This window comes from Clostridium sp., from assembly GCF_047718555.1.
In the GTDB taxonomy this organism is placed as follows: Bacteria; Bacillota; Clostridia; order Clostridiales; family Clostridiaceae; genus Clostridium_I.
The window spans coordinates 1-57,671 of the sequence record NZ_JBDNRK010000013.1; the positions used below are offsets into that span (position 1 = coordinate 1).

Below are 57,671 nucleotides of genomic sequence, written 5' to 3' on the forward strand. Positions count from 1 at the left end.
TTTTAGAACTGCAAATGCATGGCTTACTTGGCGTTGAACTCCCACTTGAAGAAGGGGGAGTTCAACGCCAAGTTAGTCAGGTTAAGTAAAGAGCTATTAGTGGAAAATACCAGTTCATTATCTGTGAACTGGTATTTTTCTGATTAAAGATATTATATGGAATATGCAGATTAACAAAATAGCATACACATATTAAATATTTGTTGTAGAAACAATGTAGAAACTATTAATAATTTATGAATTGTATTGACAATAGAAGTAAAATGCAATAATATATAAACACATTAATTACATAGGATTACTATGAGTTTCTGAATAAATTGTCAATAGTTGACCAGAAAACTGGAGGCTAAATAATTATTTAAAATAGTTATTTAGCTTTTTGTTATATTTAAAATTAATTGGGGGTATTTTAGTGGCAAAGAAAAAATGGATAATTGTAAACTTAATAACCTTAATATTAGTAACTCTAATATTAACTAGTTGCGGTTCAAATAAAACTACTGAAGATAATAATGCTTCGATGAGTAACATGAGTAATATGAGTAATATGAGTAATATGAGTAATATGAGTAATATGAGTAATATAAGCAATGCAAGTAAATAATAATCATTAAAAAGTAGTAAATTCTATACAATTTATTGTCCGCTGTAATGTCTTATATAATTAAAACAATAGGCTGTAAATAAGTATTTATTATTCAGCTTATTGCATTTTGTAGATTAATTTTTCCTAATGTATAGTAGCTAACTTTTATTTAATAACTTTTGTGAGATAATCATTATATATAAAATTTTAATATTTGAATGGAGCCTTAATATGAATGAAGATAGAAAAAAGATATTAATTGTGGATGATGAAATGAAAATTGTAGAAGTTATAAAATCATATATTGAAAATAGTAATTTTTATGCTTTTACAGCTGCTAACGGAAATGAAGCTATAAATTTATTTTATAATGTGAATCCTGATCTTATTATTTTAGATCTAATGCTGCCTGATATAAATGGTGAAGAAATATGTAAATTTTTAAGAATTAAAAAATCAAAAGTTCCTATAATTATGCTTACCGCAAAAATTGGTGAGGATGATATTTTAAATGGTCTTGATATAGGAGCAGATGACTATATAACGAAACCTTTTAGTCCAAGGCAACTTGTTGCTAGAGTAAAGGCATTATTAAGAAGAGTTGAAGTTGATGAAGTTCAGACGTCTGATATATATTCTTTTAATCAAAATGATCTTATTATAGATAATGTATCCTATGAAGTCAGAAAAGCTGGAAGCTTGGTTAATCTTACCCGTAATGAGTACAATATACTTATTGCAATGGCTAAGCATCCTTCAAAAGTATTTACGAGAGAAGAACTGATTTCTATTGCATTAGGTGGAGATTTTGGAGGGTATGATAGGGCTGTCGATTCCCATATAAAGAATTTGAGACATAAAATTGAAAGTGATCCTAAGGTGCCTAAATATATTCAGACTATACGTGGTATAGGCTATAAATTTGGAGATGCTTAGTTAGGAGGGTAATCAATGAAGAGTAGTCTAAAGACAAAATTGTCATTGACCTATGCTTTAGTGGCTGTAATAAGTATATTAATGATAAGTTTAACCATAAATATATTTTTAGAAAAACAATTTAAGACTTATACTATGGAAAATCAAGAAAATAAAAATAAGGCATTGACTGATTTAATTGGTAAACAATATGGTGATAATGAAAACTGGAATTATAAGACTATTGAAAGTATAGGGATGAACGCTATTGAACAAGGATTAATTATTAAATTAAATGATAATTCTGGAAAGGTAGTATGGGATGCTTCTACTCATAACAATGGCTTATGCAAACAGATGATAGATCATATGGAGAATAATATGAACAAATATTATGGTGGGGATAGTGGTAAATATGAAGAAAAATTATATACAGTTTACAACGGTAATAGAAAGATAGGAAGTTTACAGATTGGATATTACGGCCCATTTTATTATAATGATAACGATATAGCATTTATAAAAACATTAAATAAGATTTTATTAGGAGTGGGTATAGCATCATTATTTTTTGCTGTACTACTGGGATTGCTTATGGCTAAAATGTTGAGTAGTCCTATATCTAGAGTTGTAAAAGCAGCTCAAAATATTGCTAATGGTTTTTTTGATAATAGAATTACTGAAAAATCTGAAACTACAGAAATTGATTTGTTGATTTCAACCATTAATGATTTAACAGAAACTCTTGAAAATCAAAAGAATTTGAGAAAAAGAATGTCTGCTGATATTGCCCATGAGCTTAGAACACCTTTGGCAACACTGCAAAGTCATCTTGAAGCTATGATAGATGGAATATGGAAACCAAGTATAGAAAGATTGGAAAGTTGCCATGAAGAAAGTATAAGAATAAATAGATTAGTAGGAGATTTAGAAAATTTAGCTGAATATGAAAGTGAAAATTATAAATTATCTAAAGTTAAATATGATATTTATGATCAAGTAAAGAAAATAATGTATAATTTTCAGGCTGATTTTAAAAATAAGGGTGTGAATATTAATCTTAATGGAAAAAGAGAATTTGTATTTGCAGATAAAGATAAGATTAGTCAAGTTATAATAAATCTCATATCCAATTCATTAAAATATACTCCTAAAGATGGAAATGTAGAGATAATTATTGATAAAAGTGATAAGGAAATAATTATAAAAGTTAAAGATACAGGAAGAGGAATATCCTCAGAAGATATACCCTATATATTTGAACGATTCTATCGGGTAGATAAATCTAGAAATAGATTAACAGGGGGAGCCGGAATAGGACTTACTATTGCAAAGGCCATTGTAAATTTTCATAAAGGAAATATAGCTGTGAAGAGTAATTTAGGTAAAGGAACGGAATTTACTGTATTATTACCAAAAGGAATATAAGAAAATATTTATAAATAGTAAAAAACTATAGAATTTATTTATACAGTATGGTATTATAATAAACAAATAGGAATAGTAGGTTAGGATATAAAATTTTAGGGGGAAAATAAATATGTCAAAAATAGCAAAAAAATTAGTTGATTTAATTGGAAATACACCATTGTTAGAACTTTCAAATTATAATGCTCACAAGGGATTGGAAGCTGAAGTTATTGCTAAATTAGAGTATTTTAATCCAGCAGGAAGTGTAAAAGATAGAATTGGATATGCTATGATAAAAGACGCGGAAGAAAAGGGCCTAATAAATAAAGACACGGTTATAATTGAACCTACAAGTGGTAATACAGGAATAGGACTTGCTTTTGTGGCAGCTTCAAAAGGATACAGACTTATACTGGCTATGCCTGAGACAATGACTTTGGAGAGAAGAAATCTTCTCAAAGCGCTTGGTGCAGAGTTAGTTTTAACACCAGGGCCAGAAGGAATGAAAGGTGCCATTAAAAAGGCTGAAGAATTGGCAAAGGAAAATCCAAATTCTTTTATACCACAACAATTTAAAAATCCAAATAATCCTGAAATACATAAAAAAACTACTGCTGAAGAAATTTGGAGAGATACAGATGGGCAAGTAGATATTTTTATAGCTGGCGTTGGTACCGGTGGTACTGTTAGTGGAGTAGGAGAGGCATTAAAAGACAAAAATCCAAATATAAAAATTATTGCTGTTGAACCTTTTGATTCTCCAGTTTTATCTGGTGGAAAACCAGGACCACATAAAATTCAGGGAATTGGAGCAGGGTTTATTCCAGATACTTTTAATGCTGAAGTTGTAGATGAAATATTCCAGGTAAAAAATGAAGAAGCTATTGAAACAGCAAGAGAATTGGCAAAAAATGAAGGATTATTGGTAGGTATATCCTCAGGAGCTTCTACTTTTGCAGCAACACAAATTGCAAAGAGACCGGAGAATAAAGGTAAAAAGATAGTTGTGCTATTACCAGATACTGGTGAAAGATATCTATCAACTCCTTTATTTCAGTAATTTTATGTTTTAGAGATAAAGGAAATATCATTTATTATTTTTGTACTTTTCACAGAGATTTCTCTTCTTTAGTTTTTTATTTTTCCAAAAACATTTTACCACAAATGAGAGTAAATCTCTAAAATTTTTTGAATGCAAAGTGTATATAATTCAATTTCTACAGGTATAATTTGTGAAATTCAAGTTTAATAAATCTTCAATCTAAAAAGATTAAAATAATAAAAAATGTGAATAAAGTATTGACACTTAGTTAAAAATATAGTATTTTATAGTAAACACATCGGAATAATATAATAAAATTTAGGTGACCAGAACTACTGGAGGCTAAGTTTTTTCATTAATTTGAAAGAACTTAGCTTTTTTTCTGAAATTTATTTTGCTAATTTAAAAATAGTTTATATTAATATTTAGACTATTTTTATAAAAAGCTCATTATTCCATATGACAAATAATTTAATATAAAAATTTAGGAGGAGTAGTTTTAATGATTAAAAAAACACTTAGTAAAAAATTTGTATTAGTTCTTGTCTCACTAATATGTTTAGTAAGTTTGGTGGCAACTGCCTGCGGTAAACAATCTTCCGGTGCATCGGCATCTTCATCAAAATCTACAACGGATAAGTTAAAGCCGGATAGTGATGGTTTAATTCCAATAAAAACTTCTTCAAAAGTAGATTGTTCATCTACACCATGGGTTGTTGCTGACCAGAAGGGATTTTTTAAGAAATATGGCTTGAAAGTAGTATATACGGGAGAAACCCAAGCAGCTCAACAAATCCCATCTATTTTAAATGGAAACAATAATGTTAATGCTTTTCATCCAAATACTTATGCACCGGCAATAGCAGGAGGAGCTAATATAATAGGTATTGGACCAGCAGGAATAGATCCGGCACCAGATGTAGATCCTAAATATAGACATATGTGGTGGTTTGTTAGTGCTAAAGCTTCACAGGCTGGAGTTAAAACTTTTAAAGATTTAGCAGATTATAAAAAGGGCCAAAAATTAAAGTTTACAACAGGTTCTGCTAATATTTGTACTGATTTTGAAGGAAATACTTTAGCTGATAAATTTGGAATTCCAAGAGATAGAATAGAATGGGTGACAATGCCGGATGTTCAGGCATTACAGGCTCTTACGCAGGGAACAGTTGATGTATCGGCAGTTCATCCACCATATTATACTGGAATGGAAAAGGCTGGAAATATAAAAATAGCAGATACAGCAGATACTGATCTTGGACCAACAGCAGGCTTGACTTATTGGGTTGTAAACAAAACCTGGGCAGCTGAAAATCCAAATGTAACTAGAAAATTTCTTAAGGCAATAACAGAAGCAGATACTTGGGCAAATCATAATCCTAAAGAAGCTGCAGATTTAACTGCAAAACATATAGGACAACCAATTAGTGGAAATCATTATTATTCTGAAAATCTAAATATTGATAATGCTAAGTATCTAAAACCTTGGTTGGACGATTCAGTAAAAAATGGTTCAATACCGAAAGATAAAGTAAAAGTTTCAGATATGGTAACAGATGCATATTATAAATAAAATGTACAATTCAACATATATTTAACTAAAATAATAAGTATTGATTTGTTAATTGATATTACTGTGTTGACCAGAAATACTGGAGGCCAAGATTTTTCGTGGATTTGAAAAATTTTGGTCTCTTTGTATTTATAATTTTATGAATGTAAAATTTTTTTATAAATATAACTAAAGTGGTATAAAAGGTAATAAATTATTTATTGAATTAAAATTTAATATAAAAATTAGGAGGGGTTAGTTTCAATGGTTAAAAAACGATTTAACAAAAAATTTATATTAGTTCTGATTTCAATAATATGCTTAATAAGTCTGGTGGCAACTGCTTGCGGTAAGCAATCCTCAGGTGCCTCAGCATCTTCATCAAAATCTTCAGGGGATGAATTAAAGCCTGATAAAGATGGATTGATTCCAATTAAAACATGGACAAAAACAAATTGTGCATCTACACCATGGGTTGTTGCTGATGAAAAGGGATTTTTTAAGAAATATGGTTTAAAATCAGTGTATACTGGTGAGACTCAGGCAGCTCAGCAAATTCCATCAATACTGAATGGAAACAATGATGTGGCAGATTTTCATCCAAATACTTATGCACCAGCAGTAGCAGGAGGCGCTAATATAATAGGTATTGGAGCAGCAGGAATAGATCCAGCACCAGATGTAGATCCTAAATACAGACATATGTGGTGGTTTGTTAGTGAAAAGGCATCACAGGCAGGAGTTAAGACTTTTAAAGATTTAGCAAATTATAAAAAGGGTCAGAAATTAAAATTTACAACAGGAGCTGCAAATATTTGTACTGATTTTGAAGGCGGTGTTTTAGCTGAAAAATATGGTATTCCAAAAGACAGAATAGAATGGGTTACAATGCCGGATGTTACAGCTGTACAGGCACTTACTCAAGGAACAGTTGATGTATCAGCAGTTCATCCACCATATTACGCTGGAATGGAAAAGGCAGGTAATGTAAAAATAGCAGATACAGGCGATACAGATCTTGGACCAACAGCTGGTTTAACCTATTGGGTGGTTAATAAAACTTGGGCAGAAAAAAATCCAAATGTAGCTAAAAAGTTTCTTCAAGCAATCACTGAGGCAGAAACTTGGGCAAATCATAATCCTAAAGAAGCAGCAGATTTAACTGCAAAGCATATAGGTCAACCAGTTAGTGGAAGTCATTATTATACTGAAACCTTAAATATTGATAATGCAAAATATGTACAACCTTGGATTGATGATTTGGTTAATAAGGGGTCCATACCAAAAGGTAAAATAACAGCTAAAGATTTAATAACAGATAAATACTATAAATAAATTAAATTTTAGAACAGTTTAAAAATTAAACTTTAAAAATTTTTTAATAATAGAAGAATTAAAATGGCATTCATAATGCGTCTTTATGTATTATGAATGCCATTTTGCCTTTTGTTATGAATTTAAAAAAATGTTGACATTTCAAAAAAAATGTAGTATTTTATAGTAAACACATTGGAATAATAAAATTATTTTGGTTGACTAGAAATACTAGAGACCAAGTCTTTTCACAAGTTTGAAAGGACTTGGTCTCTATATTTTTGTCTATAGTTTAATAAAAAATTAGGAGGGTAAGTTTCAATGATTAAAAAAAGATTTAGTAAAAAATTTGTGTTAACTTTAGTTTCACTGATATGCTTAGTAAGTTTAATAGCAACTGCCTGCGGTAAGCAAACTTCCGGTGCTTCAGCATCTTCAGCAAAATCTTCAGGTGATGAATTAAAACCTGATAAAGATGGCTTAATTCCAATTAAAACTTCATCAAAATTAGATTGTTCATCTACACCTTGGGTTGTTGCTGATCAAAAGGGATTTTTTAAGAAATATGGTTTGAAAGTTCAGTATACTGGAGAAACTCAAGCTGCTCAAGAAATTCCATCAATATTAAATGGAAATAATTATGTTGATTCATTTCATCCAAATACTTATGCACCTGCAATAGCTGGTGGAGCTAATATAATAGGTATTGGACCAGAAGGGATAGATCCAGCACCAGATGTAGATCCTAAATATAGACATATGTGGTGGTTTGTCAGTGCAAAGGCTTCACAGGCTGGAGTTAAAAGTTTTAAAGATTTAGTAAACTATAAAAAAGGACAAAAATTAAAGTTTACAACTATTGCTGCCAATATTTGTGCCGATTTTGAAGGAAATACTTTAGCTGATAAATTTGGAATTCCAAGAGACAGAATAGAATGGGTTACAATGCCAGATGTTCAAGCAATACAAGCTCTTCAACAGGGAACAGTTGATGTATCAGCAGTACATCCACCATATTACACTGGTATGGAAAAAGCAGGTAATGTAAAAATAGCAGATTCAGCAGATACTGATCTTGGACCAACAGCAGGATTAAGTTACTGGGTTGTTAATAAAACTTGGGCTGCTAAAAATCCAAATGTAACTAGAAATTTCCTTAAAGCAATGACAGAAGCGGAAACTTGGGCAAATCATAATCCTAAAGAAGCAGCAGATTTAACTGCAAAACATATAGGGCAACCGGTTAGTGGAAATCATTATTATACTGAAACTTTAAATATTGATAATGAAAAGTATTTAAAACCTTGGTTAGATGAATCGGTTAAAACTGGCTCCATACCAAAGGGTAAGCTAACTACTAAAGATTTAGTAACAGATGCATATTATAAATAATATATAAGCTTCAATAACTTATAGGAATAGTAATCTTGATAATTAAGATTACTTGATGGAGTAAAATACTTATACTGATTTATGTTTATTAAAAATAGTGTTAATACTAGAATAGTACTAGCACTATTTTAACTTCAAAACTTATTTATTATAATTAATTGCTTTATTATTTCTAATCTTAAATTTCTTTTTTGTCACAGAAAATAAATATATAGATGATATACCTGCAATGGGAACTAAACAGCTTAATCCACAAGCTCCACAGGTTCCTGTACAAGCACCTACTCCTGGTATAAAATTACTTGTTGCAGCTATACTGATGCCTGCAACGCCAATTCCAGTTCCGATTTCTTTGATTTTATTATTCATTTACAGCACCCCTCACAGGGATAGGCATATCAGATTCGTTAATACTTTCTTTTTCCCAGCCAGGCTTTCCAGTTCCATAAGAGATTGCATTTTTAGGGCATGTAGCTTCACATTGTCTGCAGGTAATACAATTGAGAATTTCATAGGATATTTTTCCATTCTTTTTTTGTAAAGACCCCATTGGGCATGTTTTCACACAAGATGCACAAGAAACACATTTTTCCTTTGATAATCTTAATTTAAAAGTAAAACCAAACTTTGAACTTATACTTTGCATAATTCCCTGTACGGCTCCTACTGGGCACATAAAATTACAATAGCCTCTTCCACCTTTTGTGAATATTCCAAAAACAAATAGCCAAAGAAATCCTGTTATAATTGTAGTTGAACTTAAGAGTCCAAAATTTCCCCAAAATCCTCCGTTCATAAGTCGTTGTAAAAAGGAAAGATTACAAAATGCACAGGCAATACTTCCTGCTAAAAATGGAGTTATTAGATATCCTGCTAAAAATCCATATCTAATAGGTATTGGATTTATTATTTTGTACCAATTTATTTTAAATCTTTCAGGAACTAGACGACTTAAATATTCTGGAAAAGCTCCTGCTGCGCATAGCCGTCCACAGTAAAATGCACCAAAGAAAAAAGTAAGAACAAAGAATAAAATCACTGATATAAATACAACAGACATAAACTCTAATCCTTTACCTGTAAAAAGATTTAATAATGGTATACGAAGGCATATTGAATGAATATTTAAAGAACTTCCATCATTATTTATTAATTTACCTAGTACTCTTTCGTATAAAGCAAAAGGAGCATAGAATAAAATTATTCCAAATAAATACCATATTCCTCTTTTAATTAAAAATACATTACTTCTTTTTATTTTTGTCATTGTTTGTAACCTCCTCATAGACCTTTAATCTTTATCTTTTACATTTGAGTTAATAACTTTAATAGGTATAGTTCCGATTACATTGTTGTTTTTTGTATTTATTACATTTATGACTCCTTCGCTTACTAGATATTTATTTGACTTATTTCTGGGTATATTTAACAAAACTGTTATATTGAATTCTTCATTTGCCTTTAATACAATATTTAAATTTCCGTTTATTCCAAAAGATTTATCTATTTGTGAGCCTATTGTTACTTTTCCATCAAAACCTTTATACAGTAATTGCAGAGATGTATCTTCTTTTTCACTATTTATAATAGTACCTTTAATTGACTGTACATTAGGTTGGACTAATTGTTTAGGCAAACCTTGTTGTGCTATATCTATTATGGTAGTCTTGGCTATATTTTTATTATTAATTTTCTCGTTAACTTTAATTTTGAAACTTGAACTTTGCTCTACCGCTGTTGCTTTTTTATAATATCCAGCACCTATTGTTATTAAAGTCATTAGTACAAATGCAGTAAAAAAAATAAATACTTTTAGAAATTTCTTTTTCATCATTTTCATCTCCTTATAATAGTTATTGCAAAATTTTTCATATGTAAAAAAGGCTAGGACTATCTTCTTAAAATAATAAGATAATCCTAACCTCCAGTTTTCTGGTCAGTTCAAATAAAGTGCATGCTATTTCTATATTTTAAATGTGCCTTTTGTAAAATATTATTACTTTACTGTTTGATTGTCAATAAAAATTTTATATTTATGTGTAATTATGATGTAGATTTTATTAATAAATTGTAAATAAAATTCGTGTAATTTATTACTAAATATCTTTACTAACATAATAATTCAAACTTTTTTGTTCATAAATTATTCATAATAATTACATTATATCTACATAGGATTTAAATAAAATCATAACCTTCTATTGACATATAAATTATAATTTATTAATATTAATTCATACTAAACAGATAGGCATAATGTTTTTGCATTTATACTGGAGAAATTTCTGCTAACCAGAAATACTGGAGGCTGACTTGTTTTATGAAAGATTCATTTATCATAAAACAGTCGGCTTTTTTATTTACAAAAATCTATAGTTATGGAGGATTAAAATGAATAAAAAGAAAATAATTGACTCATATTTAAAAAACATAATTTTCAATTATCTTAGGAAAGGGGATGGATTTGGTGATAAAATCATTAAAAACAGATAATGTAAATTTAAAGAAATCATCCTATAAAATATTCATGTTTTTAATAATTATTATATTTATAATTATTTTATTAATATCAGTTAAAAGAATTTTTAATATTGATGTATTAAATGTTTTTAAGAATTTATTTTTATTAAAGTATCTGCCTAAATTGGATGATAGTACTAGTTATGGATTGATCTTTATATTTGGTGTATTAACGTCTTTTCATTGTGTTGGAATGTGCAGTGGAATAGCAATTTCACAAACTGTTAAAAAAAATGAAGCTGAGAGTTCTGATAATAGATTTCGTTCAATTATATTACCATCCTCATTTTACAATATAGGAAGGATTATTTCATACACTGTAGTTGGTGCCATAGTTGGAGGGCTTGGAGGTGTAGTAAGCTTTGGCGGTATATGGAAAGGTGTAGTGCCAGTTATTAGTGGTATATTTATGATTATTATGGCTATCAATCTTTTAGGTATTTTTAAATTTTTAAGATGGGTAAATATTAGAATGCCCTATTTTTTTACAAAAAGAATATTTGAGGGTAATGGTTATAGTCCTATTATTGTGGGATTGTTGTCTGGATTAATGCCCTGTGGGCCATTGCAGATGATTCAACTATATGCTTTGAGCACAAAAAGTGTACTGTATGGAGCTTTATCTATGTTTATATTTTCAATAGGTACAGTGCCTTTGGTATTTACATTTGGTACAATAAATACATTTTTGAATAAAAAATTTTCTAAAATAATTTTAAAAATAAGTGCAGTAATTGTTTTTTCATTAGGAATAGTAATGATTGGAAGAGGATTAGCACTGTCAGGTATATCTATTAAAATGCCAAATATGAATATAGCAAAAAATGGTCATAAGGTTTTTGCATTAATAGAAGGAAACAGTCAGACAGTACAAGCCGAAGTACAGTCTGATAGTTTCCCAGAAATAGTAGTAGTTAAAGGTATACCTGTTAAATGGAATATGCATGTAGATAAAGATAATTTAAATGATTGTAATAAGGCATTTCAAGTTTCGAAATTGAAAATTAATAAGAGTCTTACTGTTGGAGATAATATCGTGGAATTTACTCCAAATGAATCAGGTGACTTTACATATACATGCTGGATGGGGATGATAAAAAGTAAAGTTATAGTAGTTGATAGTGAAAGTGATTTAAAGAAACTTGAAAAGAAATAAGTATATGAAATTTAAACTTTTTAAAATATATATGCTGTAAAGAAATACAAAAAGGTATTGACATCTATTAAAAATTATAGTATTGTATACTAAACAGATAGGAATGATATATTAATATAAAAGGTTGACCAGAATAACTGGAGACCAGGTTTTCTAAAATTTGATTTATGAAAACCTGGTCTCTTTTATTTTAGGTATTGTAAATAACTAGTCAATAATACTAATGGATTTTATTTATTATTTATTTGCATATGCTTTATGTATTGAAGGAGGAGAAATTTTAATGATTACATAATTAAAATAGAAATATAAGTGATTCATTATCAATAATTAAAATAATAATATAAATTATTTATATAAGGGGGATATATTTATATGTCAGCTATAACAATTGAAAAACCAGCTAAGAAAAAGGAACATATACTAGACAAATTAGCGATCCTAGGTAGAAAATCTATTGCTTTAATAATCTTCTTTGCTCTATGGCAAATATTGCCTACAATAGGAGTGTTGAACAGACAGTTTATACCATCAATAGGTGACATTGTAATTAATCTTGGGCAGATGTTAGCCACAGGAGAATTACTCATTCATATACAGGCAAGTATGGCAAGAGCATTGGAAGGTTTTGCTCTTTCAATAATAGTAGGTGTACCTCTAGGATTTTTGTTAGGAGGATGGTTTAAGAAATTTGAAGAAATTTTGGATCCATTATTACAAGTATTTGCGCAGATTAACCCTTTTACCCTTTTTCCTATATTTATTTTGTTCTTTGGAATTGGTGAAGTTGCAAAAGTAGCAATAATCTTTTGGGTAGCAGTATGGCCAGTATTATTTCATACAATTAATGGTGTTAAAAATATTGATCCATTATTAATAAAAGGTGCGCGAGCTATGGCCACACCAAAGTTTTCACTTTTTTATAAAGTTGTTTTGCCAGGGGCAGCACCTTTGATTTTTGCAGGACTTAGATCTTCAGTTGGTACTGCATTTTTAATGCTTATTGCCGCTGAAATGATAGGAGCAAGTAAAGGTCTTGGCTGGTTAATATTAAATGCACAAAATAATTACAATATTAACAAGTTATATTCTGCAGCAATTGCTATTGCAGCACTTGGATTGTTAATGACAAAGCTTTTGCAAGTATTAGAACGTTTAATAATTACATGGAAAGATGATTCATCAAGTATATAAAATTTATATAAAAGGGAGTGTTTATATATGAGTGGAGAGAATGCAGTATTAAAGGAAAATGTTTTTGTTAATAAAGAGGGGGAAAAATCCAATGAGCATCATGTTAACAGTGATAATTTAGGTGAGCATCACGATCACAATGTTAATTTAGATAAAAATGAAAAAGAAACAAAAATTTTAGCTAAAAATATAACCCGTACTTTTACAGTTAAAAATCGAGGAGAAAAAGGTGTAAAAGAATTTACGGCAATTAAAGATATTAATTTAGAAATAAAAGCAGGTGAATTTATTACTCTTGTAGGGCCAAGTGGCTGTGGAAAATCTACATTTTTAGATATACTTTCAGGACTTTCAAAACCTACCTCTGGAGAATTGTATATAGATGGTAAGTTAGTAACTGGACCAGCTTTGGATCGTGGTATAGTTTTACAGGGATATGCATTATTTCCATGGAGAAATGTACGTAGAAACATTGAATATGGACTTGAGTTAAAAAAGATTCCTAAAAAACAAAGAAGAGAAATTAGTCAGGAGTTTATTGAGTTAGTAGGGTTAACCGGTTTTGAAGATAGATATATTCATGAATTATCAGGTGGTATGAGACAGAGAGTAGCAATAGCTAGAGCATTAGCCTATAATCCAGAAGTACTTTTGATGGATGAACCTTTTGCGGCTGTTGATGCACAGACTAGAGAAACAATGCAGGAAGAACTTCTCCGCATATGGGAAAAGACTAATAAAACTATAGTATTTATAACTCATAGTATTGAAGAAGCGGTATTCCTTGCAGATAGGGTGGCAGTTTTATCAGCCAATCCAGGAGCTGTAAAAGAAATTATAGATGTAGATTTACCAAGGCCTAGAAAACTTGGAGATGTAAGAAATTCACCTGATTTTAACTGGTTAAGTCATAAGGTTTGGGAACTGCTGCATAATGTGGAAGATAAAAATCAAACTAAAGTAATAAATGAAGGCCGCAATATTGCAGAGGAAATATCTCCTACAGTAGATTTATAACTTTTTGCTTCACTAGTGGTAAAAATTATAAAAAAGTGAAATTATGATTGGAAGTCTGGGAGGACATCAAATGTCGAAAATAGCTAAAAAACTGGTTGATTTAATTGGAAATACTCCATTATTAGAGCTATCTAACTATGGCCAATATAAAGGGTTAGAGGCTAAAATAATTGTTAAATTAGAGTATTTCAATCCATCAAGGAGCGTTAAGGATAGAATCGGATATGCCATGATTAGGGATGCTGAGGATAAAGGACTAATAAATAAAGATTCAGTTATAATTGAGCCAACTAGTGGAAATACAGGAATTGCTTTAGCTTTTGTTGCAGCTTCAAAAGGTTATAGACTCATATTGACTATGCCAGAAACTATGAGCATAGAAAGAAGAAACTTACTTAAAGCACTAGGTGCGGAGCTGATTTTAACACCTGAGGTTTATGGAATGAAAGGCGCAATACGAAAAGCCGAGGAATTAGCAGAGCAAATTCCAAATTCATTTATTCCGAATCAATTTGAAAATTCCATAAATCCTGCTATGCATAGACAGACTACGGGAGAAGAAATATGGAAAGATACAGATGGAAAAGTTGACATTTTTGTTGGAGGAGTAGGAACAGGTGGTACTGTTACTGGAGTAGGAGAAGCTTTAAAAAGGCGGAAACAGAATGTTAAAATTGTTGCAGTGGAACCTTTTGATTCGTCTGTTCTATCAGGTGGTTCAAAAGGTTTAAATAAAATAGAAGGTCTTGGATCAGGTCTTATTTCTAATATATTTAATGAGGATATAGTAGATGAGATATATAAAGTAAAGGCTAATGAAGCTTTTGAAACCTCAAGAGAATTAGCTAAAATTGAAGGTTTGCTAGTGGGAAAGTCATCTGGAGCAGCAGTATTTGCTGCAATGAAAATTGCACAAAGATTAGAGAATAAATGGAAAAATATTGTGGTTTTATTGCCTGATACTGGTGAAAGGTATTTATCAACATTATTATTTTCTCATTTACGTGTTGTAAAATAATATGATATTTCGTAGTATTTATATATGTATAATATGAAACTGTTTGTGCGTAAAATTGTAGTCTTTGAAACAATATTACAAAATGAATGTTAGGATTCATTTAATAATTGGACGTGCATAAAACAGTGTAGTTACTAGAGGATTAAAAAAGAAATAACCAGCCGACTAAAGTATTAGGCTCGTTATTTCTTTTTAGATGTTCAACAGTTTTTAGCTTTTAATAAGGCACATTCAAATAAATAACTAGTCAGTATGCTAGTCTATTTATTTTCATATGCCTAAATTATTGATTTTAAGGAGTGTTTATAGATGTCAGAAAAAAATTATAGATTTGAAACTTTACAATTAAGAGGGGGATATGATCCAGAAAAACATAATTATGCCTCAACAGTACCTATTTATCAAACTGCTTCCTTTAATATTGGTAATATAGAAAGACTTAGAAGAATACGTAATTATGAAGAAAAAGGATTTCTATATTCAAGAAGTGGTAATCCAACTTTGGATGTACTTCAGCAGAGAATAACAGCACTGGAAGGTGGAACATCAGCTATTGCGGTTGCTTCGGGTATGGCTGCTGTGGCTTATTCAATATTAAATGTAGCAGAAGGTGGTGGAGAAATAGTTGCACCAGCTTCATTATATGCTGGATCATTTAATTTATTAAAATACACATTACCAGAACTTAATATAAAAGTAAACTGGGTAGAAGATCCAAACGATCCAGAATCCTATAGAAAAGCTATTACGCCTAATACAAAAGCAATATTTGCTGAGACTATAGGAAATCCATTAATAAATATACTTGATATTGAGAAGGTAGCAGAAATTGCACATGAAAATGGAATTCCTCTTATAGTGGATAATACTTTTCCTACACCATATCTCTTAAGACCTTTTGATTTTGGAGCTGATATAGTTGTATATTCATCTACAAAAGCATTAGGTGGACATGGTAATACATTGGGAGGACTAATTGTAGAAAATGACAAGTTTAATTGGAATAATGGTAAATTTCCACACTTTACGAGACCTGATTACAAGGCTCAAAATAAAAATTTATACGAATTATTTCCAAAAGCGGTATTTACAACAAGAGTGAGAATACATTATTTATCAAATTTTGGTGCGGTACTTAGTCCTTTTGATGCATTTTTAATTCTTCAAGGAATTGAGACACTATCAGTAAGAGTAGATAGAGAAGTTAAAAATACAGAAGAAATTGCAAAATATCTTTCTAAGCATCCATCAGTTTCTTGGGTGAGCTATCCTGGTATTGAGGATAATATAAATAGCGGCTTAGCTAAAAAATATCTTCCTAAGGGAGCAGGTTCAATATTGTCCTTTGGATTTAATGGCAGCCAAGAAGAAATAGATGTATTTCTTGACAGTTTGGAAGTTTTTAGTTTCCTTGTAAACGTAGGAGATTCAAAGTCCTTAGCAACTCAGCCGGCAGAAACAACTCATGGCTCGTTAACAGATGAAGATAAAGAAAAAGCTGGAGCATTTTCTAATGCAATAAGATTATCAATTGGAATAGAAAATGTACAGGATTTAATAGAAGATTTGGAACAAGCCATTGCAAAGGCTAAAGGTAATTTTGTAGAAGAGAATTAAAATTAAATTTATGTTTGACAAATCAACGAATAAGAATTATAATAATTTCAACAAAACAAATATGATTACTTGGGATTAATAATTTTAGTTTACCAGAAAAACTGGAGACTAAGTTCTATAATACTACATAGGGCTTAGTCTCTTCTTTTATCTATAGGAAATTATTTTTATAAATCTTAATTAATGTCATTAACAAATTAAAATATCGAAGGAAAATAACTAGTCAATATCTTATCATATCTGACTTACTATTTACTTTCAGATACCTAAATGTAGAAATGAATTTAAATTAGAATATTTTTATATGTAAATAAGAATTTATTTTAAAATTCTACAGGGTTTATATAAGAAAAATTCAAAATTGCATTTGATAAGGAGGAAATTCTATGTTAAAACCTAATAAAGATTCAGGATTTGCCCATCTTTCTAAAATACATCCTTGTTTAGGTGGAGAAGCTCATCATAATTTTGGAAGAATTCATCTTCCAGTAAGTCCGGCCTGCAACATTCAGTGCAAATTTTGCAAAAGGGATTGCAATAGCAATGAGGAGAGACCTGGAGTTGCAAATGGGATATTAGATCCTAAGGATGCTGTAGATACTGTTAGAAGAGCATTGGAACTTTGTCCTCAAATAACAGTAGTAGGTATAGCAGGACCTGGAGATACTTTGGCAACACCACAGGCAATTGAAACTTTTAAGCTTGTGGATAAAGCCTATCCTGATCTTGTTAAGTGCTTAAGTACAAATGGATTGTTGCTTGAACGTTATGCTCAGGATATTTACGATTCTGGAGTGAGAACTATAACAGTAACTGTAAATGGAGTTGATCCAAAGATTCAAAGTCAGATTATATCTCATATAGTATTAGATGGTAAAATATATTATGGAGAAGAGGCCGCAGATATACTTATAAAAGCCCAACTCAGAGGAATTGCTAAAATAAGCAGTTTAGGTGTAGTAGTAAAGGTAAACTCTGTGCTTATTCCAACTGTTAATGATGAACATATAGAGGAGATAGCAAAAACCGTAAAAGAAGTAGGAGCTACTTTATATAATATTATACCTTTAATACCACAACATGATTTAAGCCACATTCCAGCGCCTACCTGTGAGCAATTGGATAAAGCGCGAGTGACTGCTGAAAAATATCTTGGCGTATTTAGGCATTGCAAGCATTGCCGTGCAGATGCATGCGGGATACCAGGTAAAGAGGATCTTTCATTAAAGCTTTATGGTGTCATAAATGAAAGACTTGAAACTTTTTCACATGGTTAAACATATAGATATGTTTTATGTAGTTAGTAATAGTATAGAATATAAGAGTTGACCAGAGAACTGGAGGCTAAATATTTCTATTGTATGACAAGGGAAATTTTTAGCCTTTTTTGTCTATATTGAAGCGTAAATGATTTTGTATACAGGAGGAATATAGTTTTATGTCTATAAACATTAAAAGAATAGAAGCTGTTACTAGAGAAAATAGGCTTGGAGCAATTACTGGATACACTGGAACTGTTAAAGATCTTGTAAAAAAAGCTAAAACTGGATGTCTTAAAAACAAAGAAAGATGCTTTAGTCAGGCGACTAATTGTAGTTCTGGATGTGCTCAGGGATACCTATCACGTATAATGGATGCCGCTATTGTGAATCATGGTGCTAGGGGATGCTCAGCAGATGTTATTGGGGAAAATACTAATTTCCTTTGGGGACAAAATATAAGAGATCTTGAAAAAAGAAATGTAAATGTCATTAATACTAATATGACAGAAGAAACTACTGTTTTTGGTGGATTAAAGAAATTGCGAGATGGTATAAGGGAAGCTTACAGGAGATTTAATCCTAAAGCTATCTTCATAACTACTTCCTGCGCTTCCGCTATTATCGGAGATGATGTGAAAAGTATTGCAGATGAAATAGAAGCTGAAATAAATATACCTGTGGTGCCAGTTTTTTGTGAAGGCTTCAGATCAAAAATATGGGCTTCTGGATTTGATTCAGCCTTTCATGCATTACTTACTAGAATAGTAAAACCACCAAAAGAAAAACATCCAGAAATTATTAATATGTTGACCTTTAATGGCAGCGGACGTGATTATGTAGTAGAAATATTATCAAATTTTGGACTTGTACCTAAATTTGGAGTTCCTTTTTCTACTATAGAAGAAATATCAACAATGTCTGAGTCAGCAGCCACTATAAGCATATGTGGTACTCTCGGAAGCTATTTTGGAAATGGGCTGGAACAAAAATATGGAGTACCTTATGTTAGATCCTTGCAGCCTCATGGTATTGCTGGTATGGATAATTGGCTTAGAGGTTTAGGTAAGGTTACAGGTAAGGAAGAAGAAATAGAGGAATATATAAAAAAGGAAAAAGAGAGAATAGCACCTGAACTAGAGGAGATAAGAGGAAAATTAAAGGGAAAAACTGCGGTAGTAGGTATGGGACCAAGTTTTTCTCACAATTATATAAGGGTACTTGGAGAATTAGGTATTAAAGTAATATGGGGTGCTTCCTGGCATTTTGATCAGGAATATGATCATGGAAGTATACCAGAGTCTACTATTGAATTATCTGAAAAAGATCATGATACTCCAATAAGTGTATGCGATCAACAAAATTTTGAAATATTAAATTTACTGAATAAATTAAAACCAGATCTATATTTATCAAGGCATCCTGGTACCACTGTATGGCCAACTAAGATGGGCATACCTTCTGTAATGGTAGCTGATGAATTTAGTGCTTTCGGCTATAGGGGAATAATAGATTTGGGATATAGGATAATAGATGCCTTAGCAAATAACAATCTTGCACTTAGTTTATCAAAAAGGGTCAAACTACCTTATACTTCTTGGTGGCTTCAGCAGGATACATTTAAATTTCTTGAAGAAGAGGTGAAATAATGAGTGAGGTAGTTGAACAATTAAGACATGTTTGTACCCTTGGAGGATATGAATCTGTATTAGCCATAGAAAGGGCTGTTCCAATAATACATGCTGGACCAGGCTGTGCTGCAAAAATATGGGCTACTTTAGGTCTGCAAAATGGGTGTCAGGGAACTGGATATATAGGAGGGCATTCAATACCATGTACTGATGTAGGAGAAAAAGAGGTTGTTTTTGGGGGAGCTGATCGACTACGAAAGGTCATCTCAAACTCCTTTAAAGTAATGGATGCGGATTTATACGTAGTATTAACAGGGTGTACTTCAGATATTGTGGGAGATAATGTGCCTGAAATTGTTAAAGAGTTTAAAAATGGGGAAAAATCCATAGTATATGCTGAAACAGGAGGTTTTAAAGGCAGCAATTTCATAGGTCATGAGCTCATTATTGATGCTATTATAGATCAATATTTAAAGCCGGCAGATGAAATAGAACATAATCTAATAAATATATGGGCTACCGTACCTTATCAGGATACTTTTTGGGCAGGGAACTATGAAACCATAAAAGATCTGCTTTCTCAGATAGGAGTTAAAGCTAATATTATTTTTGGACCTGGTAATGGCTTAAAAGCTTTAAATGATGTGACAAAAGCTCAATATAATTTATTGATATCACCTTGGGTAGGACTTAAAAATGTGATTCATCTAAAGGAGAAGTTTGGTACCCCTTATGTACATTATCCAGTACTGCCTATTGGTCCAACGGAAACAGGTAAATTTTTGAGAAGTATAGGGAAGCTTCTTCATATTGATGATACTGTTGTTGAAGGAGTAATAAAAAGACAGGAAGACAGATATTTCTATTATATAGAAAGAGCTGCAGACGTCTTACTTGAAACCAGATTACTGCCAAAGCATTTTATTACTATAGCAGATAGTGCTTATGCACTAGGTGTTTCTAAATTTTTGACCAATGATCTAGGACTATTAGGCGATAAACAGTTTATTACAGATGATGCACCTAAAGAGTATCATGAACAAATAAAAGGAAATTTTACTGAAGATTCTAATGCTATCATAGGTGATATTCAATTTACAAGTGATAGCGGAAATATAAAAGATTATTTAAGAAATACTAAATTCAGAACAAAACCACTTATATTGGGTAGTGGTTGGGATAGAGTAATTTCAAGAGAAGTTAAGGGTTATCAGTTATCTATATCTGCACCTATAAGTGATAGGATGGTACTTAGTAGATCATACCTGGGATATGAAGGTGCTCTACGATTAACAGAGGATATCTATTCTGCAGTACTACAGGATTTTCAGTAAAATATTTAATTTGGGTTTTCACAAGTAATTAATTTGGGTATTCACATATCTAATATTTCTGTTCAAAAATTTTTAGATAAAAATTAAGCTTTATAGAGTGTGCTGAATTATTTGTGGAATTTAAATTGATAAATTTATCCGATGACTACACGCCCTAATACTCTGTAAAAGTGAGAGTAAAGATTGTATACGTCCCTGGATAACGAGTTCTAAGTATCAAAAATACTGATACTTAGAACTCTGTTTATGAGATGGTCTAATATAGATAAAAATTATTGCTGTGGGATGCAATAAATAGAAAATTGTGTGGGTTATTATTGAGAATTTTAACATTATTTTGGAAGGAATGGTAATATGTCAGAACTTAGTTGCAGAAAAGCATTAGATAATATATTGTCTTATGCACCTGCTAAAACACTTCAGGAAATACAGCAGGAGCTTGGACTTAGCAATATTTTAAGACTCTCAGCAAATGAAAATACTATGGGTCCATCACCTTTAGCATTAAAAGCAATTGAAGAAGGATTAAAGGGAGTATATCTTTATCCAGATGGACAATGCACTGAACTTAGAAAAAAATTAGCTTATACTTATAACCTTGATGAAGAAAAGATAATTTTTGGTAACGGATCCTTTGAATTGATTAATCTAGTAGCAGAAGGATTTATTAATCCGGGAGATGAATCAGTAATACCTATACCAACATTTGGATGGTATAAGGTTGTAACTTTGGCTATGAATGGGGTTCCTGTTGAGATTCCTATAAAAAATCACACAATAGATTTAAATGAAGTAAAAGAAAAAATAAATGATAGAACTAAAGTCATATGGCTGTGCAATCCAAATAATCCAACAGGAACTATGTTCAATAAAGAGGCTTTGATAAGTTTTCTAGATTCAATACCTAAAAATATATTAGTAGTACTAGATGAAGCTTATTATGAATTTGTTACTAATGAAGCATATCCTCAGACGGCTTCATTGGTGGATAAATATTCTAATATAATAGTACTGAGAACTTTTTCTAAAGTTTATGGATTGGCTGCACTTAGGATAGGCTATGGTATTGCAAATAAAAAGCTGATTGGCGAATTAAATAAAATAAGATTGCCTATAAATGTCAATGGATTGGCGCAAGCAGCTGCTATAGGTAGTTTAGAGGATCAGAATCACAGAGATGCATGTGTTTCAAATAATAATAAAGGCAAAGAATTTTTTTACAAAGAGTTTGATGAAATAGGTCTTGAATATATACCAACAGAGACTAATTTTGTTATGGTTAATGTCTACGAGGATAGTACTGAAATATCGAATAAAATTTTAAAAAAAGGTATTGCTGTTCGTGCTGGCATTGAATACAATATGCCAACTTGGCTTAGAATTACAATTGGAAAACCAAAAGAAAATCAGCTATTAATTGAAGAATTAAAGGTGGCTTTAAAAAATTTTGAGAGGGTGATATAATGATAAAAATTAAAGCACCAGAAGCTTATATTAATGAAGAAAATATTTTGGGACAGAGTGGAAAGTATGTTTCAGAATTTGGAAAACATGCTTTAATTATTGGAGGTAAAACAGCTTTAGAGTCAGTAGGAGAGGACTTTTTTAAAAGTTTCAGAGATGAGAAAATTAAATATGAAATTGAAGAATTTCATGGCTATTGTTCTTTTGAAAATATAGATAAATACTCTGATCTGTCTACTAAATTAGGGGTGGATATAATTGTAGGTATTGGAGGAGGTAAAGTACTAGATTTAGTAAAGGCTGTTGGAGAAAAGGCAGATTTACCTGTAATAACAGTTCCAACTATTGCTGCAACCTGCGCGGCATGGTCAGCTTTATCTGTAATATATAATGATATTGGTGAACATACAGATTATGTACTGTTAGAAAAATCACCAAAGCTAGTACTAGCTGATACAAATATAATATCAAAGGCTCCTGCTAGATATTTAAATGCAGGTATTGGTGACACTATTGCAAAATGGTATGAAGCTGCACCACATTTAGCTGAGAGTAGTGATATTACTTTGAAAATTGGTTTACAAACGGCAAAATTGGCACTTAATATATTAGAAAATTACGCCAACGAATTGCAGATAGAATCTAAGGAAAGCTATATAAAAAATCAATATAAAGATGTAATTGATTCTATCATAATTTTAGCCGGCTTAGTTGGAAGTATAAACGGCGGGAAGCATAGGGCAGCTATAGGGCATGCCGTTCATAATGGCTTAACTTATATTTCTGATACCAAGGGAACTTTACATGGAGAAAAAGTTATTTTTGGAGTAATTGTACAGTTTATTTTAGAGGGGAAAAGTGAAAAAGAAATAATAAATTTTATTGATCTGCTTAATAAATTGGAATTGCCGGTTACTTTAGCACAGCTGGGGATAAAGGATAACGTTGATGATAAAATATTAACTATTGCTAACAGTGTTAACTTTAACTCCGATGAATTAGATAATTTAAATTTTCAGGTTAATAAAGAGTTAATTAGAAAGGCAATAATTAGAGCTGATGAGCTTGGAAGAGATAGTTTAAGTTTACAGGCTATAGTATAGAATTTTACTTTTACATATTGTGATTTAGTTAAATAAAATTTAATAAGATTCTTATTTAAATAAATTATTAATCTTCACTTAGCTTTATTTTGAGTGAAGATTTTGTTTTCTATTCTCGAATGGTTCCCTCTGCATTTATATCTTTGGGAGTAGGATTTTTAAATAAAAAGAATTTTTCACTTCACAATGCAAATTTTGATATTGATGAAAAGTCACTTCCTATTGGAGCAGCACTTCTTGCCAATACAGCAGTAAATTTTTTAAATAGATATTAAATTTAATGAATGTAGTATTATATAAAACATAACCAACATTTTTATAAAAAATTAATTATAATTAAAAAAATATTTGACAATATATTTGTTTAGTTTTATAATTTAAATTAAACAAATATGAATACTTGGTAATTCTTTTGTATACAGTTGACTAGAAAAACTAGAGACTATATTTACTTTTATTATGTTCTTTAAAGTAAATAATAGTCTTTTTTTATTGTATTTATAGATACTTTAATCAGCAATTGAAATTATATTTTAGTCTTTACTTACAATAATACATAGTATTCATATTGAAATAATTTATAAACTTATACATGAAATGGGGGAATATTAAAGTGAGTGAAATATCAAATGGAGCAATAGAATATATAGAGCAGTCAAAGCTAGGATGGCTTATCACTGTGGGAGAAGATAAAAGGCCATATATAAGACCTATGGGAGCATTCTTCAATGATGGCTTGAATTTATATTTTTTAACTGCAAAGCAAACTGAGAAAGTTAAACAAATAAATGCAAATCCAACTGTTACCTTTTACTTTGAAAATCCAGAACAATCTTATGACACTTTTAAAAGTGTGGCTGTTAGTGGAGAAGCAGTGGAGGTTTTAGAAGAAAATGAATTTAAGAAGGCTGTAGATGGTATAAGTATCCGTTATCCAGCAATAAAAGACAGTGTAGAAAATGGAAATATTAAAGATTCATCAATTTATAAGATAAATACCAATTTTATAAAGGCAGCAGATTATACTAAATCACCAAAAGAAGTATCTGAAAATATTTAATGTTATTAATTTTAAATAATTATTATAAAATAAAAAAATTCAGGAGGAATGTTTAAATGAGACAGGTAGCTATTTATGGAAAAGGTGGAATAGGTAAATCAACTACAACACAAAATTTAACATCAGGTCTTCATACAATGGGTAAGAAAATAATGGTAGTAGGTTGTGATCCTAAAGCGGATTCAACAAGATTACTATTAGGAGGACTAGCTCAAAAATCAGTTCTTGATACATTAAGAGAAGAAGGAGAAGACGTAGAATTAGATTCCATATTAAAAGATGGATATGGTGGAATCAGATGCGTTGAATCAGGCGGTCCAGAACCAGGAGTTGGATGTGCAGGAAGAGGAATAATAACTTCAATAAATATGCTAGAACAACTTGGAGCTTATACTGATGATTTAGATTACGTATTCTACGATGTACTTGGAGACGTTGTTTGTGGTGGATTCGCAATGCCAATAAGAGAAGGAAAAGCTCAAGAAATATACATAGTAGCAAGTGGAGAAATGATGGCTCTATATGCTGCTAACAACATTTCAAAAGGTATCCAAAAATATGCTAAGAGCGGTGGAGTTAGATTAGGTGGTATCATCTGTAACAGCAGAAAGGTTGCAAATGAATATGAACTACTTGATGCATTTGCTAAAGAACTTGGAAGTCAATTGATACACTTTGTGCCAAGAAGCCCAATGGTAACAAAAGCTGAAATAAACAAAAAGACAGTCATAGATTTTGATCCTAAATCTGAACAAGCTGATGAATACAGAGAATTGGCGAGAAAAATAGATGAAAATGAATTGTTTGTTATACCAAAGCCAATGACTCAGGAAAGATTAGAAGAAATATTAGTTCAATACGGTCTTAATGATCTATAAAAATGGTAATTTAACCTGACTAACTTGGCGTAAGTCTCCCACTTCTTCAAGTGGGAGCTCAACGCCAAGTAAGCCATGCATTTGCAGTTCTAAAATTCAGATGGGGTAAAAGAATCCCCACCTGAATTAAGAACTTGCTTCAATGCTTGCAGGTAACACTGCAAGCTAAGGTATTTTTAAAATATTTAAAATTCAGGGGGAAAATTTCATGGCAGTTAATTTAAAGGTATCTGCAGTACCAACAAGAGAAAATCGTTTGGGATCTGTAACAGGTTATAATGGTGATCTTCACGATATTGTAAATAAATCAAAATGTGGAGACTTAAAGAATAGAGATAGATGCTTCAGTCAATCCAGTTCTTGTAATGCAGGTTGTGCTCTAGGTCAACTTTCAGGCATAAGAGATGTGGCAATAATAAATCATGCTCCTTCTGGATGTACAGCTATGGCACCTAATACTGAAGTTACTAATAGACAGTTAGCCGCTAAAAGAGGAGTTGCAAATGCAACAGTTTTTGTAGGGACAGATATGAATGAAAAGGATACAGTGTTTGGCGGTGCAAGTAGTCTTAGTGAAATAGTAAAAGAAACCTATAACAGATATAAGCCAAAGGCAATTTTTATAGGTACATCTTGCTTAACTGGTATTATAGGGGAAAATGTGGACAGTGTTGTAGAAGATCTTAAAAAAGAAATACCAGTACCTATAGCTGCAGTACATTGTGAAGGCTTCAGGTCAAGAATATGGGCAACCGGTTTTGATGCTTCAGACCATGCAGTACTTACAAGTATTGTAAAGCCACCAGAAAAAAAAGTTAATGTGATAAATTTTAAAAACTTTTATGAGAGTGCAAGAGAGGAAATAACCGATATATTCTCAAATTTCGGTGTTAAACCTCTATTTTTATATCAAAATTCTACAGTTGAAGAACTTTCCCACATATCTGAATCTTTAGCTACTGTAAGCATATGTGGTGTACTAGGATCATATCTTGGAAATGGATTGGAAGAAAAATATGGAGTTCCATTTGTAAAGAGCATAAACCCACTGGGAGTTGCAGGCTTTGAAACCTGGCTTAGGGGTATAGGAAAGGTTATAAATAAAGAATCAGAGGTTGAAGCCTATATAGAGAAAGAAAGAGCTATATATTTACCTAAAATAGAAGAAGTCAAGAAAGAACTTAAGGGTCTTAGAGCTGTACTTGGAATGGGACCTGGCTATACTTATGAAGTATCCCGTGTACTTCAAGAGCTAGACATGGAAGTAGTATGGGCAGCATCTTGGCATCACGATAAAAAACATGATAATGGTGAACTGCCAGCAGCACTTAAATACTTAGATGAACATTCCCCGTATAATTTCAAAGTAAGTGTAGCAGATCAACAGAATTATGAAATACTCAACATATTAAATGAGTATAAACCTGATATATATTTCTCACGTCATCCGGGAACTACAGTATGGGCGATAAAACAGGGTGCATCTGCACTATGTGTTAATGATGAGTATATGATATTTGGATATAAAGGAACATTGGATTTTGCATACACAGTGCTTGATACAATAAAAAATAGAAGTTTTGAAAAGAATCTGGCAGCTAGAGTTAAATTACCTTACACAGAATGGTGGTACAATCAAGACAATTCACTGTTTATGACAAAGGAGGCAAAATAGTAAATGGCAAAAATATTAGATCAACCTAGGTATAAATGTGCTTTAACAGCTATGCAAACCGTACAATCAATTCCAGGGGCATTACCTATTTTACATTCAGGACCTGGATGTGGCCAAAAACTTGCAGGGGGAGCTGGGAGCTCTGGGCACTTTTCTCACAATATATTTCCTTGCACAAATATAAGTGAAAAAGAAGTAGTATTTGGTGGAGAGAAAAAGCTTAGAGAAACCATATCCAATGCACTTAAGGTTATAGATGCGGAATTATATGTGGTATTAACCAGTTGTACATCAGAAGTTATAGGTGATGATGCAGAAGAAATTGTTCGTTCTTTTAAAAGTACTGAGAAACCAGTAATATATGCCTCAACACCAGGCTTTAAAGGTAACAATTATCTTGGCAATGATTGGGTAATAAAAGCTATTATTGAACAATATTTAAAGCCAACGGATAAGAAGGTAAAGGGACTTGTCAATATATGGGCTGGAGTTCCATTACATGATCCATTCTGGCTTGGAAACTTAAGACAATTAGAGAAACTTGTGGCGGAGATTGGATTAATACCAAATACTATATTCGGCCACGACAGAGGTGTTAAAAATTTAGATAAGATACCAGAAGCGGAATTCAATCTTTTGGTAGCTCCTTGGGCAGGGATTGAAAATGTTGAACTTTTGAAAGAAAAGTTTGGTACACCTTATTTACATTATCCTACCCTTCCAATAGGTGCTACTGAAACTAGCAAGTTTTTACGTGCAGTAGGCGAATTTGCAGGGATAGATAAGCAAAAAGTTGAAGATGTTATTACAAAAAATGAAGAAGAATATTATTACTATATAGAGCGTTTTGCAGATGTATTTCTTGAAACCCGTGTAATGTCTAAAAGATTTGTGGTAGTATCAGATGCTCAGTATTCACTTGCGCTGACAAAATTTTTAGTTAATGATTTTGGGCTTTTCCCATCAAAGCAATATATAATTGATGATACTCCAGATAAATATAGAAAAAATATAGAAGGATATTTCAAAGAATTAAATTATGGAATAGAAGCAGAAGTAGCATTCTCCAGTGATGGATATCAAATACACAATGAAATAAAAAATACTGATTTTCATGGTTATCCATTGATTTTAGGTAGTTCTTGGGAAAAGAAGGTAGCTCAAGAAACTAAAGCACACTACCTATCAATTTCATGGCCTATTCAGGAAAGGCTTGTAATAAATAGTTCTTATGTAGGGTATGGTGGAGGACTTAAACTTTTGGAAGATATTTATTCAGTAGTTCTTACCAGATTTAATTAATATGTTTTAAAATCGAGGGGGAGTATTAAAAATGGCAAATGAAGAATTAAAATTTGATACATTAAAAATAAGAGGAGCCTATAATTCTGCTGAACATAATTATGCAGCTTCTGTGCCTATTTATGAAACAGCAGCTTTTGACTTAGGAAGCGCTGAAAGGGCAGGAAATTTATTTTCATTTTCTGAACCTGGATTTATTTATACTAGGGTAGGCAATCCTACTACTAATGTTTTGGAGCAAAGAGTAGCGGCATTAGATGGAGCTGCTGGTGCTGTGGCTGTTGGATCAGGAATGGCAGCAGTAACTTATACACTATTTAATGTAGCTGAGAATGGTGGAAGAATACTTACAACACCATATCTTTATGGAGGAACTATTGATAGCTTCAAAAAGATATACCCTAAATTTGGTGTTGACATAGATAAGTCAGAGAATTTTCACAATCCTGAAGAGCTTGCCAAAGATATCAAACCAGATACAAAAGCAATATTTGTAGAGAGTATAAGTAATCCTAATGCTGTTATAGCTGACTTGGAAGTACTGGCAAAAGTTGCTCATGATCATGATATTCCACTTATAGTTGATAATACTTTTGCAACTCCATATCTTCTTAATCCTATAAAATATGGCGCTGATATTGTTATCTATTCAGCTACAAAGGCTTTAGGAGGTCATGGAAATTCAATTGCAGGACTTATCTTAGAAAGTGGTAAATTTAACTGGGGAAATGGGAAGTTTCCACAATTTTCTGAGGAATTAGACTACACTTTAAGAGACTCAGAAGGAAAATCAAGAACCTTTTTAGATGTATTTCCTGAATTTCCTTTTACCTGGAGAATAAGAAAAAATTATCTTGCATATTTTGGTGCTGCTCTTAGTCCATTTAATTCTTATTTAACATTGATAGGAATTGAAACTCTTTCAGAGAGAATTCAAAAGCAAGTTGAAAATACTAAGAAAATAATTCATTATTTAGAAGACAATGATAAGGTTGAGTGGATTAAACATCCTTCTGCTAAGGATAATCCATATAAAGAACTTGCAGAAAAATATGTACCTAAAGGAGCAGGATCAATTTTTAGCTTTGGATTTAAGGGCACAGATGAAGAAATTAATAAATTTTTGAATGCAATAAAATTATTCAATTATCATACAAATGTTGGAGATGTAAGATCTCTTATTATTAATTCTCCAAAGACAACTCATGGGGAACTTACAAGAGAGGAACAGGAATTTTCAGATATAGCACCAAATACAATTAGAATATCTGTAGGATTAGAAGATCCTGAGGATCTTATTGCAGATTTGGACCAGGCATTTGAGGCAGCTTCAAAAAATAATTAAGTCAGTATGCTAGTCTATTTTGAATCCTACTGCGTCAACAGAACCCTCAGATAGCTCACTATCTTCGAAACCTGTTTCCTTGTTGGATTGAAAATATACGTTGCATCTTTGACTTGTTATTTATTTTCAGATGCCTAAAAAGGCATTTGAATAATGTTTTAATATTCTTTTACGAGGAGATGATTTAATGTCATATAAAGTTGCAATTGCCACTTCTGATGGTAAATTTGTTAATCAGCATTTTGGTAAAGCTACAAAATTTGAAATTTATGAAGTTGAAGATAAAAAATTCAATTTGTTAGAAGTTAGGGAAAATAGCCCTGCTTGCGGTGATAATGGTCATCAGGAAAATGCTATGTATGATAGCATAAATCTTTTATTGGATTGTAAAATAGTACTTATAAGTATGATAGGTGTGGGCCCGGACCAGGTATTATTTGATAAGGGTATACTCAGTTATGAAACTTCTGATTCCATAGAGAATGCCTTACAATATGTTTCTTCTAATATTGAAGGCAAATATTTTTAATATAAATAAATTCCGAGTAAATAGGTATGTATGATAAGGATTGGAGATGATAAAATGTCATACAAAATAGCAGTTGCCAGCAGTGATGGTAAAGATATAAATCAGCACTTTGGAAGGGCTGAACAGTTTTTTGTCTATGAAGTAGAAGATGACAAGAATTTTAAATTTGTAGAATTAAGAAGAGCCACAGATTTTCATAGTGAACATGAGGATCATGTAACTAAATTGAAAAATACTATAAAAGGATTAAATGGATGTAAGATTGTATTAGTGACACAAATAGGAGATGGTGCTTCTAGAATATTAAGAAGTAATGGAATAGAGGCTTTTGACGTAGAAGATTCAATAGAGAATGCTTTACCTAAATTGATTAAATACTATTCAACAGTTAACTTGTAATAAAATCATTTTACAAATATTAGTATAAAAATTATATTAATTACAATAAAATAGATTTGAAAAGTATGAATTGCATTTTAAGTTTAGTTCTAAAAAATGGAACTATAATTAATAAAATATTTAATTTAGTTGATTAGATATACTAAAGGCTAAGTTTAATCTTAAAAGATTAAACTTAGCCTTTAGTATTTTAATAATAGTGGGAATACAAACTCCAACTGAGTAAGATTCATTGATGAGGTGGTATATAAATGGCAGTAAATATATTAAAAAAGATCCGCAATGCAGATTCTGAAAAAGCATTTTTTTTCGAAGATTATGACGGAGTGAAAATATATACAAAAGTTTGGTATCCAAAAGAAAAAGATAATATAAAGGGAATTATTCAAATAGCACATGGTTTAGGGGAAACTACTGAGTATTATGAAGAATTTGCAAATTTTTTTAGAAGAAACGGATATGTAGTATATATTAATGAAGCATTAGGGCACGGTAGGACAGCAGGAAACATAGATGATTCAAATTATAAATATAATGCGGGTAATGCAGGGACAGATGGTTTAAATCACATGGCTGTAGATTTGAAAATATTAACTGAAAATATTAAAAAGAAATATCCTGATAAAAAGATTTTTCTTCTAGGTCATAGTTTAGGGTCTGTAATATCACAAATTTATGCTTATAAATATGGTGGTGGTATAAATGGCATTATATGCACTGGTGCAATAAGTGAATTAAATGAAGAAAGATTTGAATATTTATTACAGATAGCTAGAGAAGAAATAGAAAAACGTGGAAGACTTGAACCTTCAGTAGAAGTATTTAATGCTCTATTTGGAGATTTAAATGACAAATTTAAGCCTGCTAGAACAGAATTTGATTGGATAACCAGTGATGAAAAATTGCTTAAGGAATCATTAGAATCACCTTATGCTAATATACCCTTTAACGTTGGTTTTTATTTTGACTTCATTAATGCATTAAAAGATAGAAACGAAAAGAATAATATTGAAAAGATTCCAAAGGATTTACCAATATTTTTCCTGTCGGGCAGCGAGGATCCTCTTAGTGATAATGGTAATGGGATTAAAGAATTATTTAATATTTATAAAGAGCAAAGATTAAAAGATATATCTTTTAATATGTACGAAGGAAAAAGACACAGTATATTAAGAGAAACTAACAGAAATTTGGTGTTTAAAGATATACTTCATTGGATTGATAGTCACTAATTCTAATAATAAATAAACTATTGATAAAAAATAGTTTATTTATTATAATTAGCTTGTATTTAGTCGACGTCGACTAAATGTGAAAAGTTTTGAAAGAAGTGGTATTAGTGATTATGAAAAATGATACTGTTGCAGATACAAATTTTAAATTAAATAATTCTTTAGTTTTAGTCATGGCAATAACCTGTGGGGTTACAGTAGCAAATTTATACTATATACAACCTTTACTCTCTGAAATAGCCAGAGTTTTTGGAGTTAATGAAGTAAGTATAGGTTTTGTGGCTATGCTCACTCAAATAGGATACGCAGTTGGCATGTTCTTTTTACTTCCTTTGGCGGATATAAGAGAAAAAAGATTTATGATTGTTACATTATTAATATGTGCTGCTTGTTCACTTATGTTGATGTCTTATTCCTTTAATATAAAATTTGTGGCAATTGCATCTTTTGCTATTGGCTTCACTTCTGTAGTTCCTCAACTTATGGTACCACTTTCAGCAGAACTTGCAGATCCAAAAGTAAGAGGCAAAATAATTGGTACAGTCTTTAGTGGATTATTAATAGGAATATTATTATCCCGTACCTTCAGCGGAATTGTAGGAGAACATTTTGGATGGAGAGTAGTTTATTTTATTGCTTCAATAATGATGTTGATTTTAGCTGTTACTGTAAAGTTGTTAGTGCCTATATGTAAGCCTACTTCAAAATTAAAATATGGTCAATTAATGAAATCAATGGGAACACTAGTGAAAACTCAACCTGTTTTAAGAGAAGCTGCTTTTAATGGAGCTATGATGTTTGCTGCATTTAGTATACTTTGGACATCACTTACTTTTTTATTAGAAAGTTCACATTATCATATGGGTGCAGAGGTTGCTGGATTATTTGGATTAGTTGGAATTGCAGGAGCCTTAGCTTCACCGTCTGTAGGTAGAATAGCAGACAAGAAGAGTCCTAAATTTACTATTGGAATAGCGATAATTATTACAATAATAGCATATATATTTTTCTTAGTTTTTGGGTTTAAAATTTGGGGATTAATTATTGGAGTTATATTGCTTGATTTGGGAGTTCAGTCCTGTCAGGTATCCAATCAGGCTAGAATACAAGCATTAGATGGAAAGGCTCGGAATAGAATTAATACGGTGTTTATGGTTTCCTATTTCATAGGAGGGGCTTTAGGATCTTTCTTTAGTTCATATAGCTATTTACATTTTGGATGGATTGGAGTATGTTTATTGGGATTGATTACGCAAGTTGCTGCACTTATTGGTTATAAACTTGGTAAAACAAAGTAAGGCACATTTAAATAAATAACTGGTCAATATGCTAGAATCTTTGACTTACTATTTATTTTCATATGCCTAAATCAAAGGAGATAAAGCAGAGATATGGATAAATTCATAATAAAAAAAACACAATCTTATTATGAACAGGCTTATAATAGCATTAAACAGATGATTTTTAATGGTACATTTAAAAATGGTGAATATATTTGTGAAACAAAGATTGCTGAACAATTTGAGACCAGTAGAAGTCCTGTAAGAGAAGCCATAAGAAGTTTAGAAATGGAAGGACTATTAATAAAAGATGGTAGAAAATTTAAAGTATATGAACCAACAAAAGAAGATATGCAGCAAATTTTTGAATGTCGTGAAGGTTTAGAATTTGTTGCAGTAAAACTGGCTACAGAAAGAGCTTCAAATGATGAGCTGGAGAAGATTGAAAATGCTTTATTTCAGGTTGAAAATGAAATAAAAAAGCCTAATTATAAATTAGACACTGGAATAATTTTATTGAATACAAAATTTCATGATTTAATTTTAGAATATAGCAAAAACATTCGTATTAAAAATCAATTGGATAACTTAAAATCTTTAGTTTATTTTTATAGAATAATAACTTTAAATGAAAAAAATAGATATGAGGAAATATATGAACAACATCTAGAAATTTTTAGGCTTATGAAAGAAAGAAATTCACAAAAGGCAGCAGAATGTATGTTTAGACATATAGAATGCGATATAGAGCATGTTAGAATGTTAATAGATAATTGATTTACAATTTTATTAATATTGACAAAATGATTTATTGGATTTATAATAAAAACTAAATAAATTTAATGGTGGGAAAATTTCCATATACAGTTAACTAGACAAACTAGAGACTATATTTGCTTCTATATATTTGAAGTAAATAATAGTCTTTTTTATTTTTCTATTTAAATATCAATACAACAATGATGAATATTAACATTAATACTTTAAAATTACTAGTAGTTTACTGTGTTACTAGTAAAATTTAAGCTAATTATTGATTTTTAAAATAATCAACTAGTGTTTAATGGTTAGGGATAAGCAGTGCCAACAAGAGAAAATCGTTTGGGATCTGTAACAGGTTGTAATGGTGATCTTCACGATATTGTGAAGAAATCAAAAGGAATATAAAAAAATTATTTATAAATAATAAAAAACTATAGAATTTATGTATGTAATATGATATTATAAAAAACAAATATGAATAGTAGGTTATAATGTAAAATTTTAGGGGGGAAATAAATATGTCAAAAATAGCAAAAAAATTAGTTGATTTAATTGGAAATACACCATTGTTAGAACTTTCAAATTATAATGCTCACAAGGGATTGGAAGCTGAAGTTATTGCTAAATTAGAGTATTTTAATCCAGCAGGAAGTGTAAAAGATAGAATTGGATATGCTATGATAAAAGACGCGGAAGAAAAGGGCCTAATAAATAAAGACACGGTTATAATTGAACCTACAAGTGGTAATACAGGAATAGGACTTGCTTTTGTGGCAGCTTCAAAAGGATACAGACTTATACTGGCTATGCCTGAGACAATGACTTTGGAGAGAAGAAATCTTCTCAAAGCGCTTGGTGCAGAGTTAGTTTTAACACCAGGGCCAGAAGGAATGAAAGGTGCCATTAAAAAGGCTGAAGAATTGGCAAAGGAAAATCCAAATTCTTTTATACCACAACAATTTAAGAATCCAAATAATCCTGAGATTCACAAAAAGACTACTGCTGAAGAGATTTGGAAAGATACAGATGGACAAGTAGATATTTTTATAGCTGGGGTCGGTACAGGTGGTACTGTTAGTGGTGTAGGTGCAGCATTAAAAAGTAAAAACCCTAATATAAAGATTATTGCTGTTGAACCATTTGATTCGCCAGTTTTATCTGGTGGAAAACCAGGACCACACAAAATTCAAGGTATTGGAGCAGGATTTATTCCAGATACATTTAATTCTGAAGTTATAGACGAAATATTTCAGGTAAAAAATGAAGAAGCTACTGAAACTGCAAGAGAATTGGCAAAAAATGAAGGCTTATTGGTAGGTATATCTTCAGGTGCAGCTACCTTTGCAGCAACACAAATTGCAAAGAGACCAGAAAACAAAGGAAAGCAGATAGTGGTATTGTTACCCGATACTGGTGAAAGATATTTATCAACACCTTTATTTCAATAACCTTATTATGATAAAGTGGAATTAAAATTATATATTTCACAATAATAGCTAACTTAACCTTCGCGCCACTAAAAACTATATTTTAAGCTATAAGAATTGTCTCTAAAGGCTTATTTAAAGCAAATTTAGGACAATTCTATTTTTATAGATTTTTTTATCATATTAAGTATTAAATCAAACTTACTCTTATTTTAGACACATAGGTCGGTAATTTTATATTTTGCTTTTATTTATTATAAAAATTTTTCTCACAAATTTCATCTTGTATTGTATTTATTCAAATAAACTACTAACTGCTTCATGGGCATTGATTCTACGATAGTATTGCAGAAATACATAAGAAATAAGGCTCCTAGTTACATATTAATTATAATTAAGATATTTGACAAAATAGTTTTTTAGTTTTATAATTTAAATTAAACAAATATGAATACTTGGTATTGTGTGCGCTGTTGACTAGAAAAACTAGAGACTATATTTACTTTTATTATATATGTAAAGTAAATGTTAGTCTTTTTTTATTACATTTTATTATGTTAATATACCTGATATTCATATTTAAATAGTTAAATAGCGTTCTATAAAATGAAATAAGATATCAACTAGAATATTGGTAGGATTAGAGGATCATCGGGATCTTATTGACGATTTAGATCAGGTATTTAATAGGGTATTTGAATAATGGTCTTATAAAATTATTATATTTTATGGGGAGGGATTTAATGTCATATAAAGTTGCTATTGCTACTTCTAATGGTAAATTTGTAAATCAGAATTTTGATAAAGCTACACAATTTGCAATTTATGAAGTTGAAGATAAAAAATTTAATTTATTAGAAGTTAGAGAAAATAATCATATATGCAATGATAGTGAGCAGCAGAAAAATTCCATGTACGAGACTATAAATTTTCTACTAGATTGCAAAGTTGTGCTTATAAGTATGATAGCTGTGGAGCCAGAGAATGTATTATTCCATAAAGGCATAATTACCTATGAAACATCTGATGCCATAGATGATGTTTTGCAATATGTTTCTTCTAATATTGAGGAGAAATATTTTTAACATAAATAAAGGTTCTACGTTAAAATGTGCGCTTGACTTTTATAACTTGTTTATCATACTGATTTTTTCAATAAAATAAAGTCTAAAAATTATATGATATTTAATGTCCAGCACACATTCTGATGATGACTCTAAATAAATTTCAAGTAAATAAATATACATTATGTGAATGGAGATGTAATAAAATGTCATATAAAATAGCAGTTGCTAGTAGTGATGGTAAAGATATAAATCAACATTTTGGAAGCGCTGAGCAGTTCTTTGTTTATAAAGTGGAAGATAATAATAATTTTAAATTTGTAGAATTAAGAAAAGCAATAGATTTTCATAGTAAGCATGAGGATCATGTTTCTAAATTAAAAAATACTATAAAAGGATTAAGTGGATGTAAGTTTGTATTAGTGACACAAATAGGTGATGGTGCTTTAAGAATATTAAGAAGTAATGGAATAGAGGTCTTTGATGTAGAAGATTCTATAGAAAATGCTTTAAATAAAGTGATTAAATACTATTCAACTATTAATACACAATAAAGTATTTGACAAATAGCGGTAGAAAAATCATAATAATTTCAATAAAACAAATTTGAATAATAAGAATTGTTTTTTGAATTTAGTTCTTAAAAATGGTGAATATATTTGTGAAACAAAAATTGCTGAACAATTTGAGACTAGTAGAAGCCCTGTAAGAGAAGCTATAAGAAGTTTAGCAATGAAATGATTATTAAATAAAAGATGGTAGAAAATTTAAAGTATATGAACCGGCAAAAGAGGATATGCAGCAAATTTTTGAAATCTTTAGTTTATTTTTATAGAATAATAAACTTAAATGAAAAAATAGGTGTGAGGAAATATATGAACAGCACCTAGAAATTTTTAAGCTCATGGAAGAAAGAAATTCACAAAAGGCAGCGGAATATATGTTTAAACATATAGAATGAGATATAGAGCATGTTAGAATGTTAATAGATTAGCATTTTATTATTATTGACAAAATCATATTTATATGGTAAAAATATATATAAGAAATTTTTATTTTAATTAAATACCTATTTTTCTTATATGTTTAGTAAAAAGACCCTGTTATAGTACTATCAAAATAAATTTATATTATAAAATAATAATTAATTAATCTCATCAAGAGAAGCAGAGGGACTGGCCCGATGAAGCTTCGGCAACCTTCATATGTGTAATTAGAAAGGTGCCAAATCCTGCAGTTGAATGTTTAACGGTAGATGAGAGAGGGTATATGAAATATAAGACCTCTTTCAATATGAAGGAGGTCTCTATTTATGTATTGAGTAACAAGAAAGTTAATAAATAATTTTAAATTTTTTATATTTTTAGGGGGGTAAATAATTTTGGAAAATATAAATAATGTAAGTAGATTATATAAAGATACGAATACGGTTTCTCAAGTAAATTTAGAAAAAATACTAAAATTGTTAAATGATATAAAATATGGTTCTATAACATTAGTCATTCAGAATGGAGTTCTCATACAAATAGAAACGAATGAAAAAATAAGACTTAAATAAACATTTCATAATTTTTTTTGCCTATAATACTCATATAAGTTCTTGATAAATACTTACTATAAATATTAAATTTGGTTTTTAATATATTATTATATTATTTTTAAAAGGCTCATCATCAGAATGAGTGCTTGATATTAAATATTATATAATTTTTACATTTTATTTTATTGAAAAAATCAGCGTAATAAACAAGTTATAAAAGTTAACTGTGCATTTTAACGTAGAACCTTTTAAAAAGTATATAATTTTCGAAAATTTATTTTTGTAGGTGAAATATTTATGAATTCTAATAAATATCTATACTGTTAATGTTAAATATTGGATATAATAACATTTTTGTTATAAGAATGGTTATATATTTAATATAAAATATTTAAATGATGTAAATAAGTTGACCAGAAATACTGGAGGCTAAGTTTTATTATAAGAGATAAAACTTAGCCTTCTATTTGTAATATAGAATTTTTTTAGAATATAATAAGATAATAGGAGGGGGAATAAATTGGATAAATTTCCAACAAAAGATAAAATAATACTAGGATTTATAATATTAAATATAATATCTGGTACATCTGGAGGAATACTGCAAATGGTTATACCACTTTATTCGTTAAGCATTAATGCCAGTACTGCTCAAATAGGAATAATAAAAGGAGTTTCGGGTCTTGGTATGTTGCTTTTAGTATTACCATCAGGTTTTCTCATAGATTATTATGGTTCAAGAAAATTATATATAGTTGGAAGTGTTATAGGTGCTATTATTATTTTTACTTTTTCTTTCATAAAATTACCTATTTTCTTGATAATTGGTATGGGTATTCAAGGGTTTACAAATTCATTGAGATTTACTTCTTTAAATGCTGCATTTTTCAAAAATCTAAAAACAATAGGAAAGAAAAAATCTGGGTGGTATAAAGGTTCTATGTCTATAGGATTAACTTTTATAGGACCATTTATAGGAGGATATATAGTGCAAAATATAAGTTATAAATGGATATTTGTATTAATTGGAATGATGATTTTAATTCCAAGTTTAATTCTTTATATACTAAGTGATAAAAGCATAAAATCTAAACCTGAAAATTTAATCCAAATTTTCAAAGAACAATATTATGATTTAAAATTACTTTTAAGAAATAATATTATTAAGCAAACAGCGCTGGTAGAAAGCATATCCACTGCTTGTTTTTCAACATTTGTAACTTTTATTATTGTTCTTGTGGTTTCTAATTACCATCTTAAATCTATTTATGCCTCTTGGCTTATAATTATGGAAGGTAGTGCATTTATAATTACTGTATTTTTAGGTGGGCATCTTTTATATAAGTTTAAGGCATCAACTCTTTATTTAGAAAGTTTCATTTTAGTTATTGTAGGAACGTTAATAGTAGTTTTTCAACAAAGTATAACATTTATAGCATTAGGAACTATTATTATGGGATTGGGATTAGGAATGACTAATTTAATTACTTATTCTAGAGTAGGTGAAATTGAGGGTAAAAAGGGAAAAATTTCGGGGCTATTTGCTGCATGCACTGGTATTGGAGCAAGCTTAGGACCTACAATTGGCGGGTTTATAGGACAGAGGTTTAGTATTAAATTTGTATTTTTAATATATGTACCATTATTTGTTTTGCTGGGATTTTACATTATATTTAAGGATTTAAAAATGACAAAAAAATCTTATGAAATTGAAAACTGTAATTAAGTAAATAATAAGTATTCAAAATAATGCAATCTATTTAGGTAATCTAATAAAATAGATATATGTAGACTACTATCAATATAATGAAGGAGGGTTTTTGTTATGTGTTGAAGATTACATCAGTTTTTAATGAATATTTTTAATTTGCATAAATTTGGGGGGATAAATTATTGTGGGGAATGTAAAAAATATAAGCAGATTGCATAAAAATAATAACACTAATTCTCAAGAATATATTAGAATTATATTAGAAACGCTAAAAGATATCAGTTATGGTTCTGTAAAATTAGTACTTCAAGATGGAGTTCTTATACAAGTAGAAACCAATGAAAAGATAAGGCTTAAATAATTTAATAGCAATTTTACAATTGAAATAGTATGTAAAAATTTTTAACACTTGTTAGAAAAATATATGTATGATGATTATAGGTGGAGTAAATATGTTGACTAGGACCACTAGAGACTAAGTTTTACTAAAAAAGGTGAACTTAGTTTTTTTTATGTATTAAATTTAAACTATAGGAGAGATTTAAATGAGTGATTTGAAAAAGAAACTTTATCATGAACTAGAAATAAAGGTTGCAGCAACGGTTGAAGGTGTTAATGTTGATCCTAAGATATTCAAAAATTTAGAATTGGGAGACAAGTATCAAGAGCAAGTTCATTGCCTATTTGAAAGGGATCATGAGCAGCATGTTGGTACTAAGCTGCCTTTTGCCTATAAGTCACCTAATGGATTAGATATACCTTTTAGATGGGATAGAAGATCAGCATACTCCATTAAATTTGAGGATGGAGATTATTACTTATATTATAAGGAAAATAAATTATTTGAAACTCAGTTTTTAAAGAGGCCAAAGTACTATGGATTAAAAACATCAGATGGTACACCAATGTCTACCGTTGGTATGTATCAAACTGGAGGGTCCATATCTGTTGCATATAGTAATGAGTGTGCATTAAAAGATAAGGGTGAAGATTGTTTGTTTTGCAACATAAATGCCACAAAAGATGCTTATGGCGAAGCTGAAGGAATATATTGGAAGTATCCTAAGCAGATAGCTGAAACTTATGCAGCAGGACTTAGAGAAGGAGCTACCCGTTTAAATATAACTGGTGGTTTTATACCTGAGCGAAGGGAAATAGATTATTATATAGATGTGGCAGAAGCTGTAAAGGAACTTACAGGTCTTGAAAATTTTAATGGAACTGCAGTGATAGGAGCACCTTTGGATTTTGAAGTTATAGAGAAATATAAAGAAGCAGGTTTTAATACAATAGCCATGAATCTAGAAATATGGGACAAAAATATATATAATACTATTTGCCCTGGGAAAGTAAAGCAATGTGGAGGATGGAATAACTGGGTAAAAGCATTAGAAAATGCAGCGCATGTATTCGGATATGGAAAGGTAAGATCAAATCTAGTTGCAGGGATCGAACCTAAGCAGTCTATTTTAGAAGGTGTAGAATATCTTGCATCAAAAGGAGTAATATGCTTTGCAGCACCTTGGTGCCCAAATCCTGGGTCAGCATTAGAGGGGCATCGTACTCCAGAAGCAGAATGGCATTTTGATTTAAACAAGAAGGTAGCAGCTATCCATAAGAAAGCAGGTTTTACGTATAAACAATTGTGTGATGTTTCAGCTCCAATAGGGATAGTACATGATATTTATAAGATAGAAGATGGTTTATTATCTGTATTTAATTAATGTAATTATGACAAAATACATTAAAATCTAATATGTGTTTTGCTTTCTATTATTTTTTGATAAATATAAGTAATGGTATTGAATTTATTTATATATTGACATATAAATAAATATACTTTATAATTTTAGAAAACATATATGAATACTATAAATTGGTTGACCAAAAAATTTGGAGGCTAAATTTTATTTTTATTGCAAAAATAAAATTTAGTTTTTTTTGTTTTCTAATGTAAAAATATTGTAGTTATAGAGAGAGGAGTATAAGCTGTGGAAAAAATACAGTATTAAGTATCTATAGAAAAAAGAGAAGTTTACTTTGCTGTAGTTTCCATTGAAGATAGTATAAAAGACAAATTAAATATGTACAAAAATTTATAGCACTAAAAAAATTAATATTTTATATGGAGTTGATTAAAAATGTCTGAGATTAAAAATAAATTGTATAAAGAATTAGAACTAAAAAACAAGGTGAGTATCGAAGGAATAAATGCTAATTTGTCAATATTTAAGCATCTAGATTTAGGTGGTAAGTATCAACAGCAAATTCACACATTGTTTGAAATGGATCATGAAACTCATGAAGATGTGGATTTGCCTTGTGGTTTTACTTCTCCTAATGGATTGAGATATGCTTTTAATTTAGATACAAGATCAAAATATTCTATAGAATATGAAAATGGAAGATATTATTTACTATATAAAGGAAATCAATTATTCCCAATAGATTTTCATGAAAAGCCAAAATATTATGATTTAAATACCTCTGATGGAACTCTTATGTCACATGTAGCAACTTATTCTCAGGGTGGTTCTATTTCTGTTGCTTATAGTAATGAATGTTCTTTAAAGGATAGAGGATTAGATTGTTTATTTTGTAATGCAAATTCCACAAAAGATACCTATGGTGAAAAGGAAAATATAAAATTTAAAAATCCAAAACAAATAGGTGAAACTGTAGCTGCGGCTTACAAAGAAGGGGCAAGACATCTGACATTAACAGGTGGATTTATACCTGAACGAAGAGAAGTAGACTATTATATAGACGTTGCTGATGAAATTAAAGAGCATACTGGTTTAGAAGACTTTAATGGTACAGCAGTTATAGGAGCCCCTCTTGATTTAGAGGTTATTGATAAGTACAAAGAAGCTGGTTTTAGAACTATAGCTATGAATATTGAAATTTGGGATAAAAATATTTTTAAAACTATTTGTCCAGGTAAAGTTGAAGTTTGTGGTGGTTGGGAGCATTGGAATAAGGCATTGGATTATGCAGTTAAAGTGTTTGGCTATGGACATGTAAGATGTGGATTTGTCGCTGGTATTGAACCTAAAAAATCTACATTGGAAGGCGTTGAGGCCTTAGCAGCCAAGGGAATAATTAGTCTTACAGGAGCTTGGAATCCTAATCCAGGATCAAAACTGCAAGGACACAGAACACCTGAATCTGAATGGCACTTTGATATGGCATTGAAATGCTTTGATATATTCAGAAAAGCAGGATTTACATATGAAAATTATTTTGATATTGCTCCTTTTCCAGATTTTCTAATACATGATTTATATAGAATTGAAGAAGAATTATTACCTATTTTTAAAGAAAAGGAAAGAGTTGTTTAATTATACTGCAAATTTTAAGTAATCAATGGGAGTTGATAATAGTGAAAAAGCTAGTTCTTTTAATCAATATAATATTTATAGTTACTTTAGTATTAGTCGGATGTGGAGATAAAGCGAAAAGTAATAATTCAAAATCAGCAAATAATAGCTCAGCATCATCCATATCAGCGGATAAGCATACAGCAACTACTGTAAAAATTGGATATGTGGATAGCGGAAAAAGTTTTCCATCTGGTCTTTTGGGGATTGCACAGGAAAAAGGTTATATAACTAATGAACTCAATAAGATAGGTGTAAAAGTTGAATTGGTTCCTTTTGTTGGGGCTGGTCCAGCAATAAATGAAGCACTTGCTAGTAAGAGTATAGATCTTGGATCTCTAGGAGATGTGCCTGCATTATTGGGGAAAAGTGCTGGTATAAATACAGAATTAATTGCATCAGGAGGTCTTAACACTGATGCGGCATTAGTTGTACCAGCAGATTCAAAAATTACTTCTATAAAAGAATTAAAAGGTAAAAGAATTGCAACTATGAAAGGCTCTTTTATGCATAGAACTCTTCTTGAAATGTTAAAGGCAAATGGTATGACTGCAAATGATATTCAATTTATAAATATGACCGCACCAGATGCTGAAACAGCAATTATAAGCAAAACTGTTGATGCTACAGTAAATCCAGCTGCAAATGCACAAAGGCTTGTCCTAAAAAAATACGGGAAAATAATTTTAGATTCTACAAAAAATCCAGAATGGAAAGGAGCTGGTGGATTAATAGCAAGAACAGATTTTTCTAAGGATAATCCAGGAATTTTAGTTGCTATTATAAAAGGTTTAAATGAAGCCAAAAAGTTTGAAGATGCTAACCCAGATGAGGCGAAACAAATATGGGTAAAGAGTGGAACTACAAAAGAAATATTTGATTTAGTGTATCCAGATAATAAATTTGGAGACGATTTGCAAATTGGCTCGGAATTCACTAAACGTTTTGATTTAGTAAATAAATTTCTTGTTGATAATAAATTATCTAAGAGTAGTGTTGACATCAATAAGTGGATAAATAAAAAATATCTTGAAGAAGCTATTAAAAAATAATGTATTAAATAATATATTTTACTCTACGATTAGCCGATGTAATATTGAATTTTCTAAAAATACAATCGGCGTCATGCTTTTCATGGAGCTAGTAGAGATATAAACTTCTATTAAGTAAGATTCATCCGTAAGAGGCTACTTGAATTAAAGTTATTAAAAAGGAAGGATATTTATGTATGATTTAAAAAATGAGTTAAAGAAAAAGCTTTATGATGAGCTAAAAATAAAAAATAAAGTTAGCGTAGAAGGAGTTAACTTCAACACTGAAATATTTAAGAATCTTGATTTAGGGGGAATATATCAAGAACAGATTCATGGTCAATCTGAAAGTGATCATGAGACACATGTTGGAATAGAATTTCCATGTGGATATAATACACCAAATGGTTTCAGAATAGGTCTTAAATGGGATAGAAAATCTCAATACAAAATTGAGTATGATGGCAGCAGATATTTCCTTACTGACAGAGGACATGAAATTTTCCCTATTGAGTTCTTTAAACGTCCTAAATATTATAATCTTCATACTTCAGATGGAGTAGAAATGTCTCATGTAGGAAACTTTACTCAAAGTGGTACAGTACATGTCACATATAGTAATGAATGTTCCTTAAAAGATCAAGGACAAGATTGCTTATTTTGCAATGTTAATGCCACTAAGGATGTATATGGAGAAAAAGAAAATCATAAGTGGAAATATCCAAAGCAGATTGCAGAAACGGTTAAAGCAGCCTATGATGAGGGAGTTGCAAATCATCTTAATCTTACAGGAGGATTTATTGCAGAGCGTAGGGAAGTAGATTATTATATTGACGTAGCAGAAGCAGTTAAAGAATATACTGGTCTAAAGGATTTTAACGGTACAGCAGTTATAGGGGCACCACTTGATTTGGAAGTTATAGAGCACTATAAAGAGGTTGGTTATAGAACAATCGCAATCAATATTGAAGTTTGGGATAAAAATCTATTTAAAGCTATTTGTCCTGGTAAGGATATTCAATGTGGTGGCTGGGAAAACTGGGTAAAAGCAATTGAATATGCAAGAGAAGTATTTGGATTTGGTCGTGCAAGGACTGGTATTGTTGCGGGTCTTGAACCCAAAAACGCCACACTTGAGGGAGTTGAATACTTTGTGTCTAAAGGTATACCTGTATTAACTGGTGCATGGAATCCAAATCCAGGTTCAGGACTTGAAGGTCATCGTACACCTGAGCCGGAATGGCACTGGGATATGGCAAAAAAGACTTTTGATATTTATAGAAAATATGGTATTACATTTGAACATATAGCTGACAGTGCACCATCTTCTGATTTTTTAGTTGCAGATTTTTATAAAATAGAAAATGGACTTCTACCTGTATTTAACAAATTTAAATTAGAAGGAGCGATCAAATGAATACGCAGATTTTGAATTCAAGAAGTGCAGTTAATAAAAAAAAATTAATAAAAAAACAAACTAAAGTGAAGTATAATTTCAAAAATATAAAAAGATTTACTATTGGTGCACTTCTACCTATTTTCATAATGGTAATATGGGAGATTGTTGCATCGTTAAATATTTTACCAGTAGCAATACTTCCAACTATACAGAGTGTTTTTGAGGCATTTTTAGCTCAAATAGAAAATGGACAGTTATTAACCGATGTTAGTATAAGCTTAATTAGAGTTATGGAAGGTTATTTTTTTGCGGTTATCATTGGAATATTTTTTGGAGTAATAATGGGAGTTTCTTTTAAAGCTAATAATATTTTTTCATTGCTTTTTACAACAATTAGGCAGGTACCTACTATGGCTTGGATACCTTTAATTATTCTTTGGTGTGGAATTGGTGAGACATCTAAAATTGTAATAATTGCCAAGGCAGCTTTTTTTCCAATACTTTTAAACACCATAAGTGGTATAAAAAATACACCTAAAGGTTATTTAGAAGTAGCTCAGCTTAATAATGTCAGTAAATTAGATTTATATAGAAAGGTATATTTCCCGGCAGCATTACCTTCTATATTTACAGGATTAAGACTTGGACTTGGTATTGCCTGGGGAATGGTGGTAGCAGCAGAAATAATTGCTTCAAGCTCTGGTATTGGATACAGAATAAATGACTCAAGAAGTTTGATGCAATCTGATATTATGATTTCAGATATGATAGTAATTGGAGTTATAGGTGCATTTATGGACTTTGTTTTAAGAAGAATTTCAAAACATTTTTCAAAATGGCAGGCATCAGAAGTATAAACTTTTAATAAAGTTAAAGAATAGCGGTAATGTTATTTGATGTCTTTATACAAATGTTATATTTTAGATTATTTTTATAGCCGAGGTTAATTTTTTTCAAGATTATTTTCGTTAATTTATGAGAAAAACTAACCTCATTTTGTATATAGATTTAAATTTTAAATTATACAAGTTTAAGTAAGGAGGTTTTTATAAAGCTTATGTTACTAATTGAAAAAAGAAATAATAAATGGTTAATATTGTTTTCTGTTGTAATGATGACATTTATGGCATGTCTTGATGGAAGTGTTGTAAATGTGGCATTACCAGTTATGCTAAAAAATTTTTCTGTAAATATACAAAATATCCAATGGGTAGTTACAATATATTTAATAGTTATATCATCTGCAATTCTTATAGGCGGAAGACTTGGAGATATAAAGGGGAAAACGTCAATATTCAAATGTGGTATTACTCTTTTTACTATTGGCTCACTATTATGTGGAATTTCAAATTCAATATATTCATTAATAATTGCTAGAGCCATTCAAGCTATTGGAGCATCAGGAACTATGTCAAACAGTTTTGGAATTATTACTCAAACATTTCCATACGAAGAAAGAGGAAGAGTACTTGGAGTTCAGAGTACCTTTGTTGCATTAGGAACATTGGTTGGACCACCATTAGGTGGAGTTATAGTGTCAAATTTTGGTTGGAATTTTATATTTCTAATCAATGTACCAATAGGAATAATTACACTGGCATTAGCAACTAAAATATTCCCTAAAATGGACACTTTAGATGAAAAATTAGATTTTAAAGGTGCTATTTTGTTTGCATTGTCAATTATATCGCTATTTCTATCTTTAATATATGGACAAAATATAGGATATAAAAATCCAGTAATTATTATGGGATTTTTATTTTCATTAGTATTTATATTTCTATTTATTTTTGTAGAAAGTAGGGAAAAAATGCCTCTTTTGAAGTTAGAGCTTTTTAAAAATAAATTATTTTCAATTAGTGTATTTTGTGGAGTTATTTCTTCAGTAGCTATCAGTGGTTTAAATATAATTCATCCATTTTACCTGCAGGATGTACTTAAATTATCACCTGGAATCACAGGAATCATTATGATGGTATCGCCGGTTGTTTTATGTATTATAGCACCTATAAGTGGATATTTATCTGATAAATTTGGTTCCGAAATTTTAACGTTAATTGGTTTAGTATTTATTAATATAGGACTTTTACTAATGGCAAAACTAAATGAAAATTCAACTATTTTAATTATATTGATTTTTATGGGTATAATATCTGTAGGAAATGGATTGTTTCAATCGCCAAATACTTCTCTAATAATGTCGTTAGTCTCAAAAAAATATTTAGGAATTGCTGGAAGTGTAAATGCTCTTGTAAGGAATATAGGATTTGTTTTTGGTATTTCAATGTCAACTTTGATACTATATAATCGCATGAGTTATAAGATCGGATATAAGGTATATGATTTTGTTGTTGGTAAGGAATATATATTTGCTTATGGAATGAGTTATGTGTATATAATTTCTGCAGGTATCTGTTTTATAGGAGTAATTATCACATCAATTAGACTATATAACTGTAAAAGGTATGAGAAAATAGTAAATGAAAATAAAGAGATAAATGATGTAATATAATTTAAAAGAAGTTTTTTCAAATTAAAAAGCTGTGAAAAATTTATACTAAGATTATAATAGTCAAGATAAAAAATAAGGTTTAATGCTGAAATATTTTATTTTCAGTATTAAACCTTTTATATTGAAAGTAACTAAAAAATGATTTTATAGAGTGCTATTTTTAGTGTGACATCTTTTTGATGGAGGTATTCTAAAAATTTAACTAACATTTTTAAATAGTAATTTCTTATATAGTGAATCTCTTCTTTTATTTTATATTCAAGTTCTCTTAGACTAAATATGCTATTTTTAACTCCATATATCATACATGCTACTATTTGTTGATCAGAGTATTTTTTAGGTCTGCCTTTAACTTTGGTACTTTTAGTTTCAAGTTTAGAAAAATACATAAATATGATATGGATAAAATATAAAAATTGTTGACATATATAATTTTGCATGATATTATATTTAATAAATATAAAACATATTGGTTTAATATATTTTATACCGACTGGAGAACCAGAGGTTTCTAACTAAACGTAACTTGTTGTTATGTTGTTAGGAATCTCTGCTTTTTTTATTTTATAAAATAATTTATATGTGGAGGTACCGGATGTCGGAAGTCAATAAGAATGAAAATCTTTATATACATAATTTAAGTAAGAATTTTATTGTTAATAATGAGCAAATTGATATTCTAAATGATATTAATTTAGATATTAAGGAGGGCGAATTTATAAGCATAGTAGGTCATAGTGGATGTGGTAAAAGTACTTTGTTGAAAATTATAGCAGGACTTGTAGACTATAATGTTGGTATAGTTACCCTTGGGGAAAAAGAAATTAGACAGCCAGGAACTGAGAGGGGAATGGTATTTCAGGATCATAGGCTTTTACCTTGGCTTACAATAAGAGATAATATATCCTTTGGTTTATATAATGTTACAAAGGAAGAAAAGGAAAAAATTATTAATGAACACATAGAACTTGTAGGTTTAAAAGGATTTGAAAAGGCATATCCGCATCAGCTATCAGGGGGTATGGCACAACGAGCAGCTATTGCAAGAGCATTAGTAAACAGACCGCAAGTTTTGCTCCTAGATGAGCCATTTGGAGCATTAGATGCACTTACTAGAATACAAATGCAGAAAGAAATATTAAGAATATGGGAAAAGGAAAAGACAACTATGATACTTGTTACTCATGATATAGATGAAGCAATATATTTAGGAGATAGGGTTATAGTGATGTCATCAAGACCTGCAACTATAAAAACAATTATACCAGTTGAACTTTCTCGTCCTAGAGATAGAAATGGATATGATTTTTCTGTAATAAGAAAACAAATATATACTGAATTTTTTGGTAAAGAAAATATTTTTGAAGATTATGTTATATAGTTAAAATTATTTAATTGAGGAAATTTCATACTTGAAAATTTTAAAAATCAAGCACAGTATATAGTATATATTTTTAGCCATAAATACTATATGTAGATGCAGCTTAACAAATAAGTTAACTATGCAATATCCTTAATTAATTATATATTGTTGTAAAAATAAAATTTGAAAAATTATAGAAATAATAAGTAAAATTAAAGGAGTTTGCAATGAATGTTGATGAAGTAATATCAAAAGAACTTGTATCAGATATTAAAGATGTTAATGTTATAGGTATTGACATTGGATCAAGAACAGGTAAGGCTGTACTTTTATCAAATGGACAAATATTTACGTCCATAACAGGTACAGGTGTTAATATGCAGCAGACGGCTGATTTACTTCTAAAAAAGTTGATTAAAATATCTGGGATTGATAAGAATGATATAGCTTATATTGTAGGTACAGGGTATGGAAGGATATCTATGGAGTTTGGCGATACCCCAAGAGAAATTTTAACAGAAATATCTTGCCATGCCATGGGTTCACACTTTTTAAATGCAGGAACAAAGACAATAATTGACATAGGTGGACAAGACTCTAAAGCTATAAAGGTAGATCCAGATAACGGTAAAGTTGTAGAGTTCATAATGAATGATAGATGTGCTGCTGGAACAGGAAGATTTTTAGAAAAGGTAGCAGGACTTTTAGATTATTCAATAGATGAATTAGGAGAAGAGGCACTTAAGTCAAAAAAGAATTTGTCTATAAGTAGTCAATGCGTTGTATTTGCTGAATCAGAAATAATATCGCTGAAAGCAAAAGGTGAAAGACGTGAAGATATTGCTGCTGGTATACATTTTGCAGCAGCAAGACGTGTTAGGAATCTAGTTAATCGTTTAGGAATAGAACCAGAACTTGTATTTTCAGGTGGGGTATCTAATAATGCAGGAATGAAATATGCTCTTGAGCAAATAACGGGCTATTCTATTAAGAAAACAAAACTAAATATGATTTATGCAGGATCCTTAGGGGCTGCAATTTATGCTCAAAAGTACTATTTAGGTAAAAATTCATAGTAGTTAAAAATATGTAGCGAAAGGAAATATATATGAAGATTGAAGATGTTATATCAGAAGAATTAATCTCAGAAGTTAAGGATTTGAAAGTTATAGGTATTGATATAGGATCAAGAACTGGAAAAGCAGTGCTATTGTCTGAGGGCAATTTATATGTTGAGCAAATAGCAACGGGTATATATATGCAGGAAACTGCTGAAGAATTAATTGAAAATGTACTAGAAAAATCAGGAATTGATAGGAAAGATATTCAGTATATAGTTGGAACTGGATACGGTAGAATAGCTCTACGATTTGACGATATTCCTCATGAAATAGTAACAGAAATATCTTGTCATGCAATGGGGGCACATTTTCTTAATTCAGGTACAAAAACAATAATTGATATAGGAGGACAGGATTCCAAAGCAATAAAAGTTGATACTAAAACAGGAAAAGTAGCAGAATTCATAATGAATGATAAATGTGCAGCTGGAACTGGAAGATTTATTGAAAAAGTTGCAGGTTTATTAGATTATTCTTTAGATGAAATTGGAGAGGAATCACTTAAATCACAAAAAGTTATAGAAATAAGCAGCCAATGTGTTGTTTTTGCTGAATCAGAAATAATTTCTTTAAAAGCTAGAGGAGAAGATCGTAGGGATATTGCAGCTGGAATACATTTTGCTGCAGCAAAAAGGGTAAGGAATCTTATTAATAGGATAGGATTGGAGCCTGAACTTGTGTTTTCAGGTGGTGTATCTAATAATGTAGGAATGAAACATGCATTGGAGGTGCTAATAGGACACCCGATTAAAGAAACAAAACTTGATATGATATATGCAGGTGCACTAGGTGCAGCAATATATGCACAAAAAAATTATTCGGAACATTCATTATCTAAAAATAGTAATGTCGTATCTTTTAAATTGAATTTAGATTATCTAAAACATAGAATTGAAGAACAGCATGAAATAATAGCTGATAAAAGTATAGAAACTAAAAAAGTAGGATATTTATGTTCTTATACTCCTGTAGAATTAATAAATGCATCAGGGGCAATACATACTAGGCTTTTTAAAGCAGGAGATCCTGATACTGTATCAGTTGGTGAGATAATGACAAAAAGTGTTTTTTGTGATCTAACAAAAAGTTGTCTAGGTTCTTTTAAAACTGGGGATCCATTGCATAATGCTTTAGATAAAGTATATACATTTTATACTTGTGATTCTATGAAGAAGGTTGCGGAAGCTATTAATGAAAACTTTATTCCTACAGATATATATCTTCTTCCAAGAAATAAAGAAAGAGATGAATCAAGGCAATTTTTTAAAAAAGAACTTATAAATTTTAAAAATAGTTTAGAAAACTTAACTGGTAAGAAGATTACTGAAGATGATCTTAGAGGACAGATTGTATTGTATAACAAGAATCGTGCGCTTTTGAAGAAAATATCAGATTTAAGAAAGCGAAATAATCCACCTTTGACGGGACAAGATTTTCTTGAATTAACAAAAGCAGCTTACTATTTGCCGCCAGAAGAACAATTACAAATATTTACTGATTTATATGAAGAGTTATCAGCTGTTCCTGACAATGGGGTACGTCCGATACGTATTATGATGACAGGTGGAATTGTTGGTGATGGTGATCGTAGATTATTAGAAATTGTTGAAAATGAGATTGGAGCAAGAATAGTAGTAGAAGATCATTGCAGCGGATTAAGCCCTTTCTATTATCAAATTTCTGAGAATGAAGATCCATACTTAGCTCTTGCAGATGGATATTTAAATCAAGCACCTTGTGCAAGAATGTCACCACTTGAGGATAGAATAGATTTTTCAGGAAAGCTTGCTAAAGAATATGATGTAGATGCGGTATTATTTACGTACTTAAAATTTTGTCCTTGCTATGGTATTACAAAGAATAATTTCTTAAGATATTTCCAGAGTTTAGGGTTACCAGTACTTGAACTTCCGATAGATTATTCGAGAGGTGATGAAGGTCAGATTAAAACTAGGGTTGAGGCGTTTATAGAAGTTTTATCAGAGAAGGGAAGTGCGTAAATATGGCTACAAAAGAATTACAAAGTCAACTTGAGTATATTATACGAAGCAAAGAAGAAGTTCACAGCTATTCGAAAGGAGTAGGAAGGCTTTATGATTTGGCAATATCTTATATCCATGATGCAGAGTTAGCTTACAAAGAGGGAAAAAATGCAGCTTGGACAATGACAATATGGGAAGTTCCTCTTTTATATGCTTGTGATACAATACCAGTTGCATTCACTGAACTTGGAAGACTAGGTAGTGCCGATTCAATTACAGTTGCAGAAGATTATTTTCAAATTCCTCGTGAAACCTGTTCAATGGTAGCTGCAATACTCGGTGAATGGTACTTAAGAAAAGAAACAGGAATAAAGAAAATACTTGGTTTTAATTCTTCTTGTGAACCATTTAATGTTGCTTGGGAACTAATAAAAAATGAGGGATATGATGTGTATCGAGTGGATACGGTATACAGACCACCACATTGCGATGGAGAAAGATATGAACAGTTAGTGGAATTCTTAACTGAAGAACTCAAAGCAGCCGCAAATTGGCTAACAAATGGAAAAGGGATAAATGAAGAAAAGCTAAAATTTGAAATTAAAAGAAGAAATAGAATTCTCCAAAAAGTTCAAAGAATTATGCAACTTCGATATAAGCATCCTCTATATATTAAAAGTCTTGCTACAATGTATCTTTTAATGGGTTCTGGTAACTATTTTGGTAAGCCAGATGAATATGAAGAAGTACTTGATTTGTTATTAGGAGAACTTGAAAATAGACCTGCTAATTTTGAAGAGAATGCTAAAGTGGTACCTCTTATATGGGCTGGAGGTAGAGGACAAGAATTTGGTGTGTATGAGGCGATTGATGATTGTGGAGGATCACTATTAGGTTGGATGTCTCCAAATCCTTTTGTTAGGTTATATAGGGAAGATGTGCCACCTGTTGAATCACTAGCTAGATATAACTTAGATGGACAAACAGCAGGAGCTTTTGAGCATAGGATTAGTGTTTTTGAAAAACAGATTGAAAAGAGTAATGCGAAGGGAATTATTCTTTATGGTTATGTTGGCTGTTCGTTTGGTGGCGTTGAGCAAGAAATGGAAAGGGAACATTTTCATAAAAGAGGAATACCAAGCATAAGTCTTGAAGGAAGTTTTCAAGTGGGACCACCAAGTGGTCAGTTACTGACAAGAATAAGAGCTTTTATTGAAATGTTATCATAGTAAACCAGCTATTAAAATAAGTATAATAAAATATATTTATTGTTAAATATTACGAAGGTAGGAAGTATATTAATTAAAATTTTTAAAAATAAGTTTTTATAGAGCAGTATCTAAAATGAAATTATGTGAGTAATTTAAAATAAAAAATTATATAATGAATTTAATGTTGAAATTTATTAAAGGAAAAATTATATCAAGAATTAAAATTAAAGTTAGCTTTAAGTGTTGAGGGTGTTACTTATGATGTAGGTGTTTTTGATAGTCTTTTAGAGCATAATGAAAGTTTAAAAAAGCTGAATTATTACACTTGGGATAAGGAATTATTAACAAAGAAAAGTTATAATATACCCTATGGATTTATCTTGGAAAATGGTTTTGGCGTTGGACTTATAACTGATAAAAATTCGCCTTATAAAATTGTAGAAAAAGATGGGGTTTTTAGTATTGATTACAGAGGAGAAAAGTTATCAGATATAACCTTTCCAAAAACTCCTGAATTTTATTCCAAAACAACAAATGATGGTGTAAGTATGAGAGATATTGCATCTGATTCAGCTATAGGAAGTGTTGATGAGAGTCTTGTTGTTGCTTATAGCACTGAGTGTTCTGTTAAAGATAAAGGACAAACTTGCTTATTTTGTGTAATGAATGGAACAAAAGGACTAGATGGTGGAGAAGATAGACCGGCTTGGAAGTATCCACATCAAATTGCTGAAACTGTAAAAGCTGGTTATGATGAAGGGTATAAGCATTTAACAATTACAGGAGGCTTTGTACCAGAGCGTAGAGAAGTTGAGTATTATTTGGATGTGGCAGAAAGTATCAAGGAAGCACTTGGAACAAATACCTTTAATGGAACCGCATGTATTGGTGCACCAATTGATTTATCAGTTATTGAAAAGTATAAAGAAGCAGGTTATAGTTCCATTGCCTTTAATACAGAAGTATGGGGTAAAAATTATTTTGATATTGTGTGCCCTGGAAAAGTAGAAGAATGTGGTGGCTATGATAATTGGATAAAAGCAATCGAATATGGAATTGAAGTATTTGGTAAAGGAAATGTAAGAAGTAATTTTGTAGTAGGCTTACAGCCAAAAGAAGTACTATTTGAAGGTATTGAATACTTAGCTTCTATAGGTGTTGTTACGGTTGCTTCTAGCTGGGTACCAGGCCTTGGATCTCCCCTTGAAGGACATCGCTCTCCTACTGTTGATTGGCATTGGGATGTTCAACTTAGGCATGCAGATATTTTAAGAAAATATGGACGTACCTACGAGGAAATATTTAATGCTACACCAGCTAGAACATTAACACATGATATTTATCAAATAGAAGAAGAAAAATTGCCTATCTTTAATAAAAAAGTAAGTAATTTTTAAAAATTATTGTTCATAAAAATTAGGGTATTACCAGCATCATGATTAGTAATACCCTATAATTTTTTTTGCAACAATTATGATTTATTTGGAGGAGATATCTTTATAATCAAAGTTTTGTAGCTATTTCAGCAGCAATAGAAAATATCTTTTCAACTGCTGAATCTTCTTTTGTTGAGCTGAAGCTTGATAAATCTAGTCAACTAAAATATAATTTAAACATTCCTATAATTCATATATGATTAATAATATTATATTCAGTATATTACTATTAATAAATAATGTAAATGATTTCCAACTAATTTTCAGAATAAACGCATGAAAAATAATAGTGATGAATATACAGAAGAAGAGCAGTGATGGTTGAAATATAAGAAATTTGTTGACACATAAAATCTTATATGATATTATACTTGGTAAATAGAAAACATATAGGTTTAATATATTTTGAATGCCGACTGGAGAACCAGAGGTTTCTAACTAAATGTAATTTTTTGTTAGGAATCTCTGTTTTTTTATTTTATAAAATAATTTATATATGAAGTACTCGATGCAAGAAGCTAATAAGAATGAAAATCTATATATATTTTATACTTAATTTAAGTAAGAATTTTGTTGTTAATAATGAGCAATTGATATTCTAAATGAATTATTGCCTATTTTCAACAAAAGTTCAGTGGAAAAAATAATTTTGTAGTTAAACTAGAAATAAAAAACAAGGCTGGGATAAAAAGTATAGTTTTTAATTGCAGTACATTAAAATATAGAATTGAGTAAAGTTGTTTAAATTAACATAATATTTAAGCTTAGAAAATGGAGGATTTCATTATGAAAAAAAGTAGTATTTTAGTTAGTTTAGTGTTAGTTATAGTATTAGTTCTTAGTGGATGTGGTAATAAAAGTGCAAATAATAGCAGTGCTGATAATTCTAAAAAAACCAAATTAAAAACACTTAAGATAGGATATCCGGGAACAGGAAACAATACTGCTGGCGACTTATTAGCTGTTGGTATTGATAAAGGTTATTTTAAAGATGAACTTAAAGATTTAGTAACAGATGTGCAATTTATTAATTTTTCAGGTGCTGGTCCTGCAATAAATGAGGCACTTGCTAGTAAAGATTTGGATATAGGTGTGTATGGTGATACTCCAGCTGTTACTGCTAAATCTAATGGTATTGATACAACATTAGTTGGTGCAGGGAATACTGCTCTTGATGCTGCAATTATTGTAAATCCTAATTCATCTATAAAATCAGTAAAAGATCTTAAAGGGAAGAAGGTTGCCACAACTAAAGGATCCTATATGCACAAAACACTTGCTCAGATGTTACAAGCCAATGGATTATCAATAAAAGATATTCAATTTATTAATATGAATACCTCTGATTCTGAGGCGGCACTTTTTAGTAATCAACTTGATGCTATTGTGGAATCTAATACAGGTGCAGCTAAATTAGTTACTAAAAAACAAGGTAGAGTGTTACTGGATTGTAGAGATAATCCAGAGTGGAAGGGGATGAATATAGTTATTTCAAGAACTGAATTTGCAAAGGAAAACCCAGAAGTTATAACAGGTTTAATTAAAGGATTTGAGAAAGCTAGAGACTTTGTTAATAAGAATCCAGAAGAAACTAAAACAATATGGGCTAAGTCTGGAATTCCTAAGGAGGCATACGATTATCTTTATCCAAATAACAATTTTGGTGATACTTTTAATGTGGAATTAAATCAGTCAGTTATTGATAAATTAAATTCTACCAAAAGTTTTTTAAAGGATAATGAATTGATAAAAAAAGATTTTAATATAAATGATTGGGCTGACAAAAGCTATTATGAAAAGTCACTTAAATAATAAAAGATAATTATAAGGTATATTTAAATTTATGTTTATATATAAGGCACAATAGGACGATTTATTAGGGGGATAAGGTTATGAGCGTTAATGTAGAAAAAGTAGAGAATAAAGTGTTAAAAAGTAAGCTTTATGAAGAATTGAGAATAAAGGCTGAACTTGCTATAGATGGAGTAAATATTGATAAAGATGCACTTAGTTCACTTGATTTAGGAGGAAAATATCAAGAACAGGTACATAGTGGTTTTGAAATGGATAAAGAAACCCATGTAGGTATAGAATATCCAGTAAGTTTTAGATTACCAAATGGTTTAGTTGCACCTTTTAAAAGAGATCGTAATTCCGATTATACTATAGCACTTGAAGGTAATAGGTATATACTCGTTAAAAATGGGAATAAATTATTTAATATAAATTTTCAAGAAAGACCTCAATATTATAGTTTGAAAACTACTGACGGACAATTAATGCACAATATAGCTACTTTTGTAAATGATAGTAATTTATCAGCCTTTTATAGCAATGAATGTTCTTATAAAGAAAAAGGGGAGGATTGCCTATTTTGTAATGTAAATGCTACAAAGGAATCCTATGCTGAAAAATATGGAATATTCTTAAAGACACCAGTTCAAATTGCAGAAACTATTGAAGCTGCCTATAAAGAGGGAATTGCTGACCATGTTACAGTAACTG

The 57,671-nt window shown here is 30.4% G+C and carries 50 protein-coding genes, 1 pseudogene and 1 riboswitch (1 of these 52 running past the window's edge); of the genes and pseudogenes, 48 read left to right on the forward strand and 3 right to left on the reverse strand.

Annotation, left to right across the window (positions count from 1 at the left end):
• The first annotated feature begins 415 nt into the window (after positions 1 to 415).
• From ABF633_RS07275 to ABF633_RS07305, 7 genes are all read left to right on the forward strand, one after another.
• Entirely contained in the window at positions 416 to 607 is a 192-nt protein-coding gene (locus ABF633_RS07275; protein ID WP_415522994.1) for a hypothetical protein, read from the forward strand.
• A 213-nt stretch (positions 608 to 820) separates the two neighbouring features.
• Positions 821 to 1,525 (forward strand): response regulator, encoded by a 705-nt coding sequence (locus ABF633_RS07280; RefSeq protein WP_415522995.1) that lies wholly within the window; start codon positions 821 to 823, stop codon positions 1,523 to 1,525.
• A 15-nt stretch (positions 1,526 to 1,540) separates the two neighbouring features.
• Positions 1,541 to 2,932, forward strand: coding sequence for a sensor histidine kinase (locus ABF633_RS07285; RefSeq protein WP_415522996.1), 1,392 nt, complete (start codon positions 1,541 to 1,543; stop codon positions 2,930 to 2,932).
• A gap of 112 nt (positions 2,933 to 3,044) precedes the next feature.
• Positions 3,045 to 3,974, forward strand: a complete 930-nt coding sequence (cysK, locus tag ABF633_RS07290; RefSeq protein ID WP_415522997.1) for a cysteine synthase A — start codon at positions 3,045 to 3,047, stop codon at positions 3,972 to 3,974.
• Between the two features lie 484 nt (positions 3,975 to 4,458).
• Entirely contained in the window at positions 4,459 to 5,529 is a 1,071-nt protein-coding gene (locus tag ABF633_RS07295; protein WP_415522998.1) for an ABC transporter substrate-binding protein, read from the forward strand.
• 243 nt (positions 5,530 to 5,772) lie between these two features.
• Positions 5,773 to 6,843, forward strand: a complete 1,071-nt coding sequence (locus tag ABF633_RS07300; protein ID WP_415522999.1) for an ABC transporter substrate-binding protein — start codon at positions 5,773 to 5,775, stop codon at positions 6,841 to 6,843.
• 300 nt (positions 6,844 to 7,143) lie between these two features.
• On the forward strand, positions 7,144 to 8,214 hold the full coding sequence (locus tag ABF633_RS07305) for an ABC transporter substrate-binding protein (RefSeq protein WP_415523000.1): 1,071 nt from the start codon (positions 7,144 to 7,146) through the stop codon (positions 8,212 to 8,214).
• 141 nt (positions 8,215 to 8,355) lie between these two features.
• Here ABF633_RS07305 and ABF633_RS07310 read toward each other — a convergent pair whose 3' ends face one another.
• Genes ABF633_RS07310 through ABF633_RS07320 form a run of 3 tightly spaced genes read right to left on the reverse strand, consistent with a single transcriptional unit; the run spans position 8,356 to position 10,045 of the window.
• Positions 8,356 to 8,583, reverse strand: coding sequence for a hypothetical protein (locus ABF633_RS07310; RefSeq protein WP_415523001.1), 228 nt, complete (start codon positions 8,581 to 8,583; stop codon positions 8,356 to 8,358).
• Complete coding sequence (locus tag ABF633_RS07315) at positions 8,576 to 9,481, reverse strand: 4Fe-4S binding protein (protein WP_415523002.1); 906 nt, start codon at positions 9,479 to 9,481, stop codon at positions 8,576 to 8,578. Before ABF633_RS07315 ends, ABF633_RS07310 begins: the two co-directional genes overlap by 8 nt.
• Before the next feature lie 24 nt (positions 9,482 to 9,505).
• Positions 9,506 to 10,045 (reverse strand): hypothetical protein, encoded by a 540-nt coding sequence (locus ABF633_RS07320; RefSeq protein WP_415523003.1) that lies wholly within the window; start codon positions 10,043 to 10,045, stop codon positions 9,506 to 9,508.
• A 636-nt stretch (positions 10,046 to 10,681) separates the two neighbouring features.
• On the opposite strand from ABF633_RS07320, the gene ABF633_RS07325 reads away from it, so the two are divergent.
• The 41 genes and pseudogenes from ABF633_RS07325 to ABF633_RS07525 all read left to right on the forward strand — a co-directional run.
• A complete protein-coding gene (locus ABF633_RS07325) occupies positions 10,682 to 11,890 on the forward strand; it encodes a sulfite exporter TauE/SafE family protein (RefSeq protein ID WP_415523004.1) in 1,209 nt (402 codons plus the stop codon).
• A gap of 375 nt (positions 11,891 to 12,265) precedes the next feature.
• Positions 12,266 to 13,084 carry an ABC transporter permease gene (locus ABF633_RS07330; protein WP_415523005.1) on the forward strand — a complete coding sequence of 273 codons (819 nt, stop codon included), beginning with the start codon at positions 12,266 to 12,268 and terminating at the stop codon, positions 13,082 to 13,084.
• Between the two features lie 27 nt (positions 13,085 to 13,111).
• A complete protein-coding gene (locus ABF633_RS07335) occupies positions 13,112 to 14,101 on the forward strand; it encodes an ABC transporter ATP-binding protein (protein ID WP_415523006.1) in 990 nt (329 codons plus the stop codon).
• A 70-nt stretch (positions 14,102 to 14,171) separates the two neighbouring features.
• The gene (cysK, locus tag ABF633_RS07340) at positions 14,172 to 15,119 is read left to right on the forward strand and encodes a cysteine synthase A (protein ID WP_415523007.1); all 948 of its coding nucleotides are present in this window, start codon (positions 14,172 to 14,174) and stop codon (positions 15,117 to 15,119) included.
• Positions 15,120 to 15,428: 309 nt separating this feature from the next.
• Entirely contained in the window at positions 15,429 to 16,736 is a 1,308-nt protein-coding gene (locus ABF633_RS07345; RefSeq protein ID WP_415523009.1) for an O-acetylhomoserine aminocarboxypropyltransferase/cysteine synthase family protein, read from the forward strand.
• A 386-nt stretch (positions 16,737 to 17,122) separates the two neighbouring features.
• Complete coding sequence (locus ABF633_RS07350; protein WP_415523011.1) at positions 17,123 to 18,013, forward strand: radical SAM protein; 891 nt, start codon at positions 17,123 to 17,125, stop codon at positions 18,011 to 18,013.
• 161 nt (positions 18,014 to 18,174) lie between these two features.
• On the forward strand, positions 18,175 to 19,644 hold the full coding sequence (locus tag ABF633_RS07355) for a nitrogenase component 1 (RefSeq protein ID WP_415523012.1): 1,470 nt from the start codon (positions 18,175 to 18,177) through the stop codon (positions 19,642 to 19,644).
• Positions 19,644 to 20,960, forward strand: coding sequence for a nitrogenase component 1 (locus ABF633_RS07360; RefSeq protein WP_415523013.1), 1,317 nt, complete (start codon positions 19,644 to 19,646; stop codon positions 20,958 to 20,960). The genes ABF633_RS07355 and ABF633_RS07360 overlap by 1 nt, the downstream gene beginning before the upstream one ends.
• A gap of 354 nt (positions 20,961 to 21,314) precedes the next feature.
• On the forward strand, positions 21,315 to 22,424 hold the full coding sequence (gene hisC, locus ABF633_RS07365; RefSeq protein WP_415523014.1) for a histidinol-phosphate transaminase: 1,110 nt from the start codon (positions 21,315 to 21,317) through the stop codon (positions 22,422 to 22,424).
• A complete protein-coding gene (locus tag ABF633_RS07370; protein WP_415523015.1) occupies positions 22,424 to 23,527 on the forward strand; it encodes an iron-containing alcohol dehydrogenase family protein in 1,104 nt (367 codons plus the stop codon). Before hisC ends, ABF633_RS07370 begins: the two co-directional genes overlap by 1 nt.
• A gap of 89 nt (positions 23,528 to 23,616) precedes the next feature.
• A complete protein-coding gene (locus tag ABF633_RS07375) occupies positions 23,617 to 23,802 on the forward strand; it encodes a hypothetical protein (RefSeq protein WP_415523016.1) in 186 nt (61 codons plus the stop codon).
• 338 nt (positions 23,803 to 24,140) lie between these two features.
• Positions 24,141 to 24,587: a pyridoxamine 5'-phosphate oxidase family protein gene (locus ABF633_RS07380; protein ID WP_415523018.1), complete on the forward strand. Its 447-nt coding sequence runs from the start codon at positions 24,141 to 24,143 to the stop codon at positions 24,585 to 24,587.
• A 56-nt stretch (positions 24,588 to 24,643) separates the two neighbouring features.
• Positions 24,644 to 25,465: a nitrogenase iron protein gene (gene nifH / locus ABF633_RS07385; protein ID WP_415523019.1), complete on the forward strand. Its 822-nt coding sequence runs from the start codon at positions 24,644 to 24,646 to the stop codon at positions 25,463 to 25,465.
• Positions 25,466 to 25,673: 208 nt separating this feature from the next.
• Positions 25,674 to 27,140 carry a nitrogenase component 1 gene (locus tag ABF633_RS07390; RefSeq protein ID WP_415523020.1) on the forward strand — a complete coding sequence of 489 codons (1,467 nt, stop codon included), beginning with the start codon at positions 25,674 to 25,676 and terminating at the stop codon, positions 27,138 to 27,140.
• A gap of 3 nt (positions 27,141 to 27,143) precedes the next feature.
• Positions 27,144 to 28,442 carry a nitrogenase component 1 gene (locus ABF633_RS07395; protein WP_415523021.1) on the forward strand — a complete coding sequence of 433 codons (1,299 nt, stop codon included), beginning with the start codon at positions 27,144 to 27,146 and terminating at the stop codon, positions 28,440 to 28,442.
• A 31-nt stretch (positions 28,443 to 28,473) separates the two neighbouring features.
• Positions 28,474 to 29,787, forward strand: coding sequence for an O-acetylhomoserine aminocarboxypropyltransferase/cysteine synthase family protein (locus ABF633_RS07400; RefSeq protein WP_415523022.1), 1,314 nt, complete (start codon positions 28,474 to 28,476; stop codon positions 29,785 to 29,787).
• A 187-nt stretch (positions 29,788 to 29,974) separates the two neighbouring features.
• Positions 29,975 to 30,316: a NifB/NifX family molybdenum-iron cluster-binding protein gene (locus ABF633_RS07405; protein WP_415523023.1), complete on the forward strand. Its 342-nt coding sequence runs from the start codon at positions 29,975 to 29,977 to the stop codon at positions 30,314 to 30,316.
• 54 nt (positions 30,317 to 30,370) lie between these two features.
• On the forward strand, positions 30,371 to 30,715 hold the full coding sequence (locus tag ABF633_RS07410; protein WP_415523024.1) for a NifB/NifX family molybdenum-iron cluster-binding protein: 345 nt from the start codon (positions 30,371 to 30,373) through the stop codon (positions 30,713 to 30,715).
• A gap of 251 nt (positions 30,716 to 30,966) precedes the next feature.
• Positions 30,967 to 31,947, forward strand: a complete 981-nt coding sequence (locus ABF633_RS07415) for an alpha/beta fold hydrolase (protein ID WP_415523025.1) — start codon at positions 30,967 to 30,969, stop codon at positions 31,945 to 31,947.
• 113 nt (positions 31,948 to 32,060) lie between these two features.
• Entirely contained in the window at positions 32,061 to 33,245 is a 1,185-nt protein-coding gene (locus ABF633_RS07420; protein ID WP_415523026.1) for an MFS transporter, read from the forward strand.
• Positions 33,246 to 33,338: 93 nt separating this feature from the next.
• Positions 33,339 to 34,004, forward strand: coding sequence for a GntR family transcriptional regulator (locus ABF633_RS07425; protein ID WP_415523027.1), 666 nt, complete (start codon positions 33,339 to 33,341; stop codon positions 34,002 to 34,004).
• A 503-nt stretch (positions 34,005 to 34,507) separates the two neighbouring features.
• Positions 34,508 to 35,437: a cysteine synthase A gene (gene cysK / locus ABF633_RS07430; protein WP_415523028.1), complete on the forward strand. Its 930-nt coding sequence runs from the start codon at positions 34,508 to 34,510 to the stop codon at positions 35,435 to 35,437.
• Positions 35,438 to 36,159: 722 nt separating this feature from the next.
• Positions 36,160 to 36,501 carry a NifB/NifX family molybdenum-iron cluster-binding protein gene (locus tag ABF633_RS07435; protein WP_415523029.1) on the forward strand — a complete coding sequence of 114 codons (342 nt, stop codon included), beginning with the start codon at positions 36,160 to 36,162 and terminating at the stop codon, positions 36,499 to 36,501.
• Between the two features lie 185 nt (positions 36,502 to 36,686).
• Positions 36,687 to 37,034: a NifB/NifX family molybdenum-iron cluster-binding protein gene (locus ABF633_RS07440; RefSeq protein WP_415523030.1), complete on the forward strand. Its 348-nt coding sequence runs from the start codon at positions 36,687 to 36,689 to the stop codon at positions 37,032 to 37,034.
• 73 nt (positions 37,035 to 37,107) lie between these two features.
• On the forward strand, positions 37,108 to 37,221 hold the full coding sequence (locus ABF633_RS07445; protein ID WP_415523032.1) for a GntR family transcriptional regulator: 114 nt from the start codon (positions 37,108 to 37,110) through the stop codon (positions 37,219 to 37,221).
• 410 nt (positions 37,222 to 37,631) lie between these two features.
• Positions 37,632 to 37,742, forward strand: a riboswitch (SAM riboswitch).
• 119 nt (positions 37,743 to 37,861) lie between these two features.
• Entirely contained in the window at positions 37,862 to 38,038 is a 177-nt protein-coding gene (locus tag ABF633_RS07450) for a YezD family protein (protein ID WP_415523033.1), read from the forward strand.
• Between the two features lie 502 nt (positions 38,039 to 38,540).
• Positions 38,541 to 39,746: an MFS transporter gene (locus ABF633_RS07455; protein WP_415523034.1), complete on the forward strand. Its 1,206-nt coding sequence runs from the start codon at positions 38,541 to 38,543 to the stop codon at positions 39,744 to 39,746.
• Positions 39,747 to 39,915: 169 nt separating this feature from the next.
• Complete coding sequence (locus tag ABF633_RS07460) at positions 39,916 to 40,092, forward strand: YezD family protein (RefSeq protein ID WP_415523035.1); 177 nt, start codon at positions 39,916 to 39,918, stop codon at positions 40,090 to 40,092.
• 184 nt (positions 40,093 to 40,276) lie between these two features.
• Positions 40,277 to 41,455 (forward strand): radical SAM protein, encoded by a 1,179-nt coding sequence (locus tag ABF633_RS07465; RefSeq protein ID WP_415523036.1) that lies wholly within the window; start codon positions 40,277 to 40,279, stop codon positions 41,453 to 41,455.
• Positions 41,456 to 41,872: 417 nt separating this feature from the next.
• A complete protein-coding gene (locus ABF633_RS07470; RefSeq protein ID WP_415523037.1) occupies positions 41,873 to 43,072 on the forward strand; it encodes a radical SAM protein in 1,200 nt (399 codons plus the stop codon).
• Between the two features lie 41 nt (positions 43,073 to 43,113).
• Positions 43,114 to 44,163 carry an aliphatic sulfonate ABC transporter substrate-binding protein gene (locus ABF633_RS07475; RefSeq protein ID WP_415523038.1) on the forward strand — a complete coding sequence of 350 codons (1,050 nt, stop codon included), beginning with the start codon at positions 43,114 to 43,116 and terminating at the stop codon, positions 44,161 to 44,163.
• A gap of 172 nt (positions 44,164 to 44,335) precedes the next feature.
• The gene (locus ABF633_RS07480) at positions 44,336 to 45,559 is read left to right on the forward strand and encodes a radical SAM protein (RefSeq protein WP_415523039.1); all 1,224 of its coding nucleotides are present in this window, start codon (positions 44,336 to 44,338) and stop codon (positions 45,557 to 45,559) included.
• Complete coding sequence (locus ABF633_RS07485) at positions 45,556 to 46,398, forward strand: ABC transporter permease (RefSeq protein ID WP_415523041.1); 843 nt, start codon at positions 45,556 to 45,558, stop codon at positions 46,396 to 46,398. The genes ABF633_RS07480 and ABF633_RS07485 overlap by 4 nt, the downstream gene beginning before the upstream one ends.
• A gap of 200 nt (positions 46,399 to 46,598) precedes the next feature.
• Positions 46,599 to 48,053, forward strand: coding sequence for a DHA2 family efflux MFS transporter permease subunit (locus ABF633_RS07490; protein ID WP_415523042.1), 1,455 nt, complete (start codon positions 46,599 to 46,601; stop codon positions 48,051 to 48,053).
• A gap of 595 nt (positions 48,054 to 48,648) precedes the next feature.
• Positions 48,649 to 49,434: an ABC transporter ATP-binding protein gene (locus tag ABF633_RS07495; RefSeq protein ID WP_415523043.1), complete on the forward strand. Its 786-nt coding sequence runs from the start codon at positions 48,649 to 48,651 to the stop codon at positions 49,432 to 49,434.
• 209 nt (positions 49,435 to 49,643) lie between these two features.
• Positions 49,644 to 50,492: an acyl-CoA dehydratase activase gene (locus ABF633_RS07500; RefSeq protein ID WP_415523044.1), complete on the forward strand. Its 849-nt coding sequence runs from the start codon at positions 49,644 to 49,646 to the stop codon at positions 50,490 to 50,492.
• 32 nt (positions 50,493 to 50,524) lie between these two features.
• On the forward strand, positions 50,525 to 52,537 hold the full coding sequence (locus ABF633_RS07505; RefSeq protein ID WP_415523045.1) for a 2-hydroxyacyl-CoA dehydratase: 2,013 nt from the start codon (positions 50,525 to 50,527) through the stop codon (positions 52,535 to 52,537).
• Between the two features lie 2 nt (positions 52,538 to 52,539).
• Positions 52,540 to 53,748 carry a 2-hydroxyacyl-CoA dehydratase subunit D gene (locus ABF633_RS07510; protein WP_415523046.1) on the forward strand — a complete coding sequence of 403 codons (1,209 nt, stop codon included), beginning with the start codon at positions 52,540 to 52,542 and terminating at the stop codon, positions 53,746 to 53,748.
• A 200-nt stretch (positions 53,749 to 53,948) separates the two neighbouring features.
• Positions 53,949 to 55,127, forward strand: a pseudogene (locus ABF633_RS07515) (radical SAM protein); the annotation flags it as partial.
• An 825-nt stretch (positions 55,128 to 55,952) separates the two neighbouring features.
• The gene (locus tag ABF633_RS07520) at positions 55,953 to 56,978 is read left to right on the forward strand and encodes an aliphatic sulfonate ABC transporter substrate-binding protein (RefSeq protein WP_415523047.1); all 1,026 of its coding nucleotides are present in this window, start codon (positions 55,953 to 55,955) and stop codon (positions 56,976 to 56,978) included.
• 80 nt (positions 56,979 to 57,058) lie between these two features.
• Positions 57,059 to 57,671: the 5' portion of a radical SAM protein gene (locus ABF633_RS07525; RefSeq protein ID WP_415523048.1), read on the forward strand. It continues 587 nt past the right edge of the window; 613 of the gene's 1,200 nt are visible here — the first part of the coding sequence; the start codon lies at positions 57,059 to 57,061; the stop codon falls past the right edge of the window.

Coding starts and splice junctions, on each gene's coding strand:
- ABF633_RS07310 (WP_415523001.1), bottom strand. CDS start 8,583: ATGAATAATAAAATCAAAGAAATCGGAACTGGAATTGGCGTTGCAGGC.
- ABF633_RS07510 (WP_415523046.1), top strand. CDS start 52,540: ATGGCTACAAAAGAATTACAAAGTCAACTTGAGTATATTATACGAAGC.
- ABF633_RS07480 (WP_415523039.1), top strand. CDS start 44,336: ATGTATGATTTAAAAAATGAGTTAAAGAAAAAGCTTTATGATGAGCTA.
- ABF633_RS07345 (WP_415523009.1), top strand. CDS start 15,429: ATGTCAGAAAAAAATTATAGATTTGAAACTTTACAATTAAGAGGGGGA.
- ABF633_RS07295 (WP_415522998.1), top strand. CDS start 4,459: ATGATTAAAAAAACACTTAGTAAAAAATTTGTATTAGTTCTTGTCTCA.
- cysK (WP_415523028.1), top strand. CDS start 34,508: ATGTCAAAAATAGCAAAAAAATTAGTTGATTTAATTGGAAATACACCA.
- ABF633_RS07320 (WP_415523003.1), bottom strand. CDS start 10,045: ATGAAAAAGAAATTTCTAAAAGTATTTATTTTTTTTACTGCATTTGTA.
- ABF633_RS07300 (WP_415522999.1), top strand. CDS start 5,773: ATGGTTAAAAAACGATTTAACAAAAAATTTATATTAGTTCTGATTTCA.
- ABF633_RS07470 (WP_415523037.1), top strand. CDS start 41,873: ATGTCTGAGATTAAAAATAAATTGTATAAAGAATTAGAACTAAAAAAC.
- ABF633_RS07360 (WP_415523013.1), top strand. CDS start 19,644: ATGAGTGAGGTAGTTGAACAATTAAGACATGTTTGTACCCTTGGAGGA.
- ABF633_RS07500 (WP_415523044.1), top strand. CDS start 49,644: ATGAATGTTGATGAAGTAATATCAAAAGAACTTGTATCAGATATTAAA.
- ABF633_RS07280 (WP_415522995.1), top strand. CDS start 821: ATGAATGAAGATAGAAAAAAGATATTAATTGTGGATGATGAAATGAAA.
- ABF633_RS07485 (WP_415523041.1), top strand. CDS start 45,556: ATGAATACGCAGATTTTGAATTCAAGAAGTGCAGTTAATAAAAAAAAA.
- ABF633_RS07425 (WP_415523027.1), top strand. CDS start 33,339: ATGGATAAATTCATAATAAAAAAAACACAATCTTATTATGAACAGGCT.
- hisC (WP_415523014.1), top strand. CDS start 21,315: ATGTCAGAACTTAGTTGCAGAAAAGCATTAGATAATATATTGTCTTAT.
- cysK (WP_415522997.1), top strand. CDS start 3,045: ATGTCAAAAATAGCAAAAAAATTAGTTGATTTAATTGGAAATACACCA.
- ABF633_RS07410 (WP_415523024.1), top strand. CDS start 30,371: ATGTCATACAAAATAGCAGTTGCCAGCAGTGATGGTAAAGATATAAAT.
- ABF633_RS07415 (WP_415523025.1), top strand. CDS start 30,967: ATGGCAGTAAATATATTAAAAAAGATCCGCAATGCAGATTCTGAAAAA.
- cysK (WP_415523007.1), top strand. CDS start 14,172: ATGTCGAAAATAGCTAAAAAACTGGTTGATTTAATTGGAAATACTCCA.
- ABF633_RS07495 (WP_415523043.1), top strand. CDS start 48,649: ATGTCGGAAGTCAATAAGAATGAAAATCTTTATATACATAATTTAAGT.
- ABF633_RS07505 (WP_415523045.1), top strand. CDS start 50,525: ATGAAGATTGAAGATGTTATATCAGAAGAATTAATCTCAGAAGTTAAG.
- ABF633_RS07285 (WP_415522996.1), top strand. CDS start 1,541: ATGAAGAGTAGTCTAAAGACAAAATTGTCATTGACCTATGCTTTAGTG.
- ABF633_RS07330 (WP_415523005.1), top strand. CDS start 12,266: ATGTCAGCTATAACAATTGAAAAACCAGCTAAGAAAAAGGAACATATA.
- ABF633_RS07405 (WP_415523023.1), top strand. CDS start 29,975: ATGTCATATAAAGTTGCAATTGCCACTTCTGATGGTAAATTTGTTAAT.
- ABF633_RS07335 (WP_415523006.1), top strand. CDS start 13,112: ATGAGTGGAGAGAATGCAGTATTAAAGGAAAATGTTTTTGTTAATAAA.
- ABF633_RS07305 (WP_415523000.1), top strand. CDS start 7,144: ATGATTAAAAAAAGATTTAGTAAAAAATTTGTGTTAACTTTAGTTTCA.
- ABF633_RS07420 (WP_415523026.1), top strand. CDS start 32,061: ATGAAAAATGATACTGTTGCAGATACAAATTTTAAATTAAATAATTCT.
- ABF633_RS07355 (WP_415523012.1), top strand. CDS start 18,175: ATGTCTATAAACATTAAAAGAATAGAAGCTGTTACTAGAGAAAATAGG.
- ABF633_RS07315 (WP_415523002.1), bottom strand. CDS start 9,481: ATGACAAAAATAAAAAGAAGTAATGTATTTTTAATTAAAAGAGGAATA.
- ABF633_RS07390 (WP_415523020.1), top strand. CDS start 25,674: ATGGCAGTTAATTTAAAGGTATCTGCAGTACCAACAAGAGAAAATCGT.
- ABF633_RS07465 (WP_415523036.1), top strand. CDS start 40,277: ATGAGTGATTTGAAAAAGAAACTTTATCATGAACTAGAAATAAAGGTT.
- ABF633_RS07435 (WP_415523029.1), top strand. CDS start 36,160: ATGTCATATAAAGTTGCTATTGCTACTTCTAATGGTAAATTTGTAAAT.
- ABF633_RS07400 (WP_415523022.1), top strand. CDS start 28,474: ATGGCAAATGAAGAATTAAAATTTGATACATTAAAAATAAGAGGAGCC.
- ABF633_RS07395 (WP_415523021.1), top strand. CDS start 27,144: ATGGCAAAAATATTAGATCAACCTAGGTATAAATGTGCTTTAACAGCT.
- nifH (WP_415523019.1), top strand. CDS start 24,644: ATGAGACAGGTAGCTATTTATGGAAAAGGTGGAATAGGTAAATCAACT.
- ABF633_RS07440 (WP_415523030.1), top strand. CDS start 36,687: ATGTCATATAAAATAGCAGTTGCTAGTAGTGATGGTAAAGATATAAAT.
- ABF633_RS07490 (WP_415523042.1), top strand. CDS start 46,599: ATGTTACTAATTGAAAAAAGAAATAATAAATGGTTAATATTGTTTTCT.
- ABF633_RS07350 (WP_415523011.1), top strand. CDS start 17,123: ATGTTAAAACCTAATAAAGATTCAGGATTTGCCCATCTTTCTAAAATA.
- ABF633_RS07520 (WP_415523047.1), top strand. CDS start 55,953: ATGAAAAAAAGTAGTATTTTAGTTAGTTTAGTGTTAGTTATAGTATTA.
- ABF633_RS07370 (WP_415523015.1), top strand. CDS start 22,424: ATGATAAAAATTAAAGCACCAGAAGCTTATATTAATGAAGAAAATATT.